Annotated in this window: 26 protein-coding genes, 1 pseudogene and 1 other annotated feature; of the genes and pseudogenes, 14 read left to right on the top strand and 13 right to left on the bottom strand. The window is 68.8% G+C overall.

Going from position 1 to position 57,671, the window contains the following annotated elements:
- Positions 1–217 precede the first annotated feature (217 nt).
- Positions 218–1,126: a hypothetical protein gene (locus tag NVV99_RS16470; protein WP_024101922.1), complete on the top strand. Its 909-nt coding sequence runs from the start codon at positions 218–220 to the stop codon at positions 1,124–1,126.
- A 55-nt stretch (positions 1,127–1,181) separates the two neighbouring features.
- On the opposite strand, the gene NVV99_RS16465 is transcribed toward NVV99_RS16470, so the two are convergent.
- The 4 genes from NVV99_RS16465 to NVV99_RS16450 all read right to left on the bottom strand — a co-directional run bounded on the left by NVV99_RS16465 (position 1,182) and on the right by NVV99_RS16450 (position 7,421).
- Positions 1,182–1,958, bottom strand: a complete 777-nt coding sequence (locus NVV99_RS16465; RefSeq protein WP_024101923.1) for a MerR family transcriptional regulator — start codon at positions 1,956–1,958, stop codon at positions 1,182–1,184.
- 95 nt (positions 1,959–2,053) lie between these two features.
- A complete protein-coding gene (locus NVV99_RS16460; RefSeq protein WP_019291019.1) occupies positions 2,054–3,517 on the bottom strand; it encodes a dynamin family protein in 1,464 nt (487 codons plus the stop codon).
- Positions 3,514–5,331, bottom strand: coding sequence for a dynamin family protein (locus tag NVV99_RS16455; RefSeq protein WP_024101924.1), 1,818 nt, complete (start codon positions 5,329–5,331; stop codon positions 3,514–3,516). The genes NVV99_RS16460 and NVV99_RS16455 overlap by 4 nt, the downstream gene beginning before the upstream one ends.
- 71 nt (positions 5,332–5,402) lie before the next feature.
- Positions 5,403–7,421, bottom strand: coding sequence for an IniB N-terminal domain-containing protein (locus NVV99_RS16450; RefSeq protein ID WP_024101925.1), 2,019 nt, complete (start codon positions 7,419–7,421; stop codon positions 5,403–5,405).
- Positions 7,422–7,685: 264 nt separating this feature from the next.
- On the opposite strand from NVV99_RS16450, the gene NVV99_RS27105 reads away from it, so the two are divergent.
- The 5 genes from NVV99_RS27105 to NVV99_RS16425 all read left to right on the top strand — a co-directional run bounded on the left by NVV99_RS27105 (position 7,686) and on the right by NVV99_RS16425 (position 16,505).
- Positions 7,686–9,506 (top strand): Hsp70 family protein, encoded by a 1,821-nt coding sequence (locus tag NVV99_RS27105; protein ID WP_024101926.1) that lies wholly within the window; start codon positions 7,686–7,688, stop codon positions 9,504–9,506.
- 9 nt (positions 9,507–9,515) lie between these two features.
- Positions 9,516–11,993 (top strand): LuxR C-terminal-related transcriptional regulator, encoded by a 2,478-nt coding sequence (locus tag NVV99_RS16440; protein ID WP_024101927.1) that lies wholly within the window; start codon positions 9,516–9,518, stop codon positions 11,991–11,993.
- Positions 11,984–13,561 (top strand): hypothetical protein, encoded by a 1,578-nt coding sequence (locus tag NVV99_RS16435; protein WP_024101928.1) that lies wholly within the window; start codon positions 11,984–11,986, stop codon positions 13,559–13,561. The genes NVV99_RS16440 and NVV99_RS16435 overlap by 10 nt, the downstream gene beginning before the upstream one ends.
- Before the next feature lie 138 nt (positions 13,562–13,699).
- On the top strand, positions 13,700–15,031 hold the full coding sequence (locus NVV99_RS16430) for a S1 family peptidase (protein ID WP_006553037.1): 1,332 nt from the start codon (positions 13,700–13,702) through the stop codon (positions 15,029–15,031).
- 166 nt (positions 15,032–15,197) lie between these two features.
- The gene (locus NVV99_RS16425) at positions 15,198–16,505 is read left to right on the top strand and encodes a S1 family peptidase (RefSeq protein WP_260782946.1); all 1,308 of its coding nucleotides are present in this window, start codon (positions 15,198–15,200) and stop codon (positions 16,503–16,505) included.
- Between the two features lie 513 nt (positions 16,506–17,018).
- On the opposite strand, the gene NVV99_RS16420 is transcribed toward NVV99_RS16425, so the two are convergent.
- Positions 17,019–17,699 carry a hypothetical protein gene (locus tag NVV99_RS16420; protein WP_064256520.1) on the bottom strand — a complete coding sequence of 227 codons (681 nt, stop codon included), beginning with the start codon at positions 17,697–17,699 and terminating at the stop codon, positions 17,019–17,021.
- A gap of 434 nt (positions 17,700–18,133) precedes the next feature.
- Here NVV99_RS16420 and NVV99_RS16415 point away from each other — a divergent pair, with 434 nt between their 5' ends.
- Positions 18,134–21,313 (top strand): (Fe-S)-binding protein, encoded by a 3,180-nt coding sequence (locus tag NVV99_RS16415; RefSeq protein WP_260782945.1) that lies wholly within the window; start codon positions 18,134–18,136, stop codon positions 21,311–21,313.
- A 58-nt stretch (positions 21,314–21,371) separates the two neighbouring features.
- On the opposite strand, the gene NVV99_RS16410 is transcribed toward NVV99_RS16415, so the two are convergent.
- From NVV99_RS16410 to NVV99_RS16395, 4 genes are all read right to left on the bottom strand, one after another.
- Positions 21,372–22,322 carry a hypothetical protein gene (locus tag NVV99_RS16410; protein WP_138844359.1) on the bottom strand — a complete coding sequence of 317 codons (951 nt, stop codon included), beginning with the start codon at positions 22,320–22,322 and terminating at the stop codon, positions 21,372–21,374.
- Positions 22,323–22,416: 94 nt separating this feature from the next.
- Positions 22,417–22,986 (bottom strand): alpha/beta hydrolase-fold protein, encoded by a 570-nt coding sequence (locus tag NVV99_RS16405; protein ID WP_260782944.1) that lies wholly within the window; start codon positions 22,984–22,986, stop codon positions 22,417–22,419.
- Complete coding sequence (locus NVV99_RS16400; RefSeq protein WP_064256517.1) at positions 22,973–24,145, bottom strand: alkane 1-monooxygenase; 1,173 nt, start codon at positions 24,143–24,145, stop codon at positions 22,973–22,975. The genes NVV99_RS16405 and NVV99_RS16400 overlap by 14 nt, the downstream gene beginning before the upstream one ends.
- A gap of 214 nt (positions 24,146–24,359) precedes the next feature.
- Entirely contained in the window at positions 24,360–24,563 is a 204-nt protein-coding gene (locus NVV99_RS16395) for a cold-shock protein (RefSeq protein ID WP_006553044.1), read from the bottom strand.
- Between the two features lie 172 nt (positions 24,564–24,735).
- Here NVV99_RS16395 and NVV99_RS16390 point away from each other — a divergent pair, with 172 nt between their 5' ends.
- Together NVV99_RS16390 and NVV99_RS16385 are read left to right on the top strand one after the other, a co-directional pair.
- On the top strand, positions 24,736–25,986 hold the full coding sequence (locus tag NVV99_RS16390) for a pyridoxal phosphate-dependent aminotransferase (protein WP_050993582.1): 1,251 nt from the start codon (positions 24,736–24,738) through the stop codon (positions 25,984–25,986).
- A 326-nt stretch (positions 25,987–26,312) separates the two neighbouring features.
- On the top strand, positions 26,313–27,596 hold the full coding sequence (locus tag NVV99_RS16385; protein WP_260782943.1) for a YibE/F family protein: 1,284 nt from the start codon (positions 26,313–26,315) through the stop codon (positions 27,594–27,596).
- A gap of 9 nt (positions 27,597–27,605) precedes the next feature.
- On the opposite strand, the gene NVV99_RS16380 is transcribed toward NVV99_RS16385, so the two are convergent.
- Positions 27,606–29,021 carry an Hsp70 family protein gene (locus tag NVV99_RS16380; RefSeq protein ID WP_041803446.1) on the bottom strand — a complete coding sequence of 472 codons (1,416 nt, stop codon included), beginning with the start codon at positions 29,019–29,021 and terminating at the stop codon, positions 27,606–27,608.
- A 181-nt stretch (positions 29,022–29,202) separates the two neighbouring features.
- Here NVV99_RS16380 and NVV99_RS16375 point away from each other — a divergent pair, with 181 nt between their 5' ends.
- Positions 29,203–29,718, top strand: coding sequence for a low molecular weight phosphatase family protein (locus tag NVV99_RS16375; protein WP_024101937.1), 516 nt, complete (start codon positions 29,203–29,205; stop codon positions 29,716–29,718).
- On the opposite strand, the gene NVV99_RS16370 is transcribed toward NVV99_RS16375, so the two are convergent.
- The gene (locus NVV99_RS16370) at positions 29,689–31,440 is read right to left on the bottom strand and encodes a polysaccharide biosynthesis tyrosine autokinase (RefSeq protein WP_260782941.1); all 1,752 of its coding nucleotides are present in this window, start codon (positions 31,438–31,440) and stop codon (positions 29,689–29,691) included. The genes NVV99_RS16375 and NVV99_RS16370 overlap by 30 nt on opposite strands.
- The gene (locus NVV99_RS16365; RefSeq protein ID WP_260782940.1) at positions 31,440–50,207 is read right to left on the bottom strand and encodes a non-ribosomal peptide synthetase; all 18,768 of its coding nucleotides are present in this window, start codon (positions 50,205–50,207) and stop codon (positions 31,440–31,442) included. The genes NVV99_RS16370 and NVV99_RS16365 overlap by 1 nt, the downstream gene beginning before the upstream one ends.
- 256 nt (positions 50,208–50,463) lie before the next feature.
- Between NVV99_RS16365 and NVV99_RS16360 the strand changes: the two genes are divergently transcribed.
- Entirely contained in the window at positions 50,464–52,251 is a 1,788-nt protein-coding gene (locus tag NVV99_RS16360) for a DUF4012 domain-containing protein (RefSeq protein ID WP_260782954.1), read from the top strand.
- Between the two features lie 544 nt (positions 52,252–52,795).
- A pseudogene (locus NVV99_RS16355) lies at positions 52,796–53,128 on the top strand (leucine zipper domain-containing protein); the annotation flags it as partial.
- A gap of 11 nt (positions 53,129–53,139) precedes the next feature.
- Here the strand turns inward: NVV99_RS16355 and NVV99_RS16350 are convergent.
- A complete protein-coding gene (locus NVV99_RS16350) occupies positions 53,140–54,393 on the bottom strand; it encodes an IS3 family transposase (RefSeq protein ID WP_260782939.1) in 1,254 nt (417 codons plus the stop codon).
- Positions 53,983–54,114: a sequence feature (AL1L pseudoknot), on the bottom strand. Its footprint overlaps the gene before it by 132 nt.
- A 52-nt stretch (positions 54,394–54,445) precedes the next feature.
- Here NVV99_RS16350 and NVV99_RS16345 point away from each other — a divergent pair.
- On the top strand, positions 54,446–56,077 hold the full coding sequence (locus NVV99_RS16345; RefSeq protein WP_260782938.1) for an IS1634 family transposase: 1,632 nt from the start codon (positions 54,446–54,448) through the stop codon (positions 56,075–56,077).
- A gap of 178 nt (positions 56,078–56,255) precedes the next feature.
- Positions 56,256–57,596: an IS630 family transposase gene (locus NVV99_RS16340; RefSeq protein WP_260782937.1), complete on the top strand. Its 1,341-nt coding sequence runs from the start codon at positions 56,256–56,258 to the stop codon at positions 57,594–57,596.
- Positions 57,597–57,671 lie beyond the last annotated feature (75 nt).

Raw genomic sequence — 57,671 nt, 5'->3', positions numbered from 1 at the left:
CGGCAGGTCGTGGACTTTTGTTCCGAGGGTGGCGCACATCACTTCGATCGGTCGCATCTGCTCGATTCGGGGACCGATACCCGATGTCGACAACGCGCCACTGTCCGCACCGGTGCGCAAGGACGGGTTGTCCACAGGGACCCCGTCGATCCACAGGTGGTCGGGTCGAGGGCTTCGATGCTCCGGGTCCGTCGTCGCCGTACACGACCCTCGCTGCATGGACGAACCGAACTTCCTTCTGCGCTCCGACCTGCTGGCCGGCGGGACGACCTCGGACGAGATCCGTCAGGCCGTCCGCTCGGGACGGCTACGGAACGTCACACGCGGTGTGTACGTCGACGGTGGCGGGGACGTCGACCCGCTCACCCTGCACCATGCGCGCGTACTGGCGCGACGGGGACGGACCACCCCGGACGACGTCGTCAGCCATGTCTCCGCTGCAGTGCTGCACGGCCTGCCTCTCTGGAACGTCGACCTCTCCCCCGTCCACATCAGCCGCGACCGGTCGAGTGGACGTCGCACCCCGACCCTCCATGTACACAAGTGCGCCTACCAGCCCGAGGAGGTCTGCGTCGTCTCGGGTCTGCGCACCACGACCGTCGCGCAGACCGTTGTCGACCTGGCACGAACGCTTTCGGCAGACTCGGCGGTGATCGCCGGCGACGCGGCGCTGCGGGCGCATCCCGATATCGCACCCCTGCTCCTCGATGCGCTGGCATCGTCCGGCATGCGGCACGGGATCGCCGCTGCCCGGCGGACCGTTGCTTTCCTCGACGGTCGCAGCGAAAGTCCCGGCGAGTCGCTCAGCCGATTACGGATCCGGTCGGCGGGGTTACCGGCGCCGAAGCTGCAGCACGAGCTGCGGACCCCTTCCGGAGCATTCGTCGCTCGTCCCGACTTCCTCTGGGAGGACGAAGGCGTGGTCGGGGAATTCGACGGAAGGAGCAAGTACGGTTCGGACGAGCCCGGCGCGACGGCCGAGACCGTCCATCGCGAGAAGCTGCGGGAGGATGCGATCCGGGCACTGGGCTTCGAGGTCGTGCGATGGACGTGGGCGGATCTGTTCCGCTTCGAGGCCGTCCACGCCCGCCTGGTTCGCGCCGCCGGCAGAGCCCGCCGACGGTAGGTGCACCACACGGGGACGGATGCTCGATGACGACATCGAGCATCCGTCCCTGTGCTTACGTAGATCGCGCCTCGTTCGCCTTCGTGATGAACTCGATGTGTTCGCGACTCGGCCCGCAGAACTCCTGCTCGATCTGCTGCGCGTTGTCCTCGTGCATGCGGTAGAGGCTGTCGCGTAGGCCCTCGTCGCCGCCGTGGAACTGCTCGAGCAGATCCATCCATTGCCGTGCCATCTCCTGGGCCTCCGAACAGGCCGGATCCATCCCCGAACTCAGCGCAGCGTCGACACGCGGGATGAGTTCCTGCCACGACGTCTCTGCCGCCGTGATGACGTCGTCGCCCAGCATCGCGCGTCGTTCCGCGAGGTCTGCGATCTGTCCCTTGTCGAAATACCTTTCGAACATGTCGTCCACTTCGATCACTCCTCGGATCACCTGAAGGAAGTCGGCGACCGATGCATCCGGCGACGTTCGGACCGTGCGGGAGAGCATCTCGACCTGCGCACGCAGCGTGCGGGTCGCCGCGAGCTGATCGTCCAGGTAGGCACGGTGCGCGTCGAGGATCTCCGACAGCGAGGTGTCGCCGTCGGTGACCGTGGCGATCGCGTCCAGTGACAGCCCGAGCTGACGCAGCGCCAGCACCTGGTACAGCCTCTCGACGTCCGACTCCTCGTACAGCCGATGGCCCGACGCCGTCCGACCCGACGGCCGCACGAGGCCTATGTCGTCGTAGTGATGCAGGGTCCGCACGGTCAGGCCTGTCTCCGCTGCGAGACGCCCCACCTTCCAGTGCTGTCCGGAACGTGTCTGCTGCCCGGAACCAGTCGCCGGCATCGTCCACCCACTTCCACCGGCACTCCGTGCGCCGGCACGATCGACGTTATGACCTCACGTTACGTGAGGTGCAAGCCGAATCGTTCGGCTACAGCTCACATCTGTCGGCCGGCTCCTGCGACCAGCCCTTCCGCACTGCGCGCTGCCACCGCTGCGGCTTTCGCAGTGAACGGATCGAGCAGCGGATGTTCGGCGCGGGATCGCCAGTGCCGCACCGCATCGACGGCCGCAGCGCGGATCTCGGCAGGTGACGCGTCGTCGGCGAGACCGAGGCGCCGGGTGGCGCCGATCCCGGATCCACCGACCACGCGCTGCAGCGCCTGGACCTCCTCGTCGGGCAGTGACACCGACGACGACCGCAGTCTGCCCAGCAGGCGGAGTTCGGCGAAGCCGTGGTCGTCGGCCAGTTCGCGTCGCACGGCTCCCAGCAGCTCGTGGTCGCCGCACGCGTGCAACACCCGCTCGAGCGCCAGCAGCGCCGAATGGGTCTTGAGCTGATCGGCACGCTGACCGAACTGCACGTCGATGACCTGACGCAGCTCGTCGAGCCCGCTGCGCGCGACGAGTTCGGCGGCGAGGGACGGTGAATCGCGCGCGCCGAGCTGCACGAGCAGCACTGCGGTGCGGATGCCGAACAGACCGAACCGGTCGACGAGACGCGCCCGCATCCCGGGGTCGACGGGCAGGTCGACGTCGGGCCGCGCGAAACGGTCGGCCGACAGCATCGCGACCTGCAGTTGTTCCACCGGCACCTGTGCGAGCGCCTCGAAGGCCGCGAACTCGTTCTGCCGCAGGGTCCGTGCGGCGAGGGCGAGCAACCCGGCGACCGGCACGACCGCCTGGCACAGTCCGGTGCGTTCGAGTTCGTCGGTGAACCTCGCCGCGACCTGCTTCGCCGACATCATCGCGTCGGCACGACCCGCACCGACCTCGTCGGCGCGCGATACCACCCCGACGATGCCGAGCGGTCCCGATCCCCCGCCGACGTGCCGGCCGATCCGTTCGAGGAACTCGACGTCGGCGGCTCCGAGCGAACGCATCAGGTAGACGACGGCGTCGGCACCGGAGGCCGATTCCTCCGGGGTGAGCAGCGCCAGGGTCCGCGCCGACACGTCCTGCGACAACGACGACGTGCCCGGGGTGTCGATGATGGTGGTCTGCGCCAGCGCGCTGGCCGGCCATTCGACGTCGATGAAGTCGACGCGGTCGGCGGTGAGTTCGCCGAGGTCGAAGGTCAAACGGCCGTCGGGACGCTGCACGGGCACCGGCATGCGGCGGTTCCCGTCGTACCAGGCGTTCACCGTCGGCACGGGTCCGTTGCGGTACCAGGTGACGACGCGCGTGCACTCCGTCGCGTCGGTGGGCGCGATGTCCTGTCCTACAAGCGCATTGAGTAGGGTCGACTTGCCGGCCTTGAGCGATCCGGCGAGCGCGATCCGCAACGGCTGATCGAGTCGCGCGGCGCAGTGGTCGAGCCGGTCCGCGACGGCCGGGTTCCCGCCGTACGACGCGCGTGCCCGGTCGAGCAGGTCGCGGGCGCGCGAGAGAGTCGGGGTCACGCCGACACTCCCGCGAGTTCCGCGGCGCGCTCGCGCAATCGGCCCAGTTCCGCGACCTGCGTGTCGAGTTCACCGATCCGACGGCGGCGTTCCTGTTCCTGCACGGTCGCGGCCTGGCGGGCCGCTTCGAGCGACTCGTCGAGCGAACGTAGTGTCTGCTCTGCGATCTCGGTGAAGTGATCGCGCAACTGACGCTGGATGAGCCGGAGCCGGTCCTTCGATTCCTTGCCGACCTGGAAGCTCACGTCGTCGGTGAAGGCGCGGATCGCGCTCTTCGCGTCGACGCGGCGCTTGGCGAGCCGCACCTGCTTGTCGTCGCGATACGCCTTGGTACCCAGGACGACTCCGGCTCCCACCGAGATCGGGTTCACGAGCGCCATCCCCATCAGGGTGGTGACGAGACCGAACATCAGCACGCCACCGTAAGAACCCTTCATGCCGACGAGTACCTTCTGACCGATACCGATCCGGCCCGATTCGAGATCGGACAGGTTCTCGACGGGCTCGAGCAGTCTCGACAGGTCGCCGAGATGCAACGACGGCAAGGAGTCGTCGTCGAGTGCGAAGTGCTCGGCGACCTTGCCTGCGAGCGCCTCGGCGCGTTCGTGCGCCCACACGAAGTTGTCACCGACGGATTCGGCGACCTGTTCGGCGAGCCACTGCCCCAGCCGCGGCCATTCCTTGCCCGGATCACAGTCGTCCACGGACGCTTCGGCGTCGCGGGTCACCGTGCGCAGCCGGTCGCGCAGGTCGTGGTCGATGTCGGCCGCGAGATCGGCGATGCCGTCCGACAACGTGATCTGCCACCGCGCCGCCCGCGTCCGCAATGCCTCGGTCGCGGCGCGTGCCCGGTGCAGGTCCTCGATCGCGGCGTTCCCGGAGTCGGGGTCGCGCAGGGCGGCGAGTTCGCTCTCGCATCCGAGCGCGAGATGGTCGACGACGGTCTTCACGTCGTGCGCCACCGACAGTCGGGCCGAGTCGGCGTTGCGCGCGACCACCTGTTCGCGCAGGAAGTCGTAGATCGCGTCGAAGCCGGATTCCTGCTGCAGCGAGGCGTCTTCGGTGCGCAGGGCGTACTCGCGCAGCAGGGACGAGACGGGCAGCAGCGGCAGGTCGATCCCCGCTCGCTGCAGGTGTTCGCGGTCGGCGTCGACGATCGCGCGCCAGTGCGGATACACGTCCGTCTTGGTGACGAGCACCGCCGACGCCGGGCACAACGTCTGCACCTGTCGCAGGAACGACATCTCCGGTGCGGTGAACTCCTGACTCGCATCCGAGACGACGAAGACCGCATCCGCGGTGGCCAGGAGCGTCAATGTGGCTGCTGTGTGCGGATTTCCGTGGCCTCCCACACCCGGGGTGTCGACGAACACGAGTCCGTCGGCGAGCAGCGGACTCGGCACACTCACCTCGAGCCGGTCGACGTCCCGGCCGGCGCTGCGCGGCGCGACCTGCTGCAGGTCGTCGAAGGGCACGGCGATGCGCGGCGCCGAACCGGTCGGGACGAGTTCGGCGGACGGCTCCTGCCCGTGTTGCACGAGCGTGGGGACCGCGGTGGTCTCGTCGTCGCCGACGGAACACACCTCGAGGCCGAGCAGAGCGTTCACGAACCGGCTCTTGCCCTGGTTCAGACCCCCGACGACGACCACCCGCAGTCGCGGGTCGGAGACCTTCGTGCGGGCGGCCGTCAACCGGTCGGTGAGATCGTTGCGCCCGGCGCTGCGAGATCGCGCGATCGCGGAGTCGATCAGGTCGAGGAGCGCTCGGCGTCTCGAAGGATCGGATGGATGCTGCGTATCCGGTGAATGCTGCATGGGCTGCGTCGACTCGCCTTCCGTCGGTGCGGGCTCCGGACATTATGTCCCGGAGCCCGCACCGCTGCGGGTCAGGGCAGCAGTTCGTCGAGCTCGGTGGAGTCGGTGGCGCCGAGAGAGGAGTCGCCGCCGAGACCGGAGGTCGCGGTGAGACCACCCTCGCCGAACAAGCCCGCAGCTCCCGAGGCAGAGCCGAAGACGTCCTCGCCGACCGATGCCCAGCTGTCCGCACCGCCCGACAGGGCCGTATCGACCCCGCCCGACAGGGCCGTATCGACCCCGCCCGACAGGGCCGTCCCCACCTGCGTGGACAGCTCGGCACCGAGGTCGGCTGCGCTCTCCAGACCGCCGGAGACACCGAGGTCGGCAGCCGCGCCCAGGTCTGCTGCACCACCGAGATCCAACCCGTTCTCGAAATCGGTGGCTGCACCCAGATCGACGGACGTTCCCAGTCCACCGGCCGCGCCGATCCCCGAGCCGATCGCCGCGCCGAGGTCCGCTCCCACGTTCACTCCGGCCCCGAGTTCCGCCGCCGCGTCCAGTGCGCCGTCGAGGGCGTAGCCGAGCTGACCGGTGGCTTCGGCACCGGCATCGAGGCTGCCGCCGATCGTCGACGCGAGCTGCGTGCCGAGATCGGCCCCCGCATCGAGGGACGCCGACCCTGCGGCCGTCTCGAGTGCACTGCCGAGTTGCAGGCCGAGCTCGGCGCCGGCCGAGCCGCCGGTCGCGAAGGTCGAGCCGAGGACGGACGACAGATCCGATCCGAGGTTCGTCCCCGCCTGCACGGTCGAATCGACGGTCGCGCCGATACCGGTGGTCGAGCCGATGGCGACGTTCAGCGCCGACGACAGTTCGGTGGCCGCGGTGGTCTCGAGGCCGAGCGCACCTCCGAGCACCCCGCCGACCAGCGTGCCGAGTTCGACGCCCGCCCCGGCCTCAGCGTCGATCTCACCGCCACCCGAGAGGACCGCGTCGAGGTCGACACCGCCGAGCAGACCGCCCTGCGCGCTGTTCTCGATGACGGTCCCCAGCGCGGCGCCGAGATCGGCCGCAGCTCCACCGCCCGCTCCGAGCAGGGCCGAGAGGGACGCACCGAGGCCGAGCGTCGCGCCCACACCGGCGTCGAGACCGGCGGAAAGGTCGGTTCCCAGTCCGGCGCCGAGATCGGCCACACCACCGAGGACGCCGCCCAGGCTCGTGCCGAGCGCGCCGGCCAGTTCCGTGCCCACGCCGAGAACGCCACCGAGGGTCGTGCCGAGTGCGGCACCGAGTTCGGCGCCGCCCTCGAGGGCCGCGGTGAGTTCGGTCGAGAAGGTGCCGCCGACGTCGACGGCCGATTCCAGCAGGCCACCGAGGGCAAGCCCGATGTCGGCGCCGAGGGTGCCGCCGATGCCCAAGGCTCCTTCGAGGGTCGTGGCGAGATCTGCGCCGAGGCCGCCCGAGGCCTCGACGGCCGCGTCGATCGCCGCGGCCAGGTCTGCAGCGGCACCGACGCCCAGGCCGAGCCCACCTTCGAGCGCTCCGGCCACGGCACCTCCGACGTCGAAGGATCCGCCGAGTGCGAGGCCTGCGTCGAGAGCACCACCGAGCGCTGCACCCAGGGAAGCGCCGAGTTCGCCACCGGCTTCGAGCGCCGCTCCGAGCTGCGCACCGAGGTCGACGACGATCCCGGTCTGCGCGCCGACGGTCCCGCCGAGGTCCAGTCCGCCGCCGAGGTTAAGTCCACCACCGAGACCCAGGCCCCCACCGAGGCCTGCTCCGACACCGAGGCCCAGGCCGGCGGCGCCACCGAGGCCCAGGCCGGCGGCGCCACCGAGGCCCGCTGCTCCGCCCAGACCGGCTGCGGCGGTGCCTGCGATCGACGCCCCGACGTTCGCCGCACCGTTCAGCGCTGCGGTCAGTTCGGCGGCGGTTCCGGCGAACAGACCACTGTCCGCAACGAGCGGGGCGACGGCGACGATGTCGGCGTGGCACACGCTGTCCAATCCGGCTTCGGCGAGGACGGCCTCGGGGTTGTTGCAGTACCGGGCGAGTTCCTTCTCGTCACGGAACAGGCTGAGGATGAAGTCGAGTACGGCGTTGGTGGCCATCGCGTGTCTCCTGAGTCGTCGGGATCTACGGACGACGCTACGAAACGGCCGGTCGCGGGCACAGGGGGTGCGGCCCCCTGTCCGCCGTCACCCGTTAGGGGATCGGGGTTCGGGGGCGTGGGGGTCGTTAGGGGACAGTCCCTACGATCGGGCCGGTGGCGGCGTGGGCGCTAACGGGCCGCGCGGCGGGAACGACAGGCTCATCGAGACCGAACGGTGGAACGAGATCGCGGACCGATGTCCGCCCAGAACACGGGAGCGTGCATGTATTCAGGACTCGGCGTCACGATCGGGGCGGCCAACTCGGTGGCCCTCACCGTGCTCGACCAGCCCCGAGCCGGCGATCCCAGCGTTCTGTCGGTCCCCACCGAACTCCACCTCCCCGAGGGCGGAGCCTTCGTCCTCGGCGCCGGTACCCCGGCCCCCGGTGCGCAGGTGTTCTCCGGCTATGCGGCCCGGGTCGGCGATCCGGTCGGCATCCTCGCCGACGACGGCTCCACCTATCTCGGTGAGGATCTCGTCGCGTCGACCGTGGCCTGCCTGCAGTACCGCACCGGCACCTCCGATGTGCCGACGATGCTGGCACATCCCGCCGCGTGGTCGGCTCACACCGTCGAGGCCTTACAGGCGGCACTCGTCCGCGCCGGCGTGACCGCACGGACGATCCCCGAACCGATCGCGGCGGTGCGCTGGCTCGACGCCACACACGGGCCGCTGGGAGACGACGTCACGGTGGTCTACGACCTCGGTGCGCGCAGCCTCGACGTCACCGTCGTGCAGGGCGGCGCCCATCCCATGCTGCTGGGCCGCCCGTTGAGCAGCGACGACGTCTCCGGCGACCATTTCGACCATCTCGTCACGACCTATCTGCTGGAAACGCTCGGCGGGGACTCGACCGGCCTCGATCCGTTCGATTCCGCGACCGTCGCGGCACTCGCCGACTTCCGCGGCCGGTGCCGCGCGGCGAAGGAGGCACTGTCCAGCGACACCGAGACGGTGGTGCCGGTCGCGCTGCCCGGCCTGCACCGCGACCTGCGTCTGGTGCGCAGCGAGTTCGAGGAACTCGCCCGGGAACCGCTCGGGGCGTCGCTCGCCGTGGTGCAGGACGCGATCCGCGGGGCCGGGCTCGATCGTGCGGACATCGGACGCGTACTGCTGATCGGTGGTGGCTCGTCCACCCCGCTCGTCGCCGAACTGATCTCGTCGGAGCTGGGTCTGCCGATTGCCTCGTCGGCGCGACCGGCCTTCACCGCAGCGCATGGAGCCGCGCTTGCAGCAGCCGCGGACGGTGCCCCGACTGCCGCGGTGCCGATGGCGCCTCCTGCACCTGTCGTCGACGACGAGCCCGAGACCGTCGCGCTCCCGGTGGTGCCCGCCGCTGAGGCGCCGCCGGTCGCCGCCGCGCATCGGCCTGCGGTCGTCGACACCGGGTCCGGCACGCCCTCACGCGCCCGTGCCCGCTCGTTCGCGCTGGTGGGTGCCGCTGTCGCTGCCGTCGTCGTCCTCGCCGGGGGTGGACTGGCGATCGGCACCCTGTCGTCGGAGGCCGAGACACCCGGTTCGGAGGTGGGTCCGTCGAGCGAGGTCGTGGCCGGCAACTCGACCACCACCGCGACCGTCCCCGGTACGACCGTTCCCGGCACGACCGGCGCGCAGCCGTCCGAGGCGGGAACCACCGTCCCGATCGGGGTGCAGGGACCGGACGGCACCGTGACCGCTGTCCCGGTCGCCGCGACGCCCGCTTCCGGCGCCGCACCCACCGGCGCTGTACCTGCGCCGGACCCGACCGCACCCGCGCCGGTAGCACCCGGTCGAAGCCCGCAGGCACCCCAGCCTGCGCCGCAACCCGCTCCTGTTCCGGCCCCGGCGCCCGCCCCTCAGCCTGCGCCGCAACCGACCCCGCCGAGCACGGGTGGCAGCGGCGTCGGCGACGCCCTGTCCGGCGCAGGTCAGGGTGCCGGTGCGGTCGTCGAGGGTGTCGGTAACGGCGTCGGCGGGGTGCTCGACGGCACCGGCAACGTGGTCGGGGGTGTCCTCGACGGCACGGGGCAGGTCGTCGGCGGACTGCTCGGAACCGGACGCTGACCGGTCCCGATGACGTCCGCTCCCGCTCCTCCGCGACGCCCGGTCCCACGGGAGGTCACGCGTGCCCTGACCGCGGCCGCTCCCCCGCGACTGCTGCTCGTCGGCGGCACCGGAAGCGGGAAGTCCGCTGTACTCGCTTCGCTCCGAACCGATCTCGGCGACACCCGCATCGTCGACGACGCGCACCGCATGACCGCCGCGGAACTGCACGAGCTCGTCGACCACGTCCGGAATGCGCCGACGGGAATCGTCGTGGCCACCGAAGCTCGACCCCACCGAGCCGAGATGCGTTCGCTGACCGCAGCGTTCGCGGGAAACGGGACAGTGGTGGAACTGGGCTCGTGGACGCCCCGTGAGATCGCCGGTCGCGCGGCATCGTTCGAGCTTCGGCTCGCGCCACCCCAGGTGCGTGCCCTGCACCGCCTGACGGGCGGCGTACCGCATCTCGTCGACATCGCCCTCGAAGCCGTGCGGACGGAGGCCGATGTCCGGCAGGCCGTCGAGGAGGGGATCGGCCGGCAACTCCTCGCCGATCTCGATCTCACCGCAGCCCTCGCGCTCGTCGATCTCGGTGCGGCTCTCGATCCCGGCGAACTCTCCGCCGTACTCGAGGTACCCGCCGAGCGGGCCCTCGATCTCGTCGACGCGGCCCGCGCGAGCGGTCTGCTCGGGGCCGATGCAGCGAGTCTCACTGCGGGAGCGAGCGGCGTGCCCGCCGCGGTCCTCGGGAGACACAACCTGTTCGCCGTCGCCCGCCGCCTCCTCGCGACACGCATCGACGCCGGAACACTCACGCCGCACCTCGCCCGGGGGCTCGCCACGATCGGCCTCACCGATCCGCATCTCGCCCGACGGCTCGTGGAGTTCGCGGTCGACGCAACGCCGCGCGAGGCCGCCGATCTTCTCGACGCCGCGGTACCGGCGGGAGCCGATCCCGATGCCCTCGCAGTGCGGCGCGCCGAAGTCGCCTTTGCGGCAGGGGATCTCGAGCGAGCCGAGCAGATCACCGACCGGCTGCTCGACCGCGCCGACACGGTGGACGTCGACGACGTGCGCGCCGCCACCCGGATCTCCGCGAGTATCGCCGCGCATCGCGGCATGCTCGACCGCAGCGCCGACCTGTTCGAATGGCTCGGCCCCGAACGGGTCGGTACGGACGCTCCTCTCGCCGCCACAGTGCTGCTCGCCGCCGGACGCCCCTCGGCCGCAGAACGTCTCCGCGGTGCCGCCGTCTCGGGTGCGCCGACCTCTGCGGCCTCCGCCGCACGACTGCTCGAGGAGGGCCTGCGCGAATCCGTCGGAGGCGACGGCCGGATCGCGATGAATCACCTCGCCCGCGCATTGACGAGCCTCGGATCCGACGGGTCGGTGCGCGCCTGGCCCGACACGGTCGACGCCGTCGCCGCGCTGCTGTGTCTGCACTCGGGCGAACTCGGGTACGCACGCGCGATCCTCGACCGTCCGGAGACTCCCACCGTGCGCAATCGCATCCTGGTGGCGTGGACCGAGATGCTCGGCGGTGATCTCACCGCCGCCGCGGCGACCGCCGAAGCCGTCGCTCCCGAGGTGACCGGGCAACGCAATCTCCTCTTCTTCCACGCCCTGCAGGTCGGGCTGGCGCGACGCAACGCCGACCTCGGAGCGTTGACGGTGCGATGGCAGGCCGCGCAGGCGGTCGTCGCCGAGTACTCCGTCGACCTGTTCGGATTGCTGCCCCTGGGTGAACTGTGGCTGGCCGCCGTCCGCCTCGGGGAGTCCGCGCGGGTCGCGCACCTCGTCGTCGGTGCCCGTGCGCTGCTCACCACCCTCGGCGAGCCACCGCTGTGGGGTGCGGCGCTGCACTGGTACGGAGTGCAGGCCGCGATCGCCGCGGACCGTCCGGCCGACCTTGTCCCGCACGCCCGCGCGCTCGCCCTGGCCGCGGAGACCACTGCCTACGCCGCGGTGCTCGCGCGGGCCGGGCATGCATGGCTCTCGGTGCTGCGCGGTGAGGTCGACGCGACGCGCATCCGCGAGGCGGCCGAGTCCCTCGCGTCCGTGGGTCTCCCGTGGGACGGCGCGAAGCTCGCGGGAGAAGCAGCGCTCCGGACGGACGACACCACCGTCGCCACCGGATTGCTGCAGGTCGCGCGGACGATCCGGCAGGACGGCCCGGCCGGTCGCGCACCGGTCGACGTCGCCCCCGCCGCTCCCCCGAGCGTTCCGGACGAATCACCCCTCGGCGCACGGGAGAAACCGGGTGCACTGTCCGAGCGCGAGGCGCAGGTGGCCGACCTGGTGGTTTCGGGCCTCACCTACCGAGAAGTCGGGAACCACCTGTACATTTCCGCGAAGACCGTGGAACATCATGTCGCCCGTATCCGGCGCCGACTCGGTGCCGGTTCCCGCTCGGAGCTCCTGTCACTGCTCCGAGCCATGGGGCACGGCGCAGATGTATCCCGTCACATGCACTCCGACCGGAATGGAGGAAAGCCGGCATGTCCGTAGGCGTAGGCCTGAGGGTGGGGACCACCGTGTCGTCGGTTGCGGTCACCTCACCGACGCCGGGACGGCCGGACCTCGCACCGATCGAGCGGTTCACCGCCGTCCACCTGCATTCCGACGGCACCGCGACGCTGGGCGACCACGACGTCGTCGACGGGCACACCAGTTCCTTCACCGGCTTCGTCGACCGCCTCGGCCACTCCGGCGGTGTCCGCGCCAACGACGGGTCACTCTCCCGCGCCGAAGACCTGGTCGCAACGGCCATGGAATGTCTCCTCGCCGACGCAGCCTCCCTCATCGGCGACACCCCGTACACGGCTGTGGCGACGCATCCCACCGACTGGCCGAGCTCGACGGTCGCGGTGCTGCGCAACGCCCTCGACTACGTCGGGTTGCGTCACGTCTCGCTCGTCTCCGACGCCGAGGCCGCCGCGGCATGGTTCGAATCGCAGGTCGCGCACCAGACCGGACGGCTCCTCGCGGTCTACCACATCGACCCGCAGGGCTCGACCGTCACGCTCGTGCGCTCTGGAGTCGCGGCGGGTAAGGCCTTCCGATTCCCTGAGGACGACGCTCCGTCGGTCGCCGCGCAGCTCTCGTCGGCGCTCGGCGCGTTCGGCTGGCTCGTGAGCAACCTCGACGCAATCGTCGTCACGATCGACGAAGCAGTCGATCCGAGCGCCGCGCAGCTCGTCGCACAGTCGGTGAAGACCGGTCTCGGTGTGCGGTGTGCTTTGGCGCCCGCCCCGCACCAGACGATGGTGCGGGGCGCCGCTCTCGCCGCGGCCGCCGGCTCGGTCGACCTCCTCGGTTCGACGCAGATCCTGCCCACCGCCAAGCTCACCGAACCGCGACGCAGCGAACTCGACCCCGAGATCACCGCGGTGATCTCGAAGATCACCGCGACTCCCCCTCCGGGCGCCACGCCCGCTGCCGCCGCGGCGAACACGCCGAAGGCGACGGTCGCCGCCGTCGCAGCCGGAGATGCCGCCGACGAGAAGCCCTCGGGTCGCTCGTCGAAGGTCACGGCCATCGCGGCGGCTGCGGCGATCGCGTTGCTGGTAGGCGTCGGCGCGTTGGTGTTCGGGCTGCGGGACTCCCCGACGGCCACCGCGGGCACGCAGGTCGCCGAGACCCCGACCGCTCCCGCAACCACGACGCCCTCGAAGGCGAGCAAGCCGCCGGCTCCCCGCAGCACCGAGGAGACCACCACCGAGGAGTCGACCGAGCCGGCCACCGCCGAGCAGGCGGTCCCGGTGGCCCCGCCGGTCGTGCAGCAGACCTGGGTCGATCCCACCACCGGCACGAGCGAACAGTCCTCTTCGTCGTCGTCGCCCGGCTCGACCACCTCGAGCACGTCCTCAACCACCTCGAGCACCGGCTGGTCGCGGCGGAACCAGCCCGATGATTCCTCGGGTGGCGGACGCGGCAGTGGTGGCAGTGGCGGGAGCGGTGGCAGTACCACCACCACGACGACCCAGCCGACGACCGCCCCGACCGATCCCGACCCTTCTGAGGAACCGCCCTCGACGGACATTCCGGAAACGACAGAGACTGAGACCGGCAGCTAGACAGCGCGGGTATCCGAGTGGTGACCTACGGCACTATCGGCGGTCGCCGGGCCGTCCCGTAGGCTGTCCCGCGGGTCGGCTCGCCGATTCCACGAAGCACCTGTTCAAGAGCACATCGAGCACACATGAAAGGCCTCCATGCGTCTCTCGTCGGCGTCGCGCGCCGCAGTCCGTTCCACCACCCGCCGCGTCGCAGTCGCAGCGGCCTCCGCGGTTCTGCTGGCTGTGCCTCTGAGCGCCACAGCGAACGCCGCGCCCGCCGAACAGTTGCCTTCCGCTGAACTTCCCGCCGAGCTCGTCGAAGCGATCCAGCGCGACCTGGGTCTGACGCCCGAGGAATACCTCGATCGCGCCGCGCGGGCGCAGGAACTCGGTGACTACGCCCGCGACTTCCGCTCCGAGCGTCCCTCCGAGTTCGCAGGCGCCTGGCTCGGCGAGGACGGCAAGCCCGTCATCGCCGTCACGAACCCCGAGGCCGCAGAGAAGGCAGCCCAGGACGGCTACCGGGCGACGGTCGCGCCGGTCTCGGCCGACGGACTCGAGCAGGCCCTCGCCGAACTGAACCGCTGGGTGGCGGGGCTCCCGCGCGAGGTGTCGTCGCAGATCAACTCCGCGTCGATCGATGTGCTCAACAACCAGATCGTCCTCGACATCGTGAACTCGCCGATCGGGCGCGCGCTGAACCTGCCGTCGCTGGTGGCGAACGTGCAGGTCCAGCTGTCGCCGGGCATGCCGCCGAACGATCCGGCCCCGATGGGTGGCGACACCTACATCACCGCCGACGGCGACGTCCGCGCCACGCCCATCGAGCGCATCGGCATCTGCTCGTTCGGCTTCAACGGTGTCGACGCCGACGGCGACGCCGTCAACCTCACCGCCGGTCACTGCGACGCGGTCGCTCGTTCCGACGGTGGTTCGACGGTCTACCTGCCCAACCGCGCGAACATCGACGAGAGCGTCCGGATCGGCAAGTTCACCGAGTCCACGGTCGGTACCGACAGCACCCTCGACTACGGCATCGTCTCGCTCGACAAGGCCGGCGTCGAGGCGGGCCTGGACCGCCCGTCGGTTCGCGGCGGCAACGGCTCGACCCTCACGGTCACCGGCACGGCCGTTCCGGTCGTCGGCGCGCCCGTCTGCAAGTCGGGCCAGTCGTCGTCGTTCACGTGCGGGCTCGTCGTCGCCGATCGCATCGAGACCCAGCTGACCTACGACTCGGGCTTCTCGAGCACCATCCGCGGCTTCGCGACCTCCGCCTGCACCCTCGCGGGTGACAGCGGTGGTGCCATCGTCACCGGCACCCTCGCTCTCGGCGTGATCAGCGGATCGAACAGCGCCGGCGCACCGAACTGCGTCGAGGCGAATCTGGTACTCGCGCCCAACGGTGGCACCTCCAGCCTCGGCATCCCGATCCAAGAGATCGAGAACGCCACCGGCGCCCGAGTTCGTACTGCGGCGAACCCGTCATAATGCCCGGAACACCCGGGCCGTTCGTCACAACAGTCACACGAGTCTCATACGTAACCGAGAAGTAGCTACGTACTTCCGCGATCACCCCTTAGGATCGGACGGACGCCGATCCGCGGGGGAACGGCGCCTTCGCGCGTGCATGCGCGAAGGAACGAGAAAGGTATCCATGCGACGCACCTTCGCACGTCGGACGGCCGTCATCGGTTCGACCGCACTGCTGCTCCTCGGCCCTGCCGTTGCCATCGCGCAGGCCGAACCCGAGACCGAACCGGCGCAGACATCGTCTCTGCCGGCCGAGCTCGTCGAGGCGTTGCAGCGCGACCTGAACATCGATGCCGAGCGCTTCCTCGCCGATGCGCAGCGCAGCCAGGATCTCGCCGCGTTCGCCGAGAAGGCACGGGAGCAGTTCGAAGCCGTCTTCGCCGGTGTGTGGCTGGACGACCAGGGCACCGCCACCGTCGGCCTCACCGAAGGTGACGGCTTCGAGGAGGCCCGCAAGGCTGCCGAGGATGCCGGATTCGCCGTCGCCGAGACCGAGCGCAGCGAGGACGCCCTCGAAGATCAGCTCGGCGCGCTGGGCGACTGGCTCGAGACCCAGCCGCCCGCCGTCGCCGACGTCATCCGCGGCATCGCCATCGACGTGGTCAACAACGATGTCGTCGTGCGCACCGACAACGTGTCCGGCGTCGAGCTCCCCGACTTCCTCGACGGCGTGCGCGTGCTGTTCGCTCCCGCCGAACTGACCCCGGAGGGCGCAACCGACCTGCAGCCCATCGCCGGTGGTCTCGGCGCGCCCGACGCGCTCTTCGGCGGCGACGCCTACGCCGCGCTCGGTGCCGGCGAAGGGCTCCGCTGCTCGCTCGGCTTCAACGCCGAGGACGGCAGCGGACGTCCTGTGAACATCACCGCCGGTCACTGCGACCCCAACCGCGCCCAGGCCGGTACGCGATGGGCGTCCCAGGTCCACCAGCTCGTCGGCGACAACCTGGGTCAGCACCTCGGCTCGTTCGAGAAGACGGTGCTCGACCGCAGCGACTACGCGCTGATCCGTCCCTCCGCCGAGGCCGCAGCCCGCTTCGAGAACAACGGCGTGCGCGTTCCGTTCGCCGCTCCGCTGACCATCACGGGCGTCGCGGATCCCGTCGTCGGCGCTCCGGTCTGCAAGTCGGGCCTGCGCACCGGCTACAGCTGCGGCGTCGTGACGGCCGCCAATCAGAACGTCGAGATCGGCCACCGCGTGCTCGAGAACGGCTTCTCTACCAACCTGTGCGCCCTGCAGGGCGACAGCGGTGGCACCCTCGTCACCGGCACTCTCGCCCTCGGCATCTCCAGCGCCTCGAACGTCGGCCAGTACGGCATGTGCGAGATCGCCGGGTTCGTCAGCGGCCTGCTCGGTGAGAGCCCTGAACTGTTCGCCACGCCGATCAAGACGGTCCTGGCCGAGAACCCGGGCCTGAAGGTCCGCACCTGGTAATCCCCAGAACATCACGAAGGTCCGCTTCCCACGGGGAGCGGACCTTCGTCGTTCGTCGGGGCGTACGGCCGTGCCGGTCGACGCGGGCTCGGGGCTGCTTGCGGAAGCCCCGGAATGGCCCTGAATCCCGATGGTGAAACGTCTCCGAGCTGCGATTCCCAGGAAGCTGACCACGTCCGGGATGTTGCGCCGAATGTCTGTTTAGCGTGGGTTACGATCCTCGCACCCCGGCCGATAGCGCCATCCCTCGAAAGGACTTCACTTGAGCAGCGAGATCTTGATGACCAGCCTCGAACTCGGCTTCGACATCCTTGGCTATGTCTGGGACATCATCCGCCACGGCAGCCGACTCATCGGGTCCATCTAGAGACACCCAATTCGAGCTGAAAGCCCTGTCCGTACTTCCGGACAGGGCTTTTCTGTGCGCGTTCCGACGCCCGGACAGAGAACGGCCGCTGTAAGGAGCTCGTCCTTACAGCGGCCGTTCGAGTTCGAATGCCTAGCCGACTGGAATCAGTTGGCGTAGACCGTGGTGCCCGGGGGCGCGGCAAGGGTCTGGATGAGACCGATGCCTGCAATGATCAACGTCGGACCACCGGCGACAATAGTGCCGATGACGCCGCCGATACCGGCACCCAGCGGGATCGAAGCCAGGCCCACAGGGCCGCCGAGCAGGCCGAGACCGCCCACCACGGCGCCGATGATGGTTCCGGCCAGGCCGCCGACCGCAGTCGCGATACCCAGCTGCGACGCGAAGTTCTGCTGAGCCTTCAGGTTCTCGTCCGGCGAAGCGACATCGGTCAGCTTCAGGGCGACCGGCGTGAGGCTCGCGCCGACCTTGTCCTCAGGGTCGACGGGGGTGGCCTTCGACAGGTCGGTGACCGGGGTCAGCGTGAGGGTCTTGCCGTCCTCGCTGATCTGACGCTCGAAGGGGAGCTGCAGATCGCCGAGCTGGATGGCCAGAGGCAGGCTGAGAACAGTGTTGCCGGCGTTGTCCTGAAGTTCGACGCTCTCGCCGTCACCGGAGACCTGGAACTCGCCTGCGTCGATGACGGTGACCACCGAGTCGCCCTCGATCTTGGACTCGTAGTTGATCTCGTCCTGCGCAGCGGGCGCCGCGTACGAGGTACCGGCTGTGATGCCCATGGCGGCGATCGTCATCGTCGCCACAGCGGCAAGCTTCTTCAGCTTCATACTTTTCCGTTCTGTGACATGGCGCACGCCTGTTAAGACGCCCCCATTCTGCTGTATCGACCTGGAGTTCTACGTCCCCCGACGTGTACATCCCACGTGCGAACCCCACGTACCGGGCAAATCATAACCGACATCACATCCGGAGCGTTATACCCCTTTGTCCGAATGGACACCGCATCGTGGCCGGTAGAGCGTGTCGTGACCTCCGTGTGACATACGCCTCGTTTCGGGCGAGTTAGGACATCCTGCGCGACGGCGGTATCGCGTTTGACCTCTAGCGTGTCCGGGCACACGGTCTCCGATTCGACGCAGATTTTGCTACTGGCGGGTAACTCCAGTTCAGACCAAGTTACCGGTGGGTAACTTAGCTTGCGTTACGATGCGGTGACTCATACCAGGCGGCACGACGCCGCCCCCGACACGAAAGGCCACGTATGAATGCCCTGACGATTACGTTGGGCACGATCGGCGTGCTGCTGAGCCTCGTGTGTTGGTTCGCGTTCATCAGCGGCGCATTGAAGATGGTCAACACGATCCGGGTCGGCCAGCCGGCCCCGGACCGCTGGCGGCCGTTCTTCCCGCGCTTCAAGCAGATGGTCGTCGAATTCCTCGCGCACACGAAGATGGTCAAGTTCCGGACCGTCGGCTGGGCGCACTGGCTGGTGATGGTCGGCTTCATGCTCGGCGCGATCGTCTGGTTCGAGGCCTACGGCCAGACGTTCGACCCGAGCTTCCACTGGCCCCTCATCGGTGACACCGTCGTCTATCACTTCATCGACGAGATCCTCGGCCTCGGCACGGTGATCGGCATCCTGACGCTGATCTACATCCGCCAGCGCAATCATCCACGTCAGCCCGGTCGGATGTCGCGCTTCAGCGGCTCGAACTTCAAGGCCGCCTACTTCGTCGAAGCGGTCGTGCTGCTCGAGGGCCTGGGCATGATCCTGGTGAAGGCCGGCAAGATCGCCACCTACCACCACCACAACGCCTACACCGACTTCTTCACGATGCAGGTCGCCCGGATCCTTCCGGAGAGCCCCGAACTCGTGTCGGTCTTCGCGTTCATCAAGCTCATGTCGGGCATGGTGTGGCTCTACATCGTCGGCCGCAACATCACGTGGGGTGTCGCATGGCACCGCTTCTCGGCCTTCTTCAACATCTACTTCAAGCGTGAGGACGACGGCGGTCCCGCTCTCGGTGCCGCACGTCAGATGATGTCCGGCGGCAAGCCCGTCGACATGGAAGACGCCGATCCGGACAAGGACACCTTCGGTGCCGGCCGCATCGAGGACTTCACGTGGAAGGGCTGGCTGGACTTCACGACCTGCACCGAGTGCGGTCGTTGCCAGTCGCAGTGCCCCGCCTGGAACACCGGTAAGCCGCTGTCGCCGAAGCTGCTCATCACGTCGCTGCGCGACCACGGTTACGCCAAGGCTCCCTACCTGCTCGCCGGTGGTCGCACTGATCTCGGTGGCGACGAGGTCGGCCTGGTCGACGCCGAGGGCAACCCGGACGAGGCCAAGCTGGCGAAGATCCCGGCGTCGGCTCGCGAGGAGTCGGGTCGCAAGCTCGTCGGCGAGACCGAGGGACTGCTGGAAGCAGGCGAGCTCGCTCCCGTCATCGACACCGAGACCCTGTGGTCGTGCACCAACTGTGGTGCGTGCGTCGAGCAGTGCCCGGTGGACATCGAGCACGTCGACCACATCATCGACATGCGTCGCTACCAGGTGCTCATCGAGTCGGACTTCCCGTCCGAGCTCGCGGGTCTGTTCAAGAACCTCGAGAACAAGGGCAACCCCTGGGGGCAGAACGCCAAGGACCGTCTCAACTGGATCAACGAGATGGAGTTCGACATCCCGGTCTTCGGCCAGGATGCCGACAGCTTCGACGGCTACGAGTACCTCTTCTGGGTCGGCTGTGCCGGTGCCTACGAGGACCGCGCCAAGAAGACCACGAAGGCCGTCGCCGAGCTCCTCGCGACCGCCGGCGTGAAGTTCATGGTCCTCGGCGCCGAGGAGACTTGCACCGGCGACTCCGCTCGCCGCGCGGGCAACGAGTTCCTGTTCCAGCAGTTGGCGCAGCAGAACATCGAGGTCCTCAACGGTGTGTTCGAGGGCGTCGAGCAGAGCAAGCGCAAGATCGTCGTGACGTGTGCGCACTGCTTCAACGCGCTGAACAACGAGTACCCGCAGGTGGGTGGCAGCTACGAGGTCGTCCACCACACGCAGCTGCTCAACCGTCTGGTGCGGGCGAAGAAGCTGGTCCAGGTCAAGGCCGTCGGCCAGGACGTGACCTACCACGACCCGTGCTTCCTCGGACGGCACAACAAGGTCTACAACGCTCCGCGTGAGCTGATGGCGGCGTCGGGTGCGAAGCTCGTCGAGATGCCGCGTCACGGCGAGCGGTCCATGTGCTGTGGTGCCGGTGGTGCCCGCATGTGGATGGAGGAGAAGATCGGTAAGCGCATCAACATCGACCGTGTCGACGAAGCGCTCACCACGAATCCCGCCAAGATCGCGACGGGCTGCCCGTTCTGCCGCGTCATGCTCACCGACGGTGTGACGGCGCGTCAGGAAGAGGGCAAGGGCGAGGGCGTCGAGGTCATCGACGTTGCGCAGCTCATGCTCGAGTCGATCTCTCGCGTCGAGGCCGCGAAGCTCAGCGACAACCTCAAGGTGGTCCAGCAGCCGAAGACTCCGGTCGAGGTCGAGGAGACCGCGGAAGAGGTCGAGAAGGAGCGCGTCGAGGAGGTCGAGGCGGCAGCGGCAGCGCCGGCTGCTCCGAAGACCACCGGTGTCCCGAAGGCCGGCGGCCTGCAGATGAAGGGCGGCCTCAAGGCTCCGGGCGGACCGAAGGCACCCGGTGGCGCGAAGGCTCCTGCTGCTGAGGCAGCCGAGGCTCCGGCAGCTCCGAAGGCGAAGCCGGGCGGCTTGCAGATGAAGGGTGGCCTGAAGGGTCCGGGCGCGAAGAAGGCTGCGGCTCCGGCCGCGTCGTCCGAGGCTTCTTCTGCTCCTGAGGCCGAGGCACCGGCAGCGCCGAAGGCTAAGCCGGGCGGCCTGCAGATGAAGGGCGGTCTCAAGGCACCGGGCGCGAAGGCCCCGGGCGCTGCGAAGCCGGCCGCACCTGCTGCTCCCGCCGCTCCTGCCGAGTCGTCGGAAGCTCCCGCTGCCGAAGCACCCGCGGTGCCGAAGGCGAAGCCGGGCGGACTGCAGCTCAAGAGCGGCCTGAAGGGACCGGGCGCCAAGAAGGCGGCTCCGGCGGCGTCCGCAGCTCCGGCTGCACCTGCCGAGGAGGCACCTGTTGCCGAGGCTCCCGCGGCGGAGTCGTCTACGGCCGAGGCGCCTGCTGCGGAGCAGCCGAAGGAGTCGGTGATCCCGAAGGCGAAGCCGGGCGGACTGCAGCTCAAGAGCGGTCTGAAGGGTCCGGGCGCGAAGAAGGCTGCGCCTGCCGCTCCGGCGAAGGCGGAGCCGACGCCGGAACCCGAGCCGGTCGCCGAGGCTCCGGCTGAGCCCGAGGCGCCCGCGACCGCGGCGAAGCCGGAGGTCGAGGCACCGAAGGCGAAGCCGGGCGCGCTCGGCTTCAAGCCCGGCGCGAAGGCACCTGGCCGCAAGTAGGTACGCAACGCGAGGTTGAGGCTCGCAACGCTGGCAGTGACTGCTGGCGTTGCGAGCCTTACTTCTTTGTTGCGTACCTCCCCGTCGGCCCACTCCCCCGCGCCGCCCGTGCGAACGCCTCCCGCACCTTCGTTGCGACGGCGCCGCGGGTCCCGAGGTCCTGCCACGTCCACCGCACCACCGTCCACCCCGCGTGACGCAGTGCGTCCTCCCGCAGCTTCTCGCGGTAGACCACGTCCTCGGCGGCGGTGGTCGCGACCCCGTCGCGGCGGTACTTGATCCGACCGTCGAACTCGCCGATCACACCGTGCTCCGGCCACAGGAAGTCGACGCGAGCGAGCCACCTGCCGTCGGCGCAGAAGACGTCCACCTGCGTGAGCGGCATCGGGATCTGCTCACGGACGAACAGAACCCTGCTCCGCGACTCGCCGGCGCTGTCGCTGCACCCGCTCGACAGCTGCACGGCACGACGCGCATGCGCGATGCGGGGATGACTCCCCATCCGTTCCACGGAACGGGTCAGCTCGTCGGAGGCAACCAGCCCCGCTCGCAGCGCACTGTCGGCAAGTACGACGGCCTGCTCCACCGGCACCGTTGCGGCCACATCCGTGATCGTCCGTGCGACCGACAGCACCCGCGCTCCCCTCCGATCCACGACGTCCGCCTCACGGAAGAGCGCCGCGTGCATGGCGCGGCCGGGCGTCCTCCGCGCTCCACTCGGCGCGTTGCGGGTGAGGTGCACATCGTCGAGTGGGATCTGCCAGACGTCGAGCCCGTGCAGCACCGCGGCCGATACGTGGCTCAGCGCCGAGGTCGGTCCTGCATTGGCGATGAACGCCCGTGCCCGAAGAGCATGTCGAGCGTGATCGTCGGCCCCCGCATATTGGTCGGACTGGACGAAGACTCCCGACGCGAGCCGAGTCCACGTTCCGTTCCGCACCAGACGTCGGATCTCCGCATCGGTGACGCCGCGCGCATTTGCCTCGCGCCGCAGAATCAACTCCCCCATGGCGCCTAGCATCGCCCGTCGCCCCGGGCCGCAGGTGCCTACGAGGACGAATCGGCCGGATCTGTGGATGAACCGACCGCCTGTGGATGAACCGTCAGGAGACGCCGATCGCGGGGCCGAGGACGGGCCACGAGTTGTGCAGGTCGTCCTGCCAGTAGCCCCAGTTGTGGGTGCCGTCGTCGTGGATGTCGATGGTGGCGGGGATGCCCAGTTCGTCGAGGCGCGTCGCCATGCGTCGGGTGCAGTCGGCCGCTGAGGCTTCGATGAGTCCGCCCTTGATGACCACGTCGGTAAGGTCTTCCTCGTCCTTGATCCACTCGGATTCGAGATTGTCGTAGCGGCCGGGCAGGCCGGTGCGCGACGACAGGTACAAGGTGGTGCCGCGCAGTTTCTCGGCGTTGACGTAGGGATCATTGGCGACCCAGGTGGGGTCGTCGAACGGACCCCACATGTTGAGCGGGTTGCCGAAGAAGCGGGCGGTGGCGGCGCCGGCGTCGGCGTCGGCGAAGATCTCGGGATCGAATTCGCCTCGGACGTCGACGTACTGGGCGATGGTCAGTGGAATGTCGCCGAGCAGATGCTGGGCGAACCAGATCCCGCGTTGGGCCGACGAGAGCGGGAAACCGTCGCCGGTCTCCCCGACATGGCGCCTAACTGCGACCACCGTATCGTGCCTGAATCGCATTTCGTTTCTCAGGCTCAATATTGATTCGCGAGAAATCGTGACTGTAGTGCTCGAGCAGTCGCGGGTCCATGATGCGCCGCCACAGCGGCGGGAACAGAGCCAGGATGATCAATACCGCGTAACCGGCGGGTAGCTGCGGCGCCTGCGGCATCGACCGCAGGGTCTGGTAGCGGCGCAGCGGATTGGCGTGATGGTCGCTGTGCCGTTGCAGGTTGTAGAGGAACAGGTTGGAGCACACGTGGTTGCTGTTCCAGCTGTGCTGGGGCTGCACGCGTTCGTAGCTGCCGTCCGGTCGCTTCTCGCGCAGCAGCCCGTAGTGCTCGAGATAGTTGGCGCCTTCGAGGAACATGATCGCCATGACGGCCTGGACGACGAGCCACGGAGCGATCGACCAGCCGAACACGGCGATGAGCACCGCGTAGAGGACGACGCTCAGCGCCCATGCGTTGAGGATGTCGTTGTGCCGCAGATTCCAGAACGACGTGCCGCGACGTTCGAGCCGGCCCTTCTCGTAACGGATCGCGGAACGGAGGCTGCCGAACACCGAACGGGGCAGGAAGCGCCAGTAGCTCTCTCCCATGCGGGCGGTGGCCGGGTCCTCCGGGGTCGCCACACGGGCGTGGTGCCCCCGATTGTGTTCGACGTAGAAGTGGCCGTAGAACGACTGGGCGAGCGCGATCTTCGCGAGGCGCCGCTCGATGGTGGTGCGCTTGTGTCCGAGTTCGTGCGCCGCGTTGATGCCGACACCGCCGACGATGCCGAGTGTGGCGGCCATCGCGAATCGTTCGGCGCCGCCCATGGGCTGCGACACCCACATCCAGCACCCGAATGTCAGGCCCGCGTATTGCAGTGGGAGATAGAGATAGGTGCAGTAGCGGTAGTACCGGTCGTTCTCGAGCGTCCGCATCACGCTCTCGGGCGGATTGCTCGTGTCCAGCCTCGCGAACGCGTCGACCAACGGGCAGACGACGGCGATGACCAGTGCACCGGTGGCCCAGAAGACGCCGAGGTGGAGGTATTCGACGAGGAAGTAGGCGATGAAGGGGCTCAGGGGGACGACGAGTCCGTACAGCCAGAGGCGTTTCTTGGGGTCGGTCCATCGATCGTGTGTCGCACTGCGAGGAGTAGCCGAATCCACAAACACCAATCCCCCAGGAAGGAAGAACCGTCCGGTACGAATCCCCCCGCACCGGAGAAAACAAACTGTTACCCCCACGAACCGGATATACCTTACAAGCAGTACTTACCGACGGGTAGGCCTACGCCTCCCGGCTGTGACGGAGAGCACACGACGACGGCGCCGCACCGGAAGTGCGACGCCGTCGAACGCGGAATTCTCGAAAGAGTGCGACCTAGATGGCGCGCACACCCTGAGCCTGCGGGCCTTTCTGCCCCTGGCCGATCTCGAACTCGACTCGTGCCCCCTCGTCCAGGGTCTTGAAGCCCGAACCCTGGATCTCGGAGTAATGGACGAAAACGTCTGCTCCCCCACCATCCTGCTCGATGAAGCCGAAGCCCTTTTCCGCGTTGAACCACTTGACAGTGCCCTGCGCCATACCACTTGCTCCTTGCATTCCCCCACGTCACCCCGACGTGAGGCCTAGATGGACCTCGATCATCGCATTGATCCGGACATTCGTCGCGCCTTGTTTCCCAACTCGTTACCGCAACCGGCAAAACGCGGATGAAATCCTGTTGCGGCACGGTGGCACGATGTAAGCCGTGACTATCGAGGAGCAAGGCCAACTTCACCATCACATCAGCCGTCGGCTCGAGCAGTCGTCGAAGCTCCAGAACGTGCTCTACGAGATCCGCGGGCCGGTGCACGCCCACGCCGCGCGGCTCGAGGCCGAGGGGCATCGCATCCTCAAGCTCAACATCGGCAACCCCGCGCCGTTCGGGTTCGAGGCGCCCGACACGATCGTGCAGGACATGATCGCGGCGCTGCCCCACGCGCAGGGCTACTCGGAGTCCAAGGGCATCGCCTCCGCCCGTCGCGCGATCGTCACGCGCTACGAGCTCGTGCCGCGCTTCCCGAAGTTCGACATCAACGATGTCTACCTGGGCAACGGAGTCTCCGAGCTCATCACCATCACCATGCAGGCCCTGCTCGACGATGGCGACGAGGTGCTCATCCCGGCACCCGACTACCCGTTGTGGACGGCGATGACCTCGCTCGCCGGTGGCACCCCCGTGCACTATCTGTGCGACGAGACCAACGACTGGAACCCGGATCTCGACGACATCGAGTCCCGGATCACCGACCGCACCAAGGCGATCGTGGTGATCAACCCGAACAACCCGACGGGCGCCGTGTACTCGCACGAGGTGCTCGAGGGGATCGTGCGCCTCGCGCGCAAGCACCAGTTGCTGCTGCTCGCCGACGAGATCTACGACAAGATCCTGTACGACGATTCGAAGCACATCTCCCTCGCCTCGCTGGCCCCCGACCTGCTCTGCCTGACCTACAACGGCCTGTCGAAGGCGTACCGGGTCGCCGGCTACCGGTCGGGCTGGATGGTCATCACCGGCCCGAAGGATCACGCAGAGGGCTTTCTCGAGGGCGTCGACCTGCTCGCCTCGACCCGCTTGTGCCCCAATGTGCCGGCCCAGCACGCCATCCAGGTGGCGCTCGGCGGCTATCAGAGCATCGAGGACCTGGTACGGCCCGGTGGGCGCCTGCTCGAGCAGCGCGACGTCGCGTGGGAGCGCCTCAACGCCATCCCGGGCGTGAGCTGCGTGAAGCCGCGCGGTGCGCTCTACGCCTTCCCGCGTCTGGATCCGGAGGTCTACGACATCCACGACGACGAGAAGCTCGTGCAGGATCTGCTGCTGCAGGAGCGCATCCTCGTCACGCAGGGCACGGGCTTCAACTGGCCGAACCACGACCATCTGCGCATCGTCACGCTGCCGTGGGCACGCGACCTGGCGGTGGCGATCGAGCGGATCGGTAACTTCCTGTCCTCCTACAAACAGTAGGAACAGGGCTTCCGACCCCGGGCTGGCAATCGTTGCCGAACAGTTATGTTGTCCCTTTCGGGACTAAAGTCCCTGTTTGGAGGCACGGTCGACCTACCCGAACGGACAGTTTGTCGGCTTCGTGACCATCGACACATGCCAACCCCTCCCCAACCCGGGTCGGAACCAGTAATTTGTCTGATGGCACTAAGCACTACGCACTGTGCCGGGCTCCCTGATCGATCGCCATCCCCCCTGTGCGAGATCAGGTGACGGTGGCGGGGACACCCCCCTGCTCCCCGCCACCACCAGCCCCAACCATCTCGCCTCTTGGCTAGCCTGTCCGGGTGAATCACGGACACGGCCATGTCGGCCACGGACACGGCCACGGGCAGGACGAAAGTCCCATCCCACTCGGACCCATCGCCGCGAAGATCGTGGTCGGCCTGCTGGCTGCGATCGGTCTCCTGGTGCTCTTCGGCACCGCCCTGTTATGGCCGAGCAGCCGTGCCGTGGACATCCCCGCCCCCTTTCAGACGAGTAGCGGCGGCGCGGTCGTCACCGAAGCCGGAACGGTCGTCGAGCAGAACACCGGCCCGTGCGGCAGCGCGTCCTTCGGGCGCGTCTTCACCGGTGAGCCGTCCCCTCCCTCGAGCAACGCCTTCGACTGCGAACGCAGCATCGTCGCCATCGAATCCGGTCCCGACGACGGTGCCCGGACCCTCCTCGAGGTGATCCCCGGCCCGGGTCAGCCCGAACTACAGGCCGGCGACGAGATCCGTCTCGTCCGCCAGACCGATCCGGCGGGCGCCACCCAGTACTCCTTCTACGACTACGCCCGCGGCTTCCCGCTCGCGCTGGTGGTCGCGGTGTTCGCTGTCGTGGTGGTCGCCATCGCCCGCTGGCGCGGTCTGCGGGCCCTGATCGGCCTGGTGGTCGCGTTCGGTGTGCTGGTGGTGTTCATGCTCCCGGCGCTCCTGGACGGCAAACCCGCCGTGCCGGTCGCACTGGTCGGCGGTGCACTGATCCTCTACGCGGTGCTGTATCTGGCGCACGGTGTGAATCTGAGGACCAGTTCGGCGCTGCTCGGCACGCTCGCCTCGATGGTCGTCGCGGCCCTGCTGTCCTACGTCGCGATCCGCATGACACATCTGACCGGTCTGTCGGAGGAACAGAACACCGACGTGCAGCTGTACATCGGGCACGTGTCGATTTCGGGCCTACTGCTGGCGGGATTCATCATCGGCTCGCTCGGTGTGCTCAACGACGTCACCATCACGCAGGCGGCGTCGGCCTTCGAACTCGCCGGGCTCGATCCCGAGTCGTCACGTCGTGAGATCTTCTCGGCGGCGATGCGCGTGGGCCGCGACCACATCGCCAGCACCGTCTACACGCTCGTCCTCGCCTACGCGGGCGGCGCGCTGCCTCTCCTGCTGCTGTTCTCGGTGGCCGGGCGGTCGATCACCGATGTGATCACGAGCGACGCCGTGGCGATCGAGCTGGTCCGCGCATGCGTCGGCGGCATCGCGCTCACGTTGTCGGTGCCGCTCACCACGGCGATCGCCGCCGTGCTCGCGCGTACGGACGCCCCCGGACAGCAGACGGGTGGCCGGCACGCGCGACGCGCGTGAGCGGGTGACTCAGGGAAGCCGGATCTGCGGCAGCGGCGGCAGCTCGATCGTCGGCAGCGGCGGCAGCGTCGGGACCGGCACTCCCAGCCCCGGGATGGTCGGAGGCGGAGCGGGCGGAGGTTCGGGGGCCGGCGGAACCGGGCGCGGTGAATGGGTGGTCGGAGCCGGCTCCTGCTCGACCGTGGTGGTCGTGGTGACCTGCGTGGGCGCTACCGCCGGCGCGGGGTTCTGCCGCGGCGGGTTGGTGGTCGTCGGGATGTACGACTGGGTGGGGCTCGTCTCGTCGGTCGACGAACTCGTGAAGCCGGTGCTCAGCGCCACGCCGATGACCGCGACGACCGCGAGAGCCGTGCCCGCGATCCCGGCGCCGGAGATCTGCCTGCCGCTGACCGACGGACCGCGACCGGCCAGCGACGACCACCACGGCTTCTTCGCGTCGGCGGACTCCGCACCGGTGGCGGCAGCCGTGGGCGCAGCGGCCGCGGCGGCGACGACCGGGATCTGCTCGGTGTCGGCGCTCGTCGACGGGGGCTGACCCGGCACGATGCGCGTGAGGGTGCTCACCGGTTGCGAGGTGGCCGGTTGCGCGGCGGCCAGGGCCCCGCCCTTGGCGAGGACGAGTTCGGGCTCGTGCGGCACCACCAGGGGCAGGCCGAGCCAGGAGCGCAGCACCTCCTGCACGAGCGGGATGTGCGCGCCGCCGCCGAGCAGGACCACGGCCTCGGGGTTGCGACCGGCACGGGAGATCACCTGGTGCACGAATTGCGCCGACGACTCGACGCACTGCGCGATGAGCGGATCGAAGGTCTCGCGCGACATGAGCACGACCCCTGCCGCGCCCGGCACGGCCACGGTCTCGCTCTGCGAGAGCTTCTCCTTGGCCTCGCGGCACTGGGCCGACAATTCGTCGTCGGTGGCGGGGTCGTCGGGGCGCCACACACCGTTGGTGTCGAGCTGGTGGTCGCGGATCACGTTGTCGAAGACGCGGCCGCCGATGCTGTCGGTGCGTTCGGCGAGCACCTCGCGGGAGACGAGGTCGACGACGGTGACGGTGAGCCCGGCGTCGCCGAGGTCGTAGAAGACGGCGGTGTTGCTGCCGAGCTCGCCGGTGGCCTGCAGATAGGTGACGGCGGCTTCGGGTTCGGAGACGAGCAGGTAACGGTCGATGTGCTCGACGGCCATTGCCGCGCGCAGGCGCTCGCCCTGGGCCTGGTCGCGATACACCAGTCCCACCCGCTCGATCGGATCGCCCGCCACACCGGTCTGGAAGAGCACCCCGAGGGTGCCTGCCGCCAGCCGCGCCGGATCGTCCTTACCGGTTTCGACCACCTGGAACTGGAACCCCGCCGTCGGGGTCGTTCGATCCACCGGCCGCACCACCCGAACGGCGCTCTCCCCCACGGTCACACCGAGAATAGAACTCATCAGCCGCCTTCGACGTTGGATGCGCCAGCCGCGTCAGCTTCCCCCGGCGCCCGAAATCACCGACGATGGTACAGAACGTTACCGGCGGGTCACGAGGGCCGTTCGTATGACGTACGCCGGGACCGAGCACCCCGGAGATGGCTCCTGAGCGCCTGGATAGCGTCTCCCATAGGATCGCCGAATGCGGATTCTCTATGTGTGTACCGGAAACATCTGCCGATCACCCACCGCAGAGAGGTTGACCACCGCATACGCGGCCGAGGCCGGTCGCGAGGACCTTTCGGCGCACAGCGCCGGCACCCGGGCGATGGTCGGTTACGGCATGGAACCCACCGCGGCACTCGTGTTGCAGCAGCTCGGAGGCGATCCGGACGGATTCGCTGCGCGTCGGATCACCCCGCCGATCGCGGAGGACTCCGACATGATCATCACGATGAGCGAGCGGCACCGCGCCAAGGTCATCCAGCTCGCACCGCGCAGGATGCGGGTGACGTTCACGCTGCGCGAGGCCGCCCGGCTGCAGAACGCCACCGGTGCGCGGACCATCGCAGAACTGACGACGGCCCGGGCGCAGATGTCTGCACCCGGGCCGGAGGACATCGTCGACCCGATCGGCCGTGACGAGGAGACGTTCGTCACGGTCGGATCCGAGATCGCCGATCTGTTGCTACCTCTCCTCGCCGCTCTCCGAGCCTGAGTCGTTCACCGGGCGTCGCGGTGCGTGCACCACGGGTCGCGACAGCGGCTCGGCGGCGGAGTACGCCTGCGGCGCCTGGTAGGGCTCGCTGCCGTATCGCTCCGATGCCGGCTGCGGCGCCGGCGGGAACTGCTCCGCAGCGCGGTAGTGGTAGGCGTCGTTGCTCGGCGCCGGGTGGGCCTGCGTGGCCGGCGGCTCGACATGATGCTGACCGTTCTGCGGCCGGGCCGGTCCCTCGACGGGTGCCGACGCGGTCGTCTGAGCCTGCGCAGCCGGCTGGGCGGCCGGTGCGGTCGGTGCCGGCGCTCCGACACGCTGCGTCGCCGGCGTGCTCGTCTGGGCGGCTGCCGGAGCAGCACCGTCCTTGTCGGAGCTGTAGTAGTAGCGGTATTCGTAGGCCGTGCCGCGTCCCTTGGTCGGGGTCAGCGCCAGGATCGTGCCCAGCACGGGCGCGTTGACCGCCCGCAGGTTGCCGACGGCCCGCGCGAACTGCTCGCGGGTGGTCTTGCCGTAACGCGCGATGAGCAGCGCACCGTCGGCGATGTTCGTGAGGATCGCCGCGTCGGTGACGGGCAGCAGCGGCGGCGCGTCGATGATGACGTAGTCGAAGCGCGACCGCAGGTCCTCGATGACCTCCCGCGCATGCGCGGAACCGAGCAGCTCGGACGGGTTGGGCGGCAGACCGCCGGCGGCGAGCACCCACATGCCGTCGAAGCGCGTCGGCTGGAGCACGTCCTCGAGTGCAGCCGTGTGTGCGAGCACGTTCGACAGGCCGGCGTCGCCGAGCGTGCCGAGGTACTTGGTCACACGCGGGCGGCGCAGGTCGGCTTCGACGAGCACCACGGAGTGGCCGGCCTCGGCGAGCACCAGGGCCAGGTTGACGGCCGTGGTGGTCTTGCCCTCGCCGGGCAGGGAACTGGTGATAACGATCGCGCGCGGCGGGTTGTCGACCTCGAGGAACTGCAGGTTGGTCCGCATCTCGCGGTAGGCCTCGGCGTCGCCGCTGTTGGCGTCCGCGAACACGATCGCCGGCTCCTCCTGCCGGGCCTTGTCGAGCGGGATCACACCCACCACACCGGTGCCGGCGAGCTCCTCGACGGCGTTGCGGTCCTTGATGGTGTTGTCGAGGCGGTCGCGCAGCACCGCGAGGGCGATGCCGAGCAGCACACCGACGGCCAGACCCAGCGCGACGTTCCGTGTGGTCTTCGGCGTCACCGGCGCCGACGGCGTGGCCGCGTACTGCTCGACCACCACGCGGGCCGTGGGCGGGCCGCCGTCCTCGGGGGTCTCCAGTTCGCGTGCCATGACGACGAACTCGTCCGACAGTGCGTTGGCGAGGTCGCGGGCACGCTCGGGCGACTCGTCGGTGACGGCGGTGTCGATGAGCACCGTGTCGGGGGTCGACGAGGCGGTCACCTTGCCGGCGAGATCGACGGCCGACATCTCGCCGAGACCGAGCTTGTCGAGGGTGCGCTGCGCGAGGGTGGTGCCCTCGAGCAGTTCGGTGTAGGAGGTGACTCGCTGCTGCGAGAACAGGTTGCCCTGATAGATCTCCTGCACCGATGCGCCCGACGAGGTCGACACGAACAGGCGTGTCTTGGCTTCGTACTGCGGCGTGGTCAGCAGGGAGGCGCCGAGGGCGGCAAGAACCGCCACCACCGTCGTGACGGCGACGATCTTCCACCTCGCCTGCAGAATTCGCAGGTAATCATGTACTTCCATCAGGGCGTCTCCCTCGTTGCGGTAACACTGCGTGCGCACCCGGCGGGCGCGGTGTGGGGGTCGTCGTGGCGCTCGAGCACGCTGTCGAGCACCGGGCCGATCGCACGCACCGCGTCCGGATCGGCCAGTTCCGAGTGCGTGAACGGCACCGGATGTTCGACGACGAGACCGCGCACATATCGCTGCCAGGTGGCGGCGATATCTGGGTGCCGGTCGAGATCGGATTCGGCGACCACCAGGTCGATGTCGCCGTCGTATTCGCTGAGGGTGTGTCGGCGCACCGCGTCTTCGACGGCCTGCGCGGCGGCGTCGGTGCGGCGCCGGACCTCGGCGACGAGTTCTTCGGGCAGCCCGGCGATGTCGGGTACGTTCTCTGCCGTCGGGTGGGGCTCGGCAGGCACAGTCTCGGGCGTGAGCGTGTCGAGCAGCACTACCGCACCGACCTGCTCTCCGTGCTCGCGGAGCTGCACGGCCATCTCGTGTGCGATGGTGCCGCCCACCGACCAGCCCAGCAGGTGGTAGGGACCATCGGCCCTCACCTTACGGATTTCGGCCACATACCGCGCGGCGAGTTCGCCGATGCTGTCCGGAATGTCGTCGAAGCCCGTTGCCTGGAGACCGTAGAGGGTACGGCCGTCGAGATGCTGCGCGAAACCGGCGTACATCCATGCGAGTCCGCTGATGGGGTGCACGCAGAACAACGGCGGCTTCTCGTCACCGCGACCGGCGATCTCGACGAGGCTGCCGAGCGGGTCGCGTTCGTCATTACTGCGGCCGTGGTCGATGCGACCGGCGAGCGACGCGAGATCCGGGCTGGTGAACAGCCACTCGACGGGAACGTCGGCGCCGAGCTCGTCGCGCAGTTCACCGGCGACGGTGACGGCCGCGATGGAACTGCCACCGAGGTCGAAGAAGCTTCGGTCAGCAGAGATCTCGTCGACCGGCCGGTCGAGGTGGCGGGCGAACACCGCGGCGACGGTCTGCGCGATGTGTCCCTGCGGCGCCACATATGGTTCGTCGACGGCGGTGTCGGGGGCGGGCAGCGCCGCGCGGTCGACCTTGCCGGATGCCATCAGCGGCAGTGCGTCGACGACGGTGATGCTCACCGGCCGCAGGTGACGCGGCAGGTCGGCGACGAGCGCGCGACGCAATGCTGCCGTGTCGGGTGCGGTGCCGGTCTCGGGCTGGATATAGGAGACGAGCACGGTGTCGCCGTCACGTCCGGGATGCGGAACGGTCACGGCCGCCGCGACTCCCGGACGGTTCAGCAGCGCCGCGTCGACCTCGGCGGGTTCGATGCGGACGCCGTGGATCTTCACCTGGTCGTCGATGCGGGCCACGTGATCCAGTACCCCGTTCGGCAGGATCCGAACCAGGTCGCCCGTGCGGTACAGCCGCGACCCGCCGTCGCCGAACGGGTTCGCGACGAATCGTGTTGCGGTGAGACCTGATTCGTAGCGGTAACCGCGGGCGATGCTGTCACCGGTCACGTAGAGCTCGCCGACGGTGCCGCGCGGCACGGGATGCAGGCGCGAGTCGAGCACGTAGGCGGTGGCTCCCGCGACAGGCGTGCCGATGCTCGGCTTCTCGTCGCCGGTGAGCGGCGCGGAATACGAGACGGCGACGGTGAATTCGGTGGGTCCGTAGCCGTTGACGATCCGGTGCCGCGACCAGCGGCCCACCAGCGCACCGGGCAGGGTCTCACCCGCGGCGACGATCGTCGTCGGCTCGAATGCCTCGGGGTCGAGGGTGCCGAGCACGGTGGGCGTGAGGTTGAGGTGCGTGACGCGCTCGTCGACGATCAGCTCCTGCAGGGGTTCCCCGGCGAAGGTGTGGTCGGGGGCGATCACGAGGGCACCGCCGTGTGCGTGCGCGGAGAGCAGTTCGAAGACCGCGGCGTCGAAGGTGTGCGAGGCGACCTGCAGCACGCGTGATTCCGGACCGAGGTCGAGCAGGGCGGTCTGCACGTCGAGCAGCGCCGCGAGCCCACGGTGGGTGACGTCGACGCCCTTCGGTGTGCCTGTGGTGCCGGACGTGTAGATCGTGTAGGCGAGGTCGCCGGATGTCACTGCGGGACGCGGGGGTTCGACGGCGTCGAAGTCGATGCTGCGGTCGGCGGTGAGGTCGAGCCACGTCACGTGGCCGAGTTCGCGGTAGCCGACGGTCAGGCCGATGCGAGCACCGGAGTCGGCGAGGATCGCGGCGCTGCGCGCGTCGGGCTGGGTGAGGTCGACGGACACCCATGCCGCACCGAGTTTCGTGATCGCCCAGACGGCGAGCGGCCAGTACTCGCTGCGCGGCACGGCGATCGCGACGAGGTCGCCGCGTCGCACGCCGTGGGAGGCGAGCACGGAGGCGATCTCGTCGGCGCGGGCGTCGAGTCCGCCGTACGTCCAGGCGACGGTGCCGGAGCGCACCGCGATGCGTCCGCGATGCTGCTCGACGGCGGTCGCGAAGATCTCGGGCAGGGTGCGCTGTGCGACGGCGGGAGCCGACAGCGGTGCGGGCACCGGCACGGCGAGATCGCCGACGGCACGGTCGGGTTCGGCGAGGGCGGCGGCGAGCATCGCGACGAGGTCGGTGAGCATCGCGTCGCCGGTGGTGTCGTCGAACAGATCCGTCGCATAGACCAGGCGCAGGTCGAGTCCGGCCTCGCGCTCGACGAGTTCGACGACCACGTCGAACTGCGCGGCCGGTTCCCCGGCGTCGGTCTCGGCGATCTGCACATCCGGCAGTTGCGGCAGCACCTCGCCGGCCTCGACGCGGTGCGTGAGCAGCACCTGGAAGAGCGGGCTGTACGACGGGTCGCGGCGCGGCGCGAGACGGGCGACGACCTCGTCGAACGGCACGTCGGCGTGCGCGAGCGCACCGAGATCGGTGGCCCGCACGTCGCGCAGCAGGTCGGTGAACGGCCGCGACGGGTCGACGGCGGTGCGCAGCACGACGGTGCCGACGAACATGCCGACGAGCCGGTCGAGGCGGGCATCCGTGCGACCCGCGATCGCCGTGCCCACGGCGATGTCGGTGCGTCCGCTGCGACGCGCGAGCATCGCGGCGAGCACCGCGTGGACGAGCATGAACACGGTGACGTCGTGGCTGCGCGCGACATCCCGGAGGCGTCGGTGGGTCTCGGCGTCGAGCGTGGAGACGATCTGCGCGCCACGGTGGGTCGGCTGCGCGGGGCGCGGCCGGTCGGCGGGCAGCGGCAGCGGGCTGTCGGGCAGGCCGGCGAGTGTGGTTGCCCAGTAGTCGAGTTGGCGGGCGGCGAGCGAACTCGGGTCGGCGGCGTCGCCGAGCAGTTCGTGCTGCCAGCGCGCGTAGTCGCCGTAGGTGACGGGCAGCGACTCGAAGACCGGTGCTTCTCCCCCGCGACGCGCGGCGTAGGCGACGGCGAGATCGGTGAGCAGCGGACCGACGGACGCACCGTCGAACGCGATGTGGTGCACGGCGGCAGCGAGCACCCAGCGGCCGGGTTCGACGTCGAACAACCGGATCTGCATCGGGGCCTGCGTCGTGATGTCGAAGGGTGTGGTGATCGTGGCGGTCACGGCCGCGGCGACGTCCTCCGGAGCGGAGTGTTCGAGCACCGGCGGGTCGACGGGCACCTGCACGTCGTCGGTGAAGGCGGTGCGCAGCACGCGATGACGGTCGACGACATCGCTCACCGCGGCGGTGAGGGCGTCGACGTCGAGGTCGCCGCTCAGCGTGAGCACGACCGGCACGAGATAGCCGGCGGTGCCGGTCTCGGCCCGCGCGACGATGCCGAGGCGGCGCTGCGCGGGTGCGATCGGTGCCGGGGTGTCATCGTCGTAGGGCCGCAGCGTGACGCGCTGGTCGTCGCCGGATTCGATGCGGGCGGCGAGCGCGGCGAGCGTGGGGGCGGCGAGCACCTCGCGCACCGGCACGTCGGTGCCGAACGCCTCGCTCAGTCGCGCGGCGAAGACGACGGCCGAGAGCGAATCGCCGCCGGCGGTGAAGAACCCGCGGTGCGCGGCCGGGCGGGCGCCGAGCACGTCCTCGGCGACGGTGACGACGAGATCTTCGGCATCGGTGAGCGGCCGGTCGAGGGCCGCGTCGTCGTCGAGTGCGGCGGCGTCGTGCAGTTCGAGCGCGGCGACGTCGAGCTTGCCGTTGGACGTGAGGGGCAGCTGGTCGAGCGCGTGCACGCGGGTCGGCATGCGGTGCGGCGGCACGACGAGCGCGAGTCGCGCGGTGATGTCGTCGGCCGACAGGTCCGGTCCGGCCGCGAACGCGACGAGCGTGCCGCTCACCGCGACCACCGCTGCCTGCCGGATACCGGGCTGGGCGAGCAGCGTGGCTTCGAGTTCGCCGGGTTCGATGCGCACGCCGCGCACCTTGAGCTGGCGGTCGGTGCGGCCGAGATAGCCGAGGGTGTCGTCGACGCGGCGGTGGACGCGGTCGCCCGTGCGGTACATGCGGGCACCACCGGGAGCGGCCACGAAGCGTTCGGCGGTGCGGGCGGGGTCGTCGAGATATCCGGCGGCGAGGCCTTCACCCGCGAGATACAACTCGCCGACGCCTCCGGCGGGCACGGGACGCAGGCGCGCGTCGAGCACGTGGGCGACGGTGCCGGGCACGGGCCTGCCGATGCTCGGGCGGGTGCCGGGTTCGATGTCGACGAGGGTCGCGACGATCGTGGCCTCGGTCGGTCCGTAGGCGTCGAGCATCACGCGGCCGTCGGCCCAGCGCGCGGCGAGCGACGACGACAGGGATTCTCCTCCGGAGGCGACGACCTTCAGGTCGGGCAGTCCCTCGGGATCGAGGGTGCCGAGCACCGTGGGGGTCGACAGGTAGTGGGTGATGCGCTGTTCGGCGAGGTAGCGGTGCAGGTCCTGGCCGGCATAGACGTCCGGGGGTGCGACGACGAGCGTCGCGCCGGTGGTGTGGGCGAGCAGCAGTTCGAGCAGCGCGGCGTCGAACTCGGGTGAATAGTCGTGCAGCACGCGGTCTCCGGGCTCGACCCGGTAACGCTCGGCCACTTCGGCGGCGAGCGGGGCAAGTCCGCGGTGTGTCACCGCGACCCGCTTCGGGGTGCCGGTGGAGCCGGAGGTGGACACGACGTAGGCGGTGCCGGGCAGGCACGTCTCCCCTGCCTGCCGCGAATGTGTGAAGGCCGCACCGGTCTTGGTGATGGCCCACAGGGTGCGGATGTAGTCGACGCTGCGCGGTGCGTCGATGCGCACGATCTTCCCGTCCCGCGCACCCTCGGCACGCAACTCGTCGGCGAGGGCGTCGGACTGCTCGTCGAGTTCGCGGTAGGTGAGCGATTCGCCGTCGCCGCGCAGGGCTTCCCGGTCGGGATGGGCGGCGGCGGTGGCGCGCAGCATCTCGGCGAGGGTGCGTGCCGGGGCCGGTTCGCCGCCGTCGAGGGCGGCGGCCGGGACATCGACGGCCACTTCACCGATGGTCCTGTCGGGTGCGCTCGCCAGACTGCCGAGGAGCGCGACGAACCGGGTGACGAGCAGTTCGGCGGTGCGGCCGGCGAAGCGGGCGGCGTCGAACACGAGCGTGCCGGTGTAGCCGTCGGGACGCGGGGCCAGCGTGAACTGCAGATCGAACTTCGGTGTGTCGTCGAGGACTTCGTGAGCCTCGACGGTGAGCTCTCCCAGGCTGATCGCGTCGATGCCGAAGTCCTGCAACGCCAGCGCGACCTGCGGTGCGCCGCTCCGCCGCTCCGACAGCAACTGCTCGTAGGGCACCGCGACGTGGTCGAAGGCGGCGACGTCGAAGTCGCGGACCTGGCCGAGCAGTCCGGCGAACGACATGTCCGGAGCCACGCGGGCGCGCAGCACGAGAGTGTCGAGGAACGGGCCGACAAGGTCTTCGAGCTGCGCCCAGCGACGTCCGCCCACCACAGCGGCGACGGCGATGTCGTCGCTGCTGCCGAGCCGCGCGAGCAGTACCGACAGCGCGGCGTGCAGCACCATGAACTCGGTGGCGCCGTGGGCGCGGGCGAGGTCGGCGAGCGCGTCGCGTACATCGGCGGGCACGGTGAAGTCGACGCTGCGCGCACCGGTGTCGGTTCCGGTGGCGTCGGCGGGCAGTTCGGTGACGGTGAGTCCGTCGAGGGCGCGTCGCCAGTGCTCGAGGTCGCGTTCGGGGATGCCGCGTTCGGATTCCCACAGGGCGTAATCGGCGTACTGCAGCGGCAGCGGTTCCCACTGCGGTGCCGCGCCGTTCACGCGGGCGAGATACGCGATGGTGAGGTCGCGCAGCAGGGGCCGCAAGGACGTGCCGTCGGCGATCGAATGGTCGACGTCGAGGTGCAGCACGTGCTGGTCGGGGCCGGTGCGTTCGAGGCGCACGCGCCACCGGTCGCTGCGCGGCGCTTCGTGGACCTGCTGGTACACGCCGTCGCCGTCGACGATGTAGTCGGTGCGCAGGATCTCGTGGCGCAGCGCGACGTCGCCGAGCGCGGCCTGCAGGGCACCGAGGTCGAGCGGTCCGCTCAGGTTGACCTCGCTGCGCAGCCGGTAGGCATCGGGGGCAAGCGAACTCAGTCCCCACAGGCGACGCTGGGCGCGGCTGAGCGGGATCCGTTCCGGGCGCGGCGACACGGCAACGGGTCCGGCGTCGGTGTCGAAACCACCGGCGTCGAGGGCGGCGGCGAGCGCGTCGACGGTGGGGTTCGCGAAGACGGTGCGCAGCGGCACGTCGGTGCCGGTCTCGTCGCGCAGGCGGCCGACGAGGACGGTCGCGAGCAGCGAGTTGCCGCCAACCGCGAAGAAGTCGTTGGTGCGTCCCACCGCGGTGCCGTCGCCGAGGACGTCGCCGATGATGCGGGCGACGAGCGCTTCGGTCTCGGTGCGCGGTTCGCTGCCTTCGCCGGCGGCAGGTTCGGGCAGGGCGGCGGCGTCGACCTTGCCGTGGGAGGTGAGCGGGATCGCGGCCAGCGGCACGATCGCGGTGGGCACGAGGTGCGCGGGCAGGAGGGTGCGCAGCTGGGCTCGCAGGTCGGAGTCGTCGAGGTTCTCACCGGTGACGTAGGAGATGAGGCGGCCGCTGCGCACGAGGGTCACGGCCCGATCGACGCCGTCGAGAGCGGTGAGAGCGGTGTCGATCTCGCCGGGTTCGATGCGCACGCCGCGCAGCTTGATCTGGTTGTCGCTGCGGCCGACGAATTCGAGGGCACCGGCGCGGGTCCAGCGCACGAGGTCGCCGGTGCGGTAGCGGCGGCCGTCGGGCCCGGCGATGAACCGCGCCGCGGTGCGCGCGGCGGCATCCCGGTAGCCGGACGCGAGTCGCGGTCCCGAGACGTACAGTTCGCCGACCACGCCGGCGGGCACGGGACGCAGTCGCTCGTCGAGAACCTCGACGGTGACTCCGCGGACGGGAGTGCCGATGACGATGTCGTCGCCGGGTCGCAGCGGCTGCGAGTTGGTGACGAACATCGTGGCCTCGGCCGGGCCGTAGCTGTTGACGAGGGTGCGCCCGTCTCCCCAGCGGTCGACGATCTCGCGAGTGAGCCGGTCACCGCCGAGCACGAGCGTGCGCAGGGCCGGCAGGTCGCGCACCGGCACGGTCGCGAGCGTCGACGGCGTCATCACCGCGTGGGTGATCGCGGCACTGTCGAGCAGGTCGCCGAGGGCAGCGCCACCGTAGCTGTCGGCGTCGGCCACCACGAGCGTCGCGCCGGAGATGCCGGCGGTGAGCATCTCGAGCATCGCGGCGTCGAACGACGGTGCCGCGACGTGCAGGACGCGATCGCCCGGGAAGGCTGCGAGGTATTCGCCGATGTCCTCGGCGAACGCGCTCGCGGCGCGCTGGGTGACGGTGACGGCCTTGGGGTGTCCGGTGGTGCCGGAGGTGAAGACGAAGTAGGCGGGGGCGTCGGGTGCGGGATCGACGACGTCGGCGAGCGGCTCCTCGTCGTCGGAGGTCACCTCGAGCCACCGCACGGTCGCCGGAAGTGTCGGCGCTTCACCGACTCCCACGTGCACGTCGGCGAGCATCTCGGCCAGGCGCGCGGTGGGGGCGGTGGGGTCGACGAGCATCGGTGCGGCGCCGGCGCCGATGATGCCCCAGACCGCGAGCACCGATTCGAGCGAGCGCGGGTAGGCACACGCCACCGGATCACCCGGGCGCACACCGGCGAGCTGGAGGCGCGCGGCGAGAGCGTCGGAATAGTAGAGCAGTTCGGGATACGACAGTTCGCGGTCGTCGTCGACGATCGCGAGTTCCTCGCCGCCGGCAGCCGCGCCCTGCGCGAGCCACTGGCGCAGCGACTGGGGTGCGCCCGGCACAGCGCCGACAGTGGGCAGGCCGGCGTCGCCGTGCAGGTCGATCTCCCCGACCCGCACGTCCGGATCGGCGACGGCCGCGCTCAGGATCGTTCGCAGGCGGTCGGCGTAGCCGGCGACGGTGTCGGCGTCGTACAGGTCTGTGCTGTAGAAGAATTCGAGGTCGATGCCGTCCTGCTGCTCGGTGACGGTGACCTGCACGTCGACGTTGACCGTTTCGGTGTCGACAGGCGCGGCGGTGACGTTCAGATCGGGCAGCGCGAAGGTCGAGGCGACGGGTCGTGCCTGCGACAGCGCCACCTGGAACAGCGGGTGCCGCGCTTCCCTGCGGGCGGGCTGCAGCTTCTCGACGAGCGTCTCGAACGGTGCGTCCGGGTTGCCGTAGGCGGCGAGGTCGCGGCGGTGCACCTGCGTGAGCAGCTCGGTGAAGGTGGCGTCGGGGTCGACGTCGGTGCGCAGCACGAGGGTGCCGGCGAACATGCCGACGACGTCGTCGAGCTGCGGGTCGCCGCGACCGGAGACGGCGGTGCCGATGGGGATGTCGCGACCGGCACCGTGCCGCGCGAGCAACGCCGCGAGTGCGGCGTGCAGCACCATGAACACCGTCGCGCGACCCTCACGGGCCAGCTCGTGCAAACCTCGGACTAGGTCGGCGTCGAGCGAGACGGTGTGGGCAGCACCGTGTCCGGTGGGCTGTGTGGGGCGCGGCCGGTCGCCGGGCAGGGTCACCTCGTCGGGCAGGTCGGCGAGTTCGCCCAGCCAGTACGGGATCTGTTCGTCGGCGACGCTGCGCTGCCACCGCGCGTAGTCGGTGTACTGGACGGGCAGCGCCGGGAGTTCGGGGGTCGCGCCGGTGAGGCGGGCGTCGTAGGCGACGGCGATGTCGCGCAGCAGCGGCGTCAGCGACCAGCCGTCGGCTGCGATGTGGTGCAGGACGACGAGCAGCACGTGCCTGTCGGGTGCCGTCCGGTAGAGCCGCATGCGGGCCGGGGGTTCGACGGTGAGGTCGAAGCCGGTGGTGGCGTAGTCGCGGACGAATTCGTCGAGGGCGTCCTCCGGCACGGCCACCGGGTCGAGATCGGGGCGTGCCGGGGGCAGCACGGTGTACTCGTCGGCGGCCGGGTAGACGGTGCGCAGCGTGCGGTGCCGTTCGAGCACGTCGGCCACGGCGGCGGTGAGGGCGTCGACGTCGAGGTTCCCGTCGAGCCGCACCGCGAAGGGCAGGTTGTAGCTCGGGGAGGCCGGGTCGAAGCGGTTGATGAACCACAGGCGCTGCTGCGCCGCCGACAACGGGGCGGGTGCGTCGGGGTCGGCGACGAGACGCGCACGGCGAGAGGGCTTATCGCTTCCACTGGTTATGTGTGAAGTTAGGGCTGTAATGGTCCGGTTCTCGAAGATGTCTCTCACGGTGACGTCGGCGTCGAGTACGTCCGACAGGCGACCGGCGAGGCGCGTGGCGAGCAGCGAGTTGCCGCCGAGATGGAAGAAGTCGTCGTCGGCACCGAGGGTGCCGGGGGCGATGCCGAGCAGTTCGGCACACACGTCCGCGACGAGTTCCTCGACCGGTCCGTGCGGTGCCGCACCCCCACCGGCCGTGACGTCGGGGGTGGGCAGTGCGGCGCGGTCGAGTTTGCCGTTGGCGGTGAGCGGCAGCGCGTCGAGAACCACAGCGGCCGACGGGACGAGGTAGTCGGGCAGGCTGCGTCGCAGGTCGCGCAGGGCGTCGATGGCGTTGCCTCCGACGAGATAGGCGACGAGGCGGTCGTCGCGCAGCAGCACGACGGCCTGGCGCACGCCCTTGCTGCGCAGCAGGGCGGCTTCGATCTCGCCGGGTTCGATGCGGTAGCCGCGCAGTTCGATCTGCTGGTCGGCGCGACCGAGATAGTGCAGGGCACCGCTGGTGTCGCGGCGGCCGAGGTCGCCGGTGCGGTAGCGGCGGGTGCCACCGGGGGCGGCGACGAACCGCGTCGCGGTCTGGCCGGGACGTCCGTGGTAGCCGCGCGCGAGTTGGTCTCCGCGCACGTACAGTTCGCCGATCGCGCCGGGCAGTGCGGGTCGCAGCGACGAGTCGAGCACATCCACGGCGAGACCGGTCAGCGGCGCACCGATGCCGGTCGCGGTGGCGTCACCGAAGGTGACGTGCACGGTGGTCTCGGTGATGCCGAACATGTTGACCGCCCGCACATGCGGATGACGCTCGGCCCACGGGCGCACCCGCGCGGGGTCGAGGGCTTCGCCGCCGAAGATCAGCAGCCGCAGGTCTTCGAGCGGCGCGTGATCGGTGGCGGCGAGCTGGTGGAAGGCCGTGGGGGTCTGGTTGAGCACCGTCACCCGGTTGCTCGTGAGCACGTCCACGAAGGGCGCGGGGTCGCGCACGGTGAGGTGGTCGATCACCACCACAGAAGCGCCGGTGGCGAGCGGTGCCCACATCTCCCAGACGGAGAAGTCGAAGGCCGGCGAGTGGAACAGCGTCCACACGTCGTCGGCGCGCAGTCCGAATTCGTCGACGGTCGCGGCGAGCAGCGACAACACGTTGCGGTGCGTCACCTGCACGCCCTTGGGGGTTCCGGTGGAGCCGGAGGTGTAGACGATGTAGGCGCCGAGATCCGCGACGAGCGGGAAGTCGAACAGGGCGCCGTCGTCGAGGCGACCGGCCACCTCCGGGTCGTCGAGTCGCAGCGTCGGCACGCGGACGTCGGTGAAGTCACTGTCGGTGACCACCAGCGAGGGCTGCGCGTCGTCGAACAGGGACTGCAGGCGCGTCGCGGGATGCGTGACGTCGACGGGCAGGTAGATTCCACCGGCGCGGGAGACGGCGAGGATCGCGACGACGAGCCCGGGGGTGCGCGGCAGTGCGACGGCGACGACGTCCTCGGCGGTGACGCCGCGTTCGCGGAGGAGTTTGGCGAGCGCGCCCGAGCGCGACCACAGCGCGCCGTAGCTGAGGGAGTACCCGTCCCCCACCACGGCGACGGCCGCCGGATCGTCGGCCACGCGTTGCGCGACCAGCTCGGGCAGCGACTCTGCCGAAAGTTGTTGGGCGACGCCGACGGGGGTGAGGTCGGCGTCGCCCAACTCGATACCGCCGACCGACACAGCCGGGTCGGCGGTAACGGCATCGAGGATACGCACGAACCACGACTGCCACTGCACAATCGTGTGCGAATCCAAAAGTTCGTCCGCGTACGTGAGGACCGTTTCCAAACCGGCGGGCACACCGGTCTCGGAACGGCGTTCGCGGACGGTCAGTTCGAGGTCGACGCGGGCCGTGCCCACCGGGATCTCGCGGATCGTCGTGGAGCTGCCGGGCAGCGTGAACTCGTCGAGCGAGAACGACTCGTACGCCAGAATGACCTGGAACAACGGGTGGTGCGCGTCGGTGCCGGCCCCCACCGCGTCGACGATGCGATCGAACGGCACATCGGCGTGGGCGAAGGCGTCGAGATCGGCGCGGCGGGTGTCGGCGAGCAGGTCGGCGAAGGTGCGGCGCGGATGCACCCGCAACCGCAGCGGCACGGTGCCGACGAACATGCCCACCACGTCGTCGACCGCGGCGTCGCTGCGTCCGGAGACGGGCGTGCCGATGGTGACGTCGTCAGTGGCGGCGAGCGCCGACAGCAAGATCGCAAAGGCCGCGTGCATCACCATGAACGGCGTGACGTCGTGGGCCCGGGCGAGCTTGTCGACCGCGGCGTGCAGTTCGGCGGGGATCGTGAAACTCGCGCGACCCGCGGTACCGGTGGTCGCCGCGCTGCGGGGACGGTCGGTGGGCAGCGCAAGCAGCGGCGACGCATCGTCGAGGGTCTGCTTCCAGAAGGCGAGCTGACGGGACGCGAGGCTGTCGGGATCGTTCTCGTCGCCGAGCACGGCCCGGTGCCAGCGCGCGTAGTCGCGGTAGGTGACCGCCGGCTCCGGCAGCTCCGGCGTCTCCCCGTCGCGGTGGGCACGGTAAGCGGCGACGGCGTCACGTCCGAGCGGCAGCAGCGACAAGCCGTCGGCGGCGATGTGGTCGATCACCACGGCGAGCACGTAGCCGGAGTCCGTCCGATACAGCCGGGTGCGGATCGGCGGGTCGACGGTGAGATCGAAACGCTCGCAGGCGAAGTCGGTCAGCTCCGCATCGAGATCGGTGCCTGCGTCGACGGGCTCGAGGTCGAGCGTCACCGACGACAGCACGTGCTGGCGCGGGCCGGACGGGCTGTCGGGAAAGACCGTGCGCAGCGAGTCGTGGCGGGTCAGCACGGTGGCGGCGGCCGCACGCACGGAGTCGAGGTCGGTGTCGGCGTCGAGATCGAGCGCGAAGGCGATGTGGTCGCCGCCGTCGATACCGTCGGCCACGTCGAACCGGTTGAGCAGCCACATGCGCTGCTGCGCGGGTGCGAGCGGGGCGTCGCTGTCGTCGTCGATGTGTACGAGCGGCAGATGCTCGCCGGTGGATTCCTCGGCGAGCAGGTTCGCGAGTTCGGCGACGGTGGGGTGCTCGAAGATGTCGCGCACACCCACCCGGCGACCCGCGACTCCCCGCAGGCGCGCGGCGAGCTGGGTCGCGAGCAGCGAGTTGCCGCCGACGGCGAAGAAGTCGTCGGATCCGGCAACGCTCGGCAGGTCGAGCAGGTCGGCGACGACACCGGCGACGAGTTCTTCGGTGGCGCTGCGGTATCCGTCGGTGCGAGGCGCTGTGACCACCGGCTCGGGCAACGCGGCACGGTCGATCTTGCCGGTGCTGGTGAGCGGGAACGCGTCGAGCGCGGTGACGGTCGCGGGCACCATGTGCCGGGGCAGACGCTCGGCGGCCCATTCGCGGATCTCGTGCGGGTCGAGGCGGCCGTTGCGGCTGTGCACGTAGGTGGCGAGGGTGTCGCCGCGCACCACGGTCACGGCGGTGCCGATACCCGGGTGGGTCTGCAGGGTCGCGTCGATCTCGCCGAGTTCGATGCGGAAACCGCGGATCTTGACCTGGTGGTCGCTGCGACCGACGAATTCGAGGGCCCGGTCGTCATCGTGTCCCGTCCAGCGCACGAGATCGCCTGTGCGGTACAGGCGCCCGGTGCCGAACGGGTTCGCGACGAACCGGTCGGCGGTGAGCGCGGGGGCGTCGAGGTACCCGCGGGCCACGCCCTGCCCCCCGAGATACAGCTCGCCGGTCACCCCCTCGGGCACGGGCCGCAGGCGTTCGCTGAGCACCACCGCGGTGACGCCGACGAGGCCGGTGCCGATGGTGAGCCGGTCGCCGGGTGCGAAGGGTTCGCTCGACGTGGCGAGCACCGTCGTCTCGGTGGGTCCGTAGACGTTGAGCAGGGTGCGGCCGGGTGCCCAGCGTTCGGCGGTCTCGACCGGCCACGCCTCGCCGCCGATCGCGATCGTGCGCAGGACGTCGAGTCCGGCGGGGTCGAGCTGTGTGGGCACCGAGGGCGTCGAGAACCAGTGGGTGATGCCTTCGGTGCGAAGCAGTTCCACCAGTTCGTCGCCACCGAACAGGTCGGCGGGCGCGACCACCAGCGTGCCGCCGGAGGTGAGCGCCAGGACGTATTCGAGCACCGCGCCGTCGAAGGCAGGGGTGGCGAAGTGCAGCACCCGTGCGTCGGTTTCGGTGTCCGAGATGGTGGGCAGGTCGAAGCGTTCGACGAACGACTGTGCGAGCGGGCCGAGTCCGCGATGCGAGACCACCACGCCCTTGGGCCGACCGGTCGAGCCCGAGGTGTAGACGACGTAGGCGGTGTTGTCGACGTGCAGCGGCCGCACGCGATCGGCGTCGGCGATAGGGCGAGTCTCACCCTCGACGGTGAAGGCGATCGGCTCGACCCCGTCGGGCAGCGCGACGTCGCCGTCGACGATCGCGTACCGCGCGCCGGATGCGTCGAGCAACTGGGCGATGCGCGCGGCGGGCTGGTTGGGGTCGACAGGTACGAAGGCCGCGCCGCTCAGCGCCACGGCCGCGGCAGCGAGCACCGAACGCGTCGACCGCGAGAGCACGACGGCCACACGGTCTTCCGTCCCGATGCCCCGCTCGATCAGCGTCCACGCGAGCGGGCGTGCCGCCGTGCGGATCTCGACGGCCTGACCACCGGGCTCGGTCACGCAGGCCGGCGACCGGTCGATGACCTCGGCGAAGGTCGCTTCCGGGCCGGGTTCGGCCGGCTCGACGGAGAGGGTGCCGAGGTCGAGGTCACCGACGGGCAGCGACGGATGCTGCGCGACCTGTTCGAGCACTCCGCTCAGGCGGGTCACCCAGCGGGCGATGGTGTCGTCGTCGAACAGTTTCGTGTCGTAGACGAGGCGGCCGGTGAGCGATCCATCGCGCAGTTCGCGCAGCGAGATCTCGACGTCGAATCGTGCTTGTGACGAGGCGATCTCCTGCGGCCGCACCGTCAGCCCGGGCAGTTCGAGATCGGGCACGTCCACGTTGTCGTACGCGAGCATCACGTGGAAGGGCGAGAAACCGAGGGCGTCGACGACGTAGTCGAACGGCACGGTGGCGTGCGCGAAGGCGTCGAGGTCGGTGTCGCGGGCCTGTGCGAGCAGCGACGTGAACGGCTGTGCCGGGTCGACGTTCGTCCGCAGGGTGACGGTGCCGACGAACATGCCGACGAGCGCGTCGAGGTCGGGATGGTCGCGACCGGCCGTTCCGGTGCCGATGGCGATGTCGTGCCCGGAGGTCCAGGCGGCCAGCCACACGGCGACGGCGGCGTGCACGGCCATGAAGGTGGTGGCGTCGTGCGCGGCGGCGACGGACCGCAGGTCCGCGACCTGGTCGGCGGGCACCGTGAAGTCCACGGCCGCAGCGGGACCGAAGCCGCCGTTGCGGGGGCGGTCGGTGGGCAGCGGCGCTGCGTCGGCGAGTCCGTCGAGTGTGCTTGTCCAGTAGTCGATCTCGCGACCGGCCCGGGTGTCGGGCGCCGCAGGATCGCCGAGGCGATCGAGATGCCACTGCGCGTAGTGCCGGTAGTGCAGCGGCAGCGGCGTCCACGCAGGCGCTTCCCCGGCCGCGCGGGCGAGGTAGGCGGTGGCGACATCGGCAGTGAGCGGCACGAACGACGCACCGTCGAGCGCGATGTGGTGGGCGACCACGGCGAGCACGTGCTTGTCGTCGGCGAGTCGCAGCAAGCGGATCCGGAACGGGATCTGCGCGGTGAGGTCGAACGGTTCGGCCGCCCACTCGGTGATGAGCGCTTCGACGTCGCCCTCGGCCGTTTCGGGTTCCAGGGCGAGACCGGTGACGGCACGCTCGAGCGGCAGTACGTCCTGCACCGGTCCGTCGAGCTCGAGGCGAAACAGTGTGCGGAGGGTTTCGTGCCGGTCGAGGACGTCCACCACCGCGGCCTGCAGCGCCGGCAGGTCGAGGGCGCCGTCGAGGTGCAGCGCGAACGGCAGGTGGTAGGCGGCCGGGTCGCCGTGCGCGCGGGCGAGCAGGAACAGTCGGCGCTGCGCGGGAGCGAGCGGCGACGGTCCAGTGTTCGGGGTGGCGACGGGTCGCGATTCCGATTCCGGTCGCTTCGCCGCGGCGACCGCCAGTCGGGCGACGGTCGGGTGAGCGAACACGTCGCGCAACTGCACGTCGCGGCCCAGCGCGGCACCGAGACGGGCGGCGAGCTGTGCGGCGCCGAGCGAGTGACCGCCGAGCGCGAAGAAGTCGTCGTCGGCTCCGATGTCGTCGATGCCGGTGAGCTCGGCGAACAGCTCGGCGACGATCTTCTCGCTCGGGCCGTTGGGCGGCCGCGATCCGACGGCCACAGCACGCTCGGGTGCGGGCAGCGCGCGCCGGTCGACCTTGCCGCCCGGCGTGAGGGGCAGCGCCTCGAGCACGGTGATCGACGACGGACGCAGATAGGTGGGCAGTTCGTCGGCGAGGCGGACGGTGAGGTCGGCGGGGTCGACGTCGCCGACGACGTAGGCGGCGATGTGCTCGCCGTGGACTGTGACGGTCGCGGCCTGTACCTCGTCGAAGGCGACGAGCGCGGCTTCGATCTCGCCGAGTTCGATGCGGTAGCCGCGGATCTTCACCTGCTGGTCGGCGCGGCCGAGGAATTCGAGGTGACCGTCGGTGGTCCAGCGGGCGCGGTCGCCCGTACGGTACATGCGCCCACCGAACGGTGAGGCGACGAAGCGTTCTGCGGTGACGGCCGGGGCGCCGAGGTAACCGCGCGCGACGCCCGGTCCCCCGAGATACAGCTCGCCGATCACCCCGGCGGGCACGGGATGCAGGCGGGAATCGAGGACGACGGCGGTCATGCCGTCGATCGGCCGGCCGATCGGAACGCCCTCACCGGGCTGCAGCGGGCCGCTGAGCGTCGCGAGGATCGTGGTCTCGGTGGGCCCGTAGGCGTTGAGCATCGTGCGGCCGGTGGACCAGCGGTCGGCCACGGCCTGCGGCAGTGCTTCGCCACCGGCGTCGAGAACCTGCAGGTCGGACAAGCCGTCGTCGGGGGTGACAGCGAGGATCGCCGGTGCGGTGATCGCGTGAGTGACGGATTCGCTGCGCAGCAAGGTGGCCAGCGCCGGTCCGCCGACGGCGTCGGGCGGGCAAATCACCAGGGTGGCGCCGGCGTCGAAGGCGAGGAGCAGTTCCTGAAGCGACGCGTCGAAGGACGGCGACGCGAGGTGCAGCACCCGCGATGTCGCGTCGGCCCGGTAGCGATCGCGCAGCGTCGACACGAGCGCGGACACACCGCGGTGGCCCACCGCGACCGCCTTCGGGGTGCCGGTGGAACCGGAGGTGTGGATGACCCACGCCGTGTTGTCGACGTGCAGCGGCCGCAGGCGATGCTCGGCCGTGAAGGTCTCAGCGGAGCCGTCGGTGGGCGGCGCGATGCGGGTGACGTGCTCGGGCAGCGCCGGGTGGTCATGGGCGACGGCGATCCGCACGTCGCGCAGCACCTGCTCGAGGCGGCGGGCGGGAAGTTCGGGGTCGAGCGGGGTGTAGGCGGCGCCGGTCTTGGCGACGGCCCACAGCGCGACCACCGAATCGATCGAGCGAGGCAGCAGCACCGCAACGCGCTCTTCGGGGCCCGCACCCGCCGTGACCAGCGCATGAGCGAGCGCGCCGGAGCGAGCGTCGAGTTCGCGGTAGGTGATGCTGTCGTTTCCGTCCACGACGGCGACGGTGTCGCTCGCGGCGTGGCGGGTGAGGACGTCGGGCAGCAGTTCCGGCTCGGGCGCGGTGCGTCCGCGGGCGGGAGCCAGGCCGTCGAGTTCGGCCGGGTCGGCGAGGGCGAGATCGCCGACCGCGACGCCCGCGTTCTGCACGAACTCCTTCAGGAATCCGCGGAAACGGCTGTGCAGCGACGACAGGTGCTCGTCGCTGTAGAGATTGGGGTTGGCCTCGAAGTCGACGCGTATCGTGCGGCCTGCGACGCCCGGGTAGACGTTGACGGCGAGATCGTCGATCGGGCCGCTGGACTGGTGGTGGTACTCCCCCGTCACCTCTCCGAACGCGATCTCGGGATGGAACATCATCAGATTGACGGTGGGGCCGAACGGGCTCGCCGCCTCGTCGCGGGAGCGGCCGAGGCTGCGCAGATCCGCGAGCATGTCTTCGTACCGATACCGCTGGTGGCGCAGGGTGCTGCTCAGTTCCACCTGCACGTCGCGGATGAGCTCGACGGGTGTGGTTGCCGGATCCACGCATAGGCGCAACGGCACGACGTTGGCGAGAACGCCAGCGGACCGACGCAACGCGGCGGTGGTGCGCGCGGAGACGGGCAGGCTGAGTACGACGTCGACCACGCCCGTGGTCCGGGCGAGGAACGCACCGAAGGCCGCGAGGACGATCGGCACGTCGGTGGAGTTCGCGTCGTGGGCGAGCGCCGAGACCGCGGCCGCGGTGTCGGCGTCGAGTTCGGAGTTCGCCCGACGTGCCGGCACCCCGAGAGGTGCTTCGTGATCGACGAACGACACGGATTCGGGCAGGTCGGCGAGGCGCTCGAGCCAGTGCTGGCGGTCGGTGTCCTGACGCTTCGAGCCCACATAGGCGGCCTCGACATCGAGAATGTCGGCGATCGGCATCGCCTTGAGCGGCGGCGCCTCGGAGCCGGAGACCCACGCCGAATACAGCTCGGCGGCGCGGTTGAGCATGTTGACCGCACCCTGGCCGTCGAGCGCGATGTGGTGGACGTAGCTCGACAGGAAATAGCGGTCGTCCGCGATGCGCAGCACCGTGGTGGCGATGAGCCGGTCGCTCAGCAGGTCGAGAGGCTTCGTGTACTGCTCGGTCATCCAGCGATGAGCTGCAGCTTCCGGGTCCTTCTCGGACCGCAGGTCCAGATAACGCGGTGCGTCCTCGATATCGGGGACGACCTTCTGGAACGGCTTGCCGTCCTGTTCGACCAGCACCAATGTGCCCGATTCGACGTCGCGCGCAGCTTGCTCACAGGCATTTCGGGCAAGGTCCACGTCGAGATCGCCATGGAACTCGACGTACTGAGCCGTGGTGAACGGTATGTCGGGATTCAGCTGCTGCGCGAACCACAGGCCCCGCTGACTCGGGGACAGCGGAAATAGATGCACCACGCTCCCCTCGCCTCACCCGACAAATACAGGACGCAGGAGTGCAGAATCCTCCCCGTCATGCGATCGTGGACAGAGCCTCCCAACTCCGCGGTCACGATCCGTGCAGAAGTTTACTTACAGTCACGGTTACCCACCACTTGAACGGTCGGCCAGTTCGGAAACGGGTTATCGTCTCGACGGAAACCACGAAGGGGGCACAAGCGGCGTGAACGATGTTACCGGTGAGTCAGATTCGCCCGAACGGCGTAGGCGCAAGGTGCGCAGGCGCTTGTCCGACGAGGAGATCGCAGCTCAGCGGAGGAAGCGCCGGCGCGTGCAGATCGGCTGCAGCGTAGGCGCGCTCGTTGTCGTCGGATTCATCGGCTGGCTGGGTTACGAAGGCCTGCAGGCGAAGTCGAATCTGGAGAAAGCGCAGGACTTCGCGACGCAGGCGAAAGACGCACTGCTCGCAGGCGATACCGACAGGGCCCGCATCGTCGCGGGCGACGCCGATCGCTACGCCCAGAATGCCCAGAGTTCGGTCGACTCGGTGCCGTGGCGTATTGCCGGCGCCGTTCCATTCCTGGGAAGCCCGTTCGATTCCACTCGCCAAATGACCACCATTGTGAGTGGTCTCACAGAGCAGGTTCTCCTCCCCGCTGTCGATGCAGGTAGTGCCGTATCTCCCGATCAGTTGATTTTGGACGGCGCACGCATCAATCTTGCGGCTCTCCGCGACGCCGCCCCCGTCCTCGAGACGACGTCGGCGGCCATCAGCAACCTCGACGAGCAGGCCCAAAATGTCGACAGCACGTGGCTCGGTCTGATCGACGACGCGCGAGTCGACCTGCAGGAGCAGGTGGCCGAGTTGTCCGGACTATTGAACAACACCTCACTCGCGGCGCAGATCGCGCCGGCCATGCTGGGCGCAGACGGTCCGCGCAGTTACTTCGTCGGTTTCCAGACGAACGCAGAAGCACGCGGTACGGGTGGATTGGTCGGCGGTTTCGCCATACTACGTGCGGAAAACGGCGCCGTGCAGGTCGATGACCTCGCAAGCAACCGTGAACTCCGTACAGATTACGAGTCGTTGGACTTAGGACCAGACTTCGACCGAGCATACGGCGCAAGCAGACCAACATCTGATTTTCGAAACAGCAATGTTAGTCCACACTTTCCCTACGCCGGCCAGATTTGGCGGCACATGTGGCAGCAGGAATCAGGAGAGCGTGTGGACGGCGCGATAGCAACAGACCCAGTCGCTCTTAGTTACGTATTAGATGTTGTAGGACCGATCACCATGCCGGACGGAGAGAAAATCACGGCTGAGAACGTTGTCGAATTGACCGAATCCACCGTGTACACACGCTTCGCGACAGACAATCAGGCAAGAAAAGACTATCTGCAGACTGTAGCTGCTGAGGTCGTGCGGAAACTAACAGGAAGTATAAATCACCCAGGCTCTCTCCTCGAAGCTCTCGGACGTGCAGTGTCCGAGGGTCGTCTCGCAGTCTGGTCAGCTGACTCCGAATCTCAGAAGGTGATTGAAAGCACTCCCCTCGGCCACACGGTCCCCGACGATTCTGCTCCATACGCAGGGCTGGTAGTGAACAATCTGGGCGGAAACAAGCTGGACTATTATCTTGAGAGAAAAATAACGTATTCTGCTGGCGGCTGCGACGACAGCACTCGTCGCTCCCTGGTGTCTATCCAATTAAAAAATAATCTACCGGACGGCGATTTCACAAAATATGTTGCAGGGACGTTCGACAATTCTGTGGGGGCTCCTTTTGGAACTAATATCATCGATTTAGGATTACTCGCAACCCAGGGAGCTCAACTCAAGAAGGTCACAATTGACGGAACATCTACAATTGCCTTCGTAAATACAGAGAGAGGGCACCCCCTCTTCTCCGTCCAGCTACCGATCCCTCGCGGAAAATCCGTGGAGGTCACTTTCGACCTGATTGAACCAACGGCACCTGGCGACGCGCGCGTTCCGATACAGCCATTAATCGACAATCCTTCAGTCGAGGTCAGCGTACCCAATTGCACTACCGAATGATGCCCGATTGCATGTGCCGACCCTAAGGGCCCGCACAGAAGCCGCAAGCAAAGGGATTCTTCGGCAGCGAAGGACTTTAAACTGGCATTACCAGAAGCTTATAGTGTCGGGCAGCCGAACTCCGCACTTGGGTTTCAGAGCTATGCCAACAACCGTTCAAGATCACCAAAGTTGCCGTTGATATCACCCATCTCACCAAGATCGACGGGTGATATCAACGGCGCCAGGCTCCGAGCCGGCAATTGCGTCGCCTTGACGAATTTTGCCTAGCGTGCCATCACCAGCCGATTGTGGGTCGTTGCAACCTTTGTAGAGCCGGACTGATCGCGGGAGGCTCCGGAAGTGTGCCTAACAACAGTATCGACGGTCCCTATGCCGAACGGAAGATTCGGCAATGTCGTCGGCGTACCCGGCAAGACAGGAACTGTGAACGCACTAGTTGTAGTTCCCAGGCAGGTTGTGAACGGCGTGCCGTCACGAGATAGGTGAGGACCTCCGGAATCGGTGTGGTTACCACACACACGCCGACCACCGAGAGGCCCTCTTGACACACCGTAACGCCTATCTGACTCCACGCGGCCGATTGGCACTGGCCGAACTTGTCGTCGAGACCGGCTGGAGCCTGCGCCGGGCCGCCGAACGCTTCCAATGCTCGCCGGCGATCGCCAAGAAGTGGGTCGATCGCTACCTGACCGGTGACCGATCGATGCAGGACCGGTCCTCACGCCCTCGGTCCTGCCCGCGCCGGACCCCGACCCGCACCGAACGCCGCATCATCGCACTGCGCTTCACCCGACGGTGGGGCCCGCACCGCATCGCCTACCACTTGCACCTGGCGAAATCGACCGTCGAGGCCGTGCTGCGCCGCTACAATGTTGCGCCCCGGCTTCAGTAGAGGCTCTCGACGACCCGCTCGGTTGTTCCGGCGGGACTATGTGAATCGTAGTAGGACTGTTCGGCTTCGACGGGCGAGATCATCCCGATCTCACCGTGCAACCTCCGGTGATTGAACCAATCGATGTACTCGGCCACCGCAATTTCGAGGTCATCGATAGAGCGCCACGGTCCCTTGTTACGGACCAGCTCGGCCTTGAACAGCGAGTTGAACGCCTCGGCGAGGGCGTTGTCATACGAATCGCCGCGGCTGCCCACCGAAGCGACCGCGCCGGCCTCGGCAAGGCGCTGGGTGTAGCGGATAGCTCGATATTGAGCTCCGCGGTCGGAGTGATGTATCAACTGCGACAGGCCCTGACCTGCATGCTCGCGGGTCCAGATGCCCATCTCCAATGCATCGAGTGCGAGATCGGTGCGCAGACTCGTCGACAACTGCCATCCCACGATGCGGCGTGAGAAGACGTCGATGACGAACGCGGCATACGTCCATCCGGCGAACGTGCGGACATAAGTTATATCGGCGACCCACAGCTGGTCCGGTGCTGAGGCGGTGAATCCGCGGTTGACCAGGTCAGCAGGCTTGTCGGTGTCCGCTGCGGCGATCGTGGTCCGGGGGTTCTTCGACCGGGCGATGCCGCGTAACCCTTCGGCGCGCATCAGGCGCTCGACGGTGCACCGGGCCACCCGGACACCCTGCCGCTGCAGCTCCGCATGGACCTTGCGGGCACCGTAGACGGCGTAGTTCTCGGCGTGGACCCGGTGGATTTCTTCGATCAGTTCCGCGTCGCGGACCGCCCGCGCTGAGGGTGGACGGGTCTTTGCTGCGTAGTACGTCGACGGGGCGATCTGCACACCGGTCCGAGTGAGGACTCTGCAGATCGGCTCGACCCCGTGACCGGCCTTGTGGGCGTCGATGTAGTCGACGATCACTTGAGTTTGCGGTCGAGCTCCGCTGCCGCGAAAAACGCCGACGCCGTCTTCAGGATCTCGTTGGCACGGCGCAGTTCTCGGTTCTCGCGTTCGAGTTCGGCGATCCGTTTCGCCTCGTCCGTCGTGGTGCCGGGGCGGACACCACCGTCGATCTCTTCCCTGACGAACCCAGGTGCGCAGGGCCTCGGGATGGATGCCCAACTGCTCGGCGATCCGCTTGATCGCTCCTGTCTTCGATCCTGGATCGCGGCGTGCCTCGACTGCCAGCCGCGTCGCTCGTTCCTTCAGCTCCTCCGGGTACTTTCGCGGTGCTCCCATGGATCTCATCCTTCCGTGTGATGAGACCCTCCAACAGACCCGGTACGCGACAGTGGCATTCGTGCGGAAGGTGCGTACCGCATCCGGGGCGGTAGCGGTGCAGGTCGTGCGCAAACACCGCGGCCGGCACGAGATCCTCGCCCACGTCGGGTCCGCGCACACCGACGTCGAGCTGGGCATTCTGCTCGAACGAGCCCGCCAGCTCCTGCACGGCGATCAAGGCATGCTCGACCTGGATGTGCCGACGCCCGTCGAGCAGATCGCCGACGTGGCCGACTGGCGGACCGGTCGACTACCCGGCCCGACCACGAGCAAGGGCGGCGAGCTCGCCGGCGCGGGACGAACCGTGCGCACCAGCGCCCGGTTGCTCTACGACGTGCTCGCCTTCGTCTACAACCGGCTCGGCTTCGACGTCCTCGACGATGCGGTGTTCCAGGATCTGGTCATCGCCCGGATCGTGGAACCGACCTCGAAGATCGATGCGCTGCGCGTTCTCGAAGATCTCGGCGCGGAACCGGTGTCGTACAAAACGATTCAACGTCACCTTGCGCAGATCATCACCGGTGACTACCGCGATCGGATCGCCCGCCGCTGTTTCGAGTATGCCGCCGAAACCGGCGGGTTGGGGTTGTTGCTGTTCGATGTGACCACCTTGTACTTCGAAGCGGAGAAGGAAGACGACCTGCGCAAGGTCGGCTACAGCAAGGAGCGCCGGGTCGATCCGCAGATCGTGGTCGGGCTGCTCGTCGACCGCACCGGGTTCCCACTGGAGATCGGCTGTTTCGAAGGCAACAAGGCCGAAACCCACACCCTGGTCCCGATCGTGCGTCAGTTCCAGGCCCGCCACGACATCGAGGGTGTGGAGATGGTCATCGCCGCCGACGCCGGCATGCTGTCGGCGGCGAATCTGACTGCTCTGGACGAGGCGGGCCTGAAGTTCATCGTCGGCTCCCGGGTGACGAAGGCACCCGCTGATCTGACGTCCCATTTCCATTGGCACGGTGATGTATTCACCGACGGGCAGATCATCGATACCGTCACACCCCGGCACGCCCGCAGCGTGGTCAACACCGTGAAACGGCGCGCCGAACCGGTCTGGGATCCGGGACGGCATCCCAGCTCGTGGCGGGCGATCTGGCAGTACACCCGCAAACGTGCCGTCCGCGACAACCAGACATTGAACGCGCAGGAAGCGCGGGCGCGGGCGGTGGTCGAGGGCACGACGAAGGCCAAGGCCACCCGCTTCGTCAAGACCACCACCGCAGGTCAGCGACTCGACGACGCCGCGCTGGCACGAGCTCGATCGCTGGTGGGCTTGAAGGGATATGTCACCAACATTCCCGTCACGCTCATGGAACCGGGCGAGGTGATCGGCAAGTACCACGACCTATGGCATGTCGAGCAGTCGTTTCGCATGTCGAAAACCGATCTGCGGGCCCGGCCGATGTTCCACCGCACCCGCGACGCCATCGAAGCGCACCTGACCATCGTGTTCGCCGCCCTGGCTGTGGCCCGCTGCGCCCAGGACCAGACCGGTGTGGCGATCGCGAGACTGGTCAAGCAACTGCGGCCACTACGGACCTCCACCATCGCCATCAACGGTGCCGTCCAGGACTTTCCGCCGCAGATCCCGGCTGCCGAGCTGGAGATTCTCACCCGTCTCGGGTTCGAATTGGGACACTAAGCCAAATGTCCTAACTCAGGCGGTGGCGCAATGCCCGTGCCGAACCGAAGACCCAGTTCGGCACGGATTCGCCGATCCGGTCGTGGACCGAGTACCCGCATTACCCGGCCAAGGTTGCGTGACGAGGCACTAGTGTCCTGCGTCAGAAATTTCACAGGTTAGTTTATGGTGTGTTCTTATGTCGCATCGTGGGCCCTCGGCCGTCGAGATCACCTTGTCCGTGGCCGAACGCGCCGAGCTGACACACAGAGCCGAGTCGGCGGACCGGCGACAGGCCGAACGGGCACGCATCGTGTTGGCCTGCGCCGAAGGTGCATCGAATGCCGGCGTGGCACGCGAACTCGATCTCGCGGTGGCGACGGTGGCGAAATGGCGACGAAAGTTCGCCGCCGACCGGCTCGACGGGCTGGCCGATGCCGGGCGCAGCGGACGCCCGAAAGCAGATCTAGTGCTCAGCGAGGACGAGCGCGCTCAGCTGACATCGTGGGCGCGGAGAGCGAAAACCGCTCAGTACCTTGCGATGCGAGCCAAGATCGTGCTGCGCTGCGCCGAAGGTGGGACCAACAAGCAGGCCGCCGCCGATCTCGGTGTCGACGAGTCGACCGTGGATCGGTGGCGCCGACGTTTCATCGCAGGCCGGCTCGGTGGGCTGGTCGACGAGCCCCGGCCCGGCCGGCCGCCGTCGATCCTGCTCGACCAGGTCGAAGACGTGGTCATCGCGACCTTGGAGTCGACGCCCGGCAAGGACACCCACTGGTCGCGGGCGTCGATGGCCGAGCGCACCGGACTGTCGAAATCGACCATCGGCCGGATCTGGCGCAAGTTCGACCTCAAACCGCATCTGCAGGACTCCTTCAAGTTGTCCACCGACCCGCTCTTCGTCGATAAGGTCGTCGATGTTGTTGGCCTGTACCATAATCCGCCGGAAAAGGCGGTCGTGCTCTGTGTCGACGAGAAGTCCCAGATCCAAGCCCTGGACCGGTCGCAACCGATCCTCCCGATCATGCCCGGCACCCCGCAGCGCCGCACCCACGACTATCTCCGGCACGGCATCACCAGCCTGTTCGCGGCCTTCGACATCGCCGATGGCACGGTCATCAGCGCACTGCACCGCCGCCATCGCGCCATCGAGTTCCGCAAGTTCCTGACCACCATCGACAAGGCCGTACCCCGCGAACTCGACGTGCACCTGGTGTGTGACAATTACGCCACCCACAACACTCCCGAGGTCAAGGCATGGCTGGCCCGGCATCCCCGCTTCCACGTCCACTTCACCCCGACCGGGTCGAGTTGGATGAATCAAGTCGAACGCTGGTTCGGCCTGCTCACCGACAGACTCATCCGCCGCGGTGTCCACACCTCGATCGAAGCCCTCGAAAAGGACATCACCGCGTGGATCGACGAGTGGAACGACAATCCGCACCCCTTCCGCTGGACCAAGACCGCCGACGAGATCCTCAAGTCTCTCGCCGACTACCTGGCCAAGATCAACCCGAGCACCTCTACAACAGATCAATGAGGTTTTCTCACCAGGCCGGTGCTTGCAGGTGAAGAAGAACGAGAGCCGCAGCAGCGATCGAGCCGATCCTCCACG

Origin of the sequence: Rhodococcus sp. PAE-6 (assembly GCF_025290685.1) — a bacterium.
Lineage (GTDB): Bacteria > Actinomycetota > Actinomycetes > Mycobacteriales > Mycobacteriaceae > Rhodococcus > Rhodococcus pyridinivorans.
Note: the sequence above shows the minus strand (reverse complement) of the source record. Positions and strands in the feature narration are given on the sequence as shown.

Excerpts from the sequence above, each read along its gene's own strand:
- NVV99_RS16380 (WP_041803446.1), bottom strand. The coding sequence starts at position 29,021 with ATGAGTTCTATTCTCGGTGTGACCGTGGGGGAGAGCGCCGTTCGGGTG.
- NVV99_RS16455 (WP_024101924.1), bottom strand. The coding sequence starts at position 5,331 with ATGCAGCATTCACCGGATACGCAGCATCCATCCGATCCTTCGAGACGC.
- NVV99_RS16430 (WP_006553037.1), top strand. The coding sequence starts at position 13,700 with ATGCGTCTCTCGTCGGCGTCGCGCGCCGCAGTCCGTTCCACCACCCGC.
- NVV99_RS16470 (WP_024101922.1), top strand. The coding sequence starts at position 218 with ATGGACGAACCGAACTTCCTTCTGCGCTCCGACCTGCTGGCCGGCGGG.
- NVV99_RS16395 (WP_006553044.1), bottom strand. The coding sequence starts at position 24,563 with ATGGCGCAGGGCACTGTCAAGTGGTTCAACGCGGAAAAGGGCTTCGGC.
- NVV99_RS16450 (WP_024101925.1), bottom strand. The coding sequence starts at position 7,421 with ATGGCCACCAACGCCGTACTCGACTTCATCCTCAGCCTGTTCCGTGAC.
- NVV99_RS16420 (WP_064256520.1), bottom strand. The coding sequence starts at position 17,699 with ATGAAGCTGAAGAAGCTTGCCGCTGTGGCGACGATGACGATCGCCGCC.
- NVV99_RS16375 (WP_024101937.1), top strand. The coding sequence starts at position 29,203 with ATGCGGATTCTCTATGTGTGTACCGGAAACATCTGCCGATCACCCACC.
- NVV99_RS16340 (WP_260782937.1), top strand. The coding sequence starts at position 56,256 with ATGTCGCATCGTGGGCCCTCGGCCGTCGAGATCACCTTGTCCGTGGCC.
- NVV99_RS16465 (WP_024101923.1), bottom strand. The coding sequence starts at position 1,958 with ATGCCGGCGACTGGTTCCGGGCAGCAGACACGTTCCGGACAGCACTGG.
- NVV99_RS16425 (WP_260782946.1), top strand. The coding sequence starts at position 15,198 with ATGCGACGCACCTTCGCACGTCGGACGGCCGTCATCGGTTCGACCGCA.
- NVV99_RS16370 (WP_260782941.1), bottom strand. The coding sequence starts at position 31,440 with ATGGAAGTACATGATTACCTGCGAATTCTGCAGGCGAGGTGGAAGATC.
- NVV99_RS27105 (WP_024101926.1), top strand. The coding sequence starts at position 7,686 with ATGTATTCAGGACTCGGCGTCACGATCGGGGCGGCCAACTCGGTGGCC.
- NVV99_RS16410 (WP_138844359.1), bottom strand. The coding sequence starts at position 22,322 with ATGGGGGAGTTGATTCTGCGGCGCGAGGCAAATGCGCGCGGCGTCACC.
- NVV99_RS16435 (WP_024101928.1), top strand. The coding sequence starts at position 11,984 with ATGTCCGTAGGCGTAGGCCTGAGGGTGGGGACCACCGTGTCGTCGGTT.
- NVV99_RS16350 (WP_260782939.1), bottom strand. The coding sequence starts at position 54,393 with ATGGGAGCACCGCGAAAGTACCCGGAGGAGCTGAAGGAACGAGCGACG.
- NVV99_RS16440 (WP_024101927.1), top strand. The coding sequence starts at position 9,516 with ATGACGTCCGCTCCCGCTCCTCCGCGACGCCCGGTCCCACGGGAGGTC.
- NVV99_RS16415 (WP_260782945.1), top strand. The coding sequence starts at position 18,134 with ATGAATGCCCTGACGATTACGTTGGGCACGATCGGCGTGCTGCTGAGC.